Raw genomic sequence first — 54,066 nt, forward strand, 5'->3', positions numbered from 1 at the left:
CGCAAATAGCGGTCCGTGCGCCAGTCCTTGGCGAGCTCCACGCAGGCGCGCATGAGTTGGCCCGGATATTGTTCGAGCTTGGCTTCAAGCCGCTCCAGAAGCGTGAAGGCATCCGCGGTCGCACCGGCAAAACCGGCGATCACATCACCTTTGGCGAGCGGGCGGACCTTACGGGCATTGGCCTTCATCACGGTCTGACCCATGGTCACCTGGCCGTCGCCTGCGATCACGACTTTGTCGCCCTTGCGGACGGTCACGATGGTCGTGCCGTGCCAGGGGGCGGCGGGATCGAATTCTGTCACTGATTGCTCCTTGTCAGCGGATGCGGGTGAGCCGTGGAGGCCTCGACCGGCACCCCCTCTTTTCGTGCAGGTTGGCCCCTATTTAGGCATGCGCGGCCGGCCTGCAAACGCGCTGCGGCATGTCGGGTGCGCACAGCGCATTTGCAATGGTGCCGCCCGCTGGTAAGACGGGCGGCGAAGGAGAGCCGTGATGCGCAAGGCCGAGCTGAGCCGCGACACCAGCGAAACCAAGATCAGCCTCGCCATCAATGTCGATGGCGGCGGCCGCTACGATGTCGAAACAGGCATCGGATTCTTCGATCACATGCTGGAGCAGCTCTCGCGCCACTCCCTGATCGACCTGAAGCTGAAGGCCGACGGCGATCTCCACATCGACCAGCACCACACGGTCGAAGACGTCGGCATCGCACTCGGCCAGGCGCTCGACCGCGCGCTCGGCGATCGTCGCGGCATCACCCGCTACGCCTCGCTCGATCTCGCCATGGACGAGACCCTGACGCGTGCCGCGGTCGACGTGTCGGGCCGTCCCTATCTCGTCTGGCGCGTCGGCTTTGTGCGCCACAAGGTGGGCGATTTCGACACGGAGCTGTTCAAGGAGTTCTTCCAGGCGTTTGCCCAGAACGCCCGCATCACGCTCCATATCGAGAACCTTTACGGCGAGAACGCCCACCATGTCGCCGAGACCTGCTTCAAGGCGGTGGCACGCGTGCTGCGACAGGCGCTTGCGCTCGATCCGCGCACGGCCGACGAGATTCCCTCCACCAAGGGCACGCTGACGGCTTGAGCATGTTTTCCAGGACGACCCATTACACGGTGCATCTGCCGCCCGAAAAAGAGGGCGTCGATGAGGCCCTGCGCGCCGTCTTCATCAAGGACGGGATGAACTGGCCGGCGCTTTTCATCCCGTTCCTGTGGCTTCTCTACCGGCGCATGTGGCTGCCGCTCCTGCTCTACCTCGTGGCAAGCGGGGCCGTTGCGGCACTCGGCTTCCGCTTCGGGGAAACGGCGGCGCAATGGTGCGGCCTTCTCTTTGCGATCCTCTTCGCGCTCGAGGCCAACAATCTCCGCCGCTGGTCCCTGTCGCGCCGCGGCTGGCGGGAGGCCGGAGCGGCCTCCGGCCGCTCCGAGGACGAGGCTGCGATACGCTTCTTCGGCCGGCGGGAAGACGAATTCGCCGCGCCGAGGCCGATGGCCTCGCGGTCGGTCGTTCCCGAAGTTGCGCCGGCGCGCCCGCGCGGGCGTCCCTGGTCGGCCGCCGGCGATCGCGACACGCCGGAGGTGATGGGGCTCTTTCCGGAGAGGGGCGGATGAGCGTTGCGATTATCGATTACGGCTCGGGCAATCTGCGCTCGGCCGCCAAGGCGTTTCAGCGGTCAGCGCGCGAAAGCGGCTATGCCGGAGAGGTCGCCGTCACCTCCGATCCGGAGGTCGTGCGGCGCGCCGACCACATCGTTCTGCCGGGCGTCGGCGCTTTTGCCGATTGCCGCCGCGGGCTCGACGGCGTTCCTGGAATGGTGGCCGCGCTTGACGAGACCGTCATGAAGGTCGGCCGCCCTTTTCTCGGCATATGCGTCGGCTGCCAGCTGATGGCGACACGAGGGCTTGAGAAGGAAACAACGGCGGGCTTTGGCTGGATTCCGGGCGACGTGGTCGAGATCAGCCCGAAAGATCCCGAACTCAAGATCCCGCATATGGGCTGGAACGAGCTCGTCGGGCGCCATTCCCATCCGCTTCTCGCCGGCATCGACGAGGCACTCGACGCCTATTTCGTCCATTCCTATCACGTCGTCGCGGCCGTTCCTGAACATGTGCTGGCGACGGCCGATTACGGCGGCCCGGTCACGGCGATGATCGGTCGCGACAACATCGCCGGCACGCAGTTTCACCCCGAAAAGAGCCAGGCGCTCGGCCTGGCGCTGATCGCCAATTTCCTCAACTGGCGCCCGTGAGGCCGCAATGATCCTATTTCCCGCGATCGACCTGAAGAGCGGCGAATGCGTGCGCCTGAAGCGCGGCGAGATGGGCGAGGCGACGACCTACAACGCCGATCCTGCGGCGCAGGCACGCGCCTTCGCCGATATGGGTTTCACCTGGCTGCACATGGTCGATCTCGATGGAGCCTTCGCCGGCGAAAGCCGTAACGGCGCCGCCGTCGAAGCGGTGCTGGCGGCCACCGGCGACCGTCTCAAGGTGGAGCTCGGCGGCGGCATCCGTTCCATGGCGCAGATCGAGGCCTGGCTCGAAAAGGGCGTCACGCGGGTGATTTTGGGCACAGCGGCTCTACGCAATCCAGACTTGGTGAAGGACGCAGCAGGGCGACATCCGGGCCGCATCGCCGTCGGCATCGATGCGCGCGACGGAAAAGTTGCGGTGGAAGGCTGGGCGGAAACCTCTGACATGGAGGCGCAGGACCTCGCCAAGAGCTTCGAAGACGCCGGCGTTGCGGCCATCATCTATACCGACATCGACCGCGACGGCCTTCTCGCCGGGATCAATTGGGAGGCGACGATCGCACTTGCCGAACATGTCTCGATTCCGGTCATCGCCTCCGGCGGTCTCGCTTCGATGGCCGATATCGTGCGCCTCACCATGCCCGATGCGGCGAGCCTTGAAGGCGCCATCACCGGCCGGGCGCTTTACGATGGGCGTATCGACCCTCAGGCAGCACTCCAACTCCTCAGCACAGCCTGAGACGTAGCGTTTCGTTCACCACTCCAGATCAGTAATTTGAGGCGAATACAGCCTGCGCATATGACATTTTTGTCTGCGCAATGTAAGGTTGCCGGGATGTCATCTGGCCGCGGTTTCCTGCCTGGTTCCGTTCTCCTGATCCTGCCCGTCGTGGCGATTGCCGCGGCGATCTGGGTCGGGTCGGATACGATCGAACGCGGCCTGCAGCTCAACGCAGCCACCACGTCGTCGGCCTGGGCGAAGTATATGACCGCCAGCATCGCCGATCTGGAGGAGATTGCGGCGGGGGCCGAGCCGTCTCCGGAAACCCTTGCGACCCTCCAGGAAATGCGAGAGGCGGCCGGGGTCTTTCGCGTCAAGCTTTTCGGGCCGAACGGCAGGCTCCGTATGATCCTCGACGATCACGAGCTTTCGGCAGCCGACAAGGCATCTTTGGCGCAGCACAATCCCGAAGCCGCGGCGGCGGCGGAGGAAGGCGCGATACGGATCGAAGTCGCACATGGCACACCGCCCGAGCGCCCCGCCTATTATTCGGAAGCCTATGTGCCTTTGCGCCAGGACGGCAAAACCATCGCCATCGCTGAAATCTATGTCGACCAGACGGAAGAGTTCGAGGCCATTGAGACCACCGTCGCCCGCAGCGCCATCCTTCTGTCCATCATCATTCTGATCGCCTCGGGTGTTCCGGTCTTCGGCTTCGTCCAGCGCTACAACGCCAAGCGCCGGGCCGACGCGCGGGCGGCGTACGCGGCTGAGCATGACGGCCTGACGGGCCTTCTCAATCGCAGCGGCTTCATCGCCCTCAAGCGTGAGCTTCTCGCCAAGGCAAAGCCCGTCGTGGTCGTCTCGCTCGGGATCGATCGCTTCGGCGCCGTCAACGCCGCTTTCGGACCGGAGCGAAGCGACTACATTCTCCTGGAAGCGGCGGAGAGACTGAAAAGCCTCGCCGAGCCCGAGGCGATCGTCGGCCGCGTCAGCGGTACGGAATTCGCTTTCGCCCTCAACGTCAACGATTTGAAGGAGGGCGCGCGCCTTGCCGAACGCGCCCTGAAGCTCATCCGGCGGGGCTTCGTGGCCGATGGCCATGTGGTCAATCTCACGGGGAGCGCCGGCCTCACGCTCGCCGAGAAGGGCGAGCATCCCGGCAGCCCGTTGTCGCGCGCCAATGTCGCCATGTGCCGATCGCGCGCGAAGGGCGGCGACCGGCTCACGATCTTCGATCGGCGCATGGGTGCGGAGCTCGAAGCGGGACGGGATCTCGAAACCGTGCTGCGGGCCGCCGTGGAGCACGAACGGTTCGAACTCTATTATCAGCCGATCTTCACGGCAAAAGACCATGCGCTCACCGGGTTCGAAGCGCTGCTGCGCATGCCGAACGGGGAGGGCGGTTTCGTCTCGCCGGCGCGGTTCATCCCGCTTGCCGAGCAACTGGGCCTCATCCACCGCATCGGCCGCCTGGCGATCAACAAGGCCTGCGAGGAGGCAAAGACCTGGCCCGAGGGATACAAAGTCGCAGTGAACCTATCGCCGGTGCAGTTCGATGCCCGCAACATCGTGGAGGTCGTGCGTCAGGCTCTCGCCAAGAGCGAACTTCCCCCCGAAAAGCTCGAGCTGGAGATTACCGAAGGCGTTTTGTTGATCGATTCGCTCGACGCCGTTCAACAGCTGAGCCAGCTCCGCGAACTCGGCGTGAAACTGGCGCTCGACGATTTCGGCACGGGTTTCTCCTCGCTCGCTTATCTCTGGAAGCTCCCGGTCGATAAGGTGAAGATCGATCAATCCTTCCTGCGCGCGATGGAATCGGAAGGAGATGGAGCGGCGGCGATCGTCCGCTCGATCGTCGTGCTCGGCCATTCGCTCGGGCTGGTCGTGACGGCGGAAGGCGTCGAAACGTCCGAACAGCTCGATTTCCTCGAGGAGATCGGCTGCGATTTCCTGCAGGGCTACTATCTCGGTCGGCCGGCATCGGCGGAAGCTGCGGCGAGCCTTGCCCGCAAAGATGCGGAGGAGCGCGGCGGCCAAAATCCCGTTCAGCCCCGCGAACGGGGCGCTGCGGTTTCCTAACCGCAGGAGAAGCGATTGGTCAGCAAGTCAGCGAGATGCGAATCTTCGTCTTCTTCAGAAGATCCATCCGCGATGGCTTGTTGTAACGCACTGGATGCCGCCGCTATAAGGGCCGCCGTTGCGCATCCGCGCTGAAGCTGAAAAGCCTTCGGAGCACTCCTTGCTCAAAGCTCGTGTCATCCCGTGTCTCGACGTCAAGGACGGCCGTGTCGTCAAAGGCGTCAATTTCGTAGATCTCATCGATGCCGGAGATCCGGTGGAAGCCGCCAAGGCTTACGACGCGGCCGGCGCCGACGAGCTTTGCTTCCTCGACATCACGGCAAGCCACGAGGAGCGCGACACGCTCCTCGACGTGGTCGCCAAAACGGCGGAGCAATGTTTCATGCCGGTCACCGTGGGCGGGGGCGTGAGAACCGTGGACGATGTCCGCCAGCTTCTCCTCGCCGGCGCCGACAAGGTTTCCGTCAACACCGCAGCCGTCAATGATCCGAGCTTCGTCGGCCGGGCCGCCGACAAGTTCGGGGATCAATGCATCGTCGTCGCCATCGACGCCAAGACGGTGGCTCCAGGCCGCTGGGAGATCTTCACCCATGGCGGCCGCAAGCCGACCGGCATCGACGCCGTCGAATTTGCCCGCGAAGTCGTGTCTCTGGGCGCAGGCGAGATCCTTCTGACCTCCATGGACCGCGACGGCACGAAGACCGGTTTCGATCTCGCTTTGACGCGAGCGGTCGCCGATGCGGTCCGGGTTCCGGTCATCGCCTCCGGCGGTGTCGGCACGCTCGATCACCTGGTGGAAGGCATCCGCGACGGCCATGCAACGGCGGTGCTCGCGGCGTCGATCTTCCATTTCGGCACCTATAGCATCGCAGAAGCCAAGGCCCATATGGCGCGCGCGGGCATTCCCATGCGCACGCTTCCGCAGGAGAAAGCCCGGATGGGCATGTCATGACCGATTTTACGCTGGAAGAGCTCGCCGCCACGATCGGCGAGCGCGCCGCCTCTGGCGACGACAATTCCTATACCGCCAGGCTCGTCGGCAAAGGCGTCGCGAAATGCGCCCAGAAGCTCGGCGAAGAAGCCGTCGAGGCGGCGATCGCCGCCGTCTCAGAAGACAAAGAGGGCCTCACCAAAGAGGCGGCGGACGTTCTCTATCACCTTCTCGTTCTGCTTCACGCAGCCGGTGTCTCCTTCGACGAGGTGAAAGCGGAACTTGCGCAGCGCACCGGCCAAAGCGGCCTTGAGGAAAAGCGCTCCCGCCCGGCCTCCGCCAATTGGAAGAGCTGATGGATCAAGTGTCCCCAAGCTCGCTCTCGCCCTATCGGTATTTCAGCGTCGAGGAATGGTCGAAACTGCGTGCCGACACGCCGATGACATTGTCGGCGGAAGAGGTGCATGCGCTCAAGTCGATGAACGACCCGATCTCGATCAGCGAGGCGGAGGCGATCTATCTGCCCTTGTCGCGGCTTCTGTCCTTCCACGTCGAAGCCAAGGACAAGCTTTATGCCGTGCGCTCGAAATTCCTCGGCGCAAAAGAAGGCAAGATGCCGTTCATCATCGGCATTGCCGGCTCCGTGGCCGTCGGCAAATCGACCACGGCGCGCATCCTGACGGAACTGATGGCGCGCTGGCCGGGCCATCCGCGCGTTTCCCTCGTCACCACCGACGGCTTTCTCTATCCGAACGCGGTTCTGGCGAAGGAAGGCATGATGGAGCGCAAGGGCTTTCCCGAGAGCTACGACGTTGCAACGCTTTTGCGCTTTCTCTCCGACATCAAGGCCGGCAAGCGCAAGGTCAGAGCCCCTGTCTACTCCCACCTCACCTACGATATCGTGCCGGGCGAGACTTTGATCGTCGATCAGCCGGACATTCTGATCTTCGAAGGCCTCAACGTCCTGCAGACGCGGGATCTGCCGCGGGACGGAAAGGAAGTCCCCTTCGTCTCCGACTTCTTCAATTTTTCCATCTATATCGACGCGGAAGATGACGTCATCCGGCGCTGGTATATCGACCGCTTCATGAGCCTCAAGGGAACGCGGTTTACCGATCCGAGGTCGTATTTTCACCGCTACGCCAATATCGAAGACGACGAAGCACGCCGCGTCGCCGAGGGTCTCTGGGAGCGCATCAACCTCGTCAATCTCGACGAGAACATCCGCCCGACACGGCCGCGGGCCGATCTCATCATCGGCAAGGCGGGCGACCATTCGGTGAACGAAGTGGCGCTGAGGAAATTGTGACGATGCTTGAGACCAAGGATTCTGCGGCAAGCCGCGATATTCGCCCGCGCAACGCGCGCGATCGGCTGATCGTCGGCCTCGACCTTCCCGACCTTGCCACCGCCCGCGCCATGGTCGAGACGCTCGGCGATACGGTGACGTTCTACAAGATCGGGATGGAGCTGGTCTTTGCGGGCGGACTCGGCCTCATCGAGCCGCTTCGGGCGGAGGGAAAGCGCGTCTTTCTCGATATGAAGCTTCTCGACATCGACAATACGGTCGCGGGAGGCATCGCCAATCTTGCCCGGCTCGGGGCGACGCTCACCACCGTTCACGCCTATCCGAAGGCGATGCGCGCGGCCGCCGCCGCAAGAGCTGACGCTGATCTCGGGCTTCTCGCCGTCACCGTTCTCACCTCCATGGATGACGCCGATCTCGATGAGGCGGGTTATGCGGAGAATGCAGGCGAACTCGTTCGCCGCCGTGCCGCGCAGGCGCGCGCGAGCGGCATCGACGGCATCGTCTGTTCGCCGCTCGAGGCTGAGGCGATGCGTGCTCTTCTCGGTCCCGACATGCTGATCGTGACCCCCGGCGTGCGCCCGACATCCGCGACGAGCGACGACCAGAAACGCGTGATGACACCGGGCGACGCCCTGCGGGCCGGCGCCGATTACCTCGTCGTTGCCAGACCGGTGGTCAAGGCCGCCGATCCGAAAGCCGCAGCACAGGCGATTGTGGACGAAATCGAAGCGAATTGCTGAAGGAGGGAAGAATGCCGAAGGGCTATTGGATCGCCCGCGTCGATGTGCGCGACCCCGAGCGCTACAAGGAATATGTCGCCGGCGCCGCTCCTGCCTTTGCCCGCTTCAAGGGCAAGTTTCTGGTCCGTGGCGGCCCGATGCATTCGCTGGAAGGAAATTCGCGCGCCCGCAATGTGGTCATCGAATTTGCCTCCGTCGACGATGCGCTCGCCTGCTACCATTCGCCCGAATACCAGGCCGCACGCGAGCACCGGGTGGCCGTGGCGGACGCGGAGCTCGTGATCGTGGAAGGCTATTCGGGTCCGCAGCCTGGTACGTCCTGATCCGATGTCGGAGACGCCCTCTCCCGACGGCGCGCGCCATTCGGCGGAACCGGATCTCAGCGCAGAAGAAATCGAGCGCTACGCCCGCCATATCGTCCTGCCCGAGGTCGGAGGCCCCGGCCAAAAGCGCTTCAAGCGCACGCGCGTTCTCATCGTCGGGGCGGGTGGGCTCGGCTCACCCGTCGCCCTTTATCTTGCGGCCGCTGGCATCGGCCGGCTCGGCCTCGTCGATGACGACGTCGTCTCGCTCTCCAATCTGCAGCGGCAGATCATTCATGCGAGCACCGAGCTCGGCATGGCGAAGGTGGAGAGCGCACAAAGAGCGCTCTCCCGCATCAACCCGCATGTCGCCGTCGACACGCACAGGACGCGTCTGACAGAGGACAACGCCTCCGATCTCGTCGCCGGTTACGACATCGTCGTCGATGGTTCCGACAATTCCGCTACGCGCTTCCTTCTTCCGGACATCTGCGAGGCGGCCAGAAAGCCGCTGGTGTCGGGGGCGGTCGGCCGCTTCGACGGGTCGGTGACAACGCTTTTGCCCTTCAGGGACGACAATCCGCGTTACCGCGATCTCTTTCCGAAGCCGCCGCCTGAAGGGCTCGTGCCGAGCTGCGCGGAAGCGGGAATTCTGGGCGCGCTCACCGGCATCATCGGGTCGATCCAGGCGCTTGAAGTCATGAAACTCGCGGCAGGCTTCGGCGAGCCTCTGATCGGACGGCTTCTCCTCTACGACGCCCTTTCGCAGCGCTTCGAGACGATCGCCTACAAGCGCCGCAAGAGCTGAGCGGCGCCGATCCGGAAAGCCGGCCTGTCGGGCAAACCTAGACCGAGAGCGGCAACACCCTGTCCGGCGGTTTGTGCCCATCCATCCAGGTGCGGATGTTGATGATCACCTTTTCGCCCATCTCGATACGGCCTTCGATCGTGGCCGAGCCCATATGCGGCAGGAGCACCGCCTTGCCCTCCTGGGCGAGCTTGATGAGCTTCGGATCGATTGCGGGCTCACCCTCGAAAACGTCGAGACCGGCGCCGGCAAGAGAGTTCGTCTCCAGGCATTCGATCAACGCCGCCTCGTCGATAACCTCACCGCGCGCGGTGTTCACCAGATAGGCATCCGGGCGCATCAGCTTGAGGCGCCGGCGGGAAAGAAGGTGGAAAGTGGCCGGCGTGTGCGGGCAATTGACGGAGATGATGTCCATGCGCGCCAGCATCTGGTCGAGCGAATCCCAATAGGTCGCTTCCAGCTCTTCCTCGGTCTTCGGATCGACCGGCCGGCGGTTGTGATAGTGGATCGACAGGCCGAAGGCCTGGGCGCGGCGCGCGACCGCCGTGCCGATCCGTCCCATACCGACGATGCCGAGCCGTTTTCCCCAGATGCGGTGACCGAGCATCCAGGTCGGCGACCAGCCGGGCCAGGGCAGGCCGTTCGGTAGAATCTGGGCTCCCTCCGCCAGCCGCCGTGGGACGGCGAGGATGAGCGCCATGGTCATATCGGCGGTGTCACCCGTCAGAACGTTCGGCGTGTTGGTGACGGTGATGCCGCGCTCATAGGCGGCCCCGATATCGATGTTGTCGATGCCGTTGCCGAAATTGGCGATGAGCTTCAAATTCGGTCCGGCTTGGGAAAGCGCTGCGGCGTCCAACCGATCTGTGACCGTCGGCACGAGCACGTCCGCAGTGCGCAACGCCTCCACCAGCTCCGCTTGCGACAGCGGTCGGTCATCCAGATTGAGGTCAGCGCGAAACAGCTCTCGCATGCGCGTCTCCACCGGATCGGGCAGTTTTCGCGTTACGATGACGTGCGGTTTCGCCTTGGTCATGCACCACCTCTCCTTGGCGGCCCCCGCGGGAGCGACCGGCTGCCTTTAACATCTCTCTAGCAAAGGGCTGCTCAAAAACAAGGAACGAAGGGGCGCTTGGCCTCGCGGCGGAATGGCGCTAACACCTCCCGGTGTGATTTTCCGACCGCAGATGATGCGCCCTCTCCTCTTCCTTCGTTCTCGTCTCAGCCTTCTTCTTGTCTTGGCCCTGCTCGCCGTGGCGTGGCCGGGCGAGCCTGGATGGGCGCAGGCCCCGAAAGTGGGGCCAAGCGGCTATCCATTACCACGCTTCGTCAGCTTGAAATCAAATGCCGTCAACGTCCGCAAGGGGCCCGGCAAAAACTACGGCATTGCCTGGCGCTTCGTGCGGGCCGGTCTGCCCGTCGAGATCATCCAGGAATTCGAAACCTGGCGGAAGGTGCGTGATTCGGATGGCGCGGAAGGCTGGATCCACCAGAGCCTCCTGTCCGGGCGGCGCACGGCGATCGTAGCCCCCTGGGCCAAAGGCGAGCGCTTCAATGCGCATGCGGACGCAAGTGAGACGGCACGGGTGACGGCGATTCTCGAATCGGGCGTGGTGACCGACGTGGTGCGCTGCCGCGAGGGCTGGTGCGACGTTCGCGGCGACAAATACGAAGGCTGGATGGAGCAGAATTCGCTCTGGGGCGTCTATCCCAACGAAAACGTCTCCGACGGCTGACCGCGTACCCACATTCCCTCCACGATCCAGCCCCCGACAACCCAGCCACCGCGATCCAGGGCGTCGCTCATCCCTTCACACCTCCGGCCGTCAGGCCCGAGACGATCTTGCGCTGGAAAATCAGCACGAGAACGATGAGCGGCACCGTCACGACAACGGACGCCGCCATAATCGTGCCCCAGGGAATCTCCTGCTCCGAAGCGCCGGATAGAAGCGCGATCGCGACGGGCACGGTGCGCGTATCGTTGCTCGACACGAAAGTGAGCGCGAAAAGGAATTCGTTCCAGGCGGCGATGAAGGCGAGAAGCCCCGTCGTCACCAGCGCCGGCCACATCAAGGGGAGAAACACCTTCATGACGATGGTCATGGGCTTTGCGCCGTCGACGATCGCCGCCTCTTCGATCTCCACCGGCAAATCCCGCATGAAGGTCGTCAGCACCCAGACCGTGAACGGTAGGGTGAAGATCATATAGGCGAGGATCAGCGAAAAGAGCGAATTGTAGAGGCCGAAAAGGCGGACGAGTTCGAAAAGCCCGGCGAGAACCGCGATCTGCGGAAACATCGAAACGGCGAGAATCGTCAAAAGCAGGATGCCGCGGCCGCGAAACTCGATACGCGACAAGGCGTAGGCCGCCGTCACCGCCAGGAAGAGCGAGATCGCCACGACCACGAAGGCGACGATGACGGAATTCAAGATGTTGAGCGGGAAGACGCCGTTGACGAGCACGTCGCGGTAATTGGCGAGCGAGAAATCCGTCGGCAGATAGTCGACGCGAAAGAGCGCCGTGCCCGATTTGAAGCTCGTCAGGATGGCATAATAGAACGGGAAGATCGAGAAGAGCACGATCAGGACGACGAGCGCATAAAAGGCCGTCCGCTTCACGAAGGCCGGCATCTCAGCGCCCTCCCCCGAGATTGAGCCGCGCCGCCTTGATGTAGACGAGCGTGATCGCCGCAATCACCAGGAATAGGAGCGTCGAGGCGGCCGAGCCATAGGCGAACTGATCGAACTGGAAGAGGTTTTCCTGAGCGAACACCGACATCGTCTTGGTTTCGGTGTTGTTGGGGGTCAGCACGTAGATGAGGTCGAAGACGCGCAGGGCGTCGAGCGCCCGGAAGATGACGGCGACCAGGATCGCCGGGCGGATGAGCGGCAGCGTCACCTTGAAGAACACCTTGACCGGATGGACGCCGTCGATTTTCGCCGCTTCGTAGACGTCGGAGGGCACCATCTGCAGCCCGGCGAGGATGAGAAGCGCCATGAACGGCGTCGTCTTCCACACATCGACGATGATGACGGCCCACATCGCCGTCTCCGGCGAGGCGGTCCAGGCGATCGGATGGGAGAGGATGCCGACCGACATCAGCATGTCGTTCAGAATGCCGAACTGGTCGTTCATCATCCACGCCCACATCTTGGCCGAGACGATCGTCGGGATCGCCCAAGGGATGAGAACGGCAGCCCGCACAAAGCCTCGGCCGCGAAACGGGACGTTGAGGACGAGCGCCACGATGAGGCCGAGGACGGTTTCGATCGAGACGGAGACGAGGGTGTAATAGACGGTGTTCCACACCGCGTTCCACCATTGGGCGTCGAAGAAGAGACCGAACCATTCCCCGGTCCCGTCGCCATAATCGACATATTCGAAATAGTTGCGCAGGCCGACGAAGCGGGCGGCATCGAGATCGGCCAAACTCGCATCGGTGAAGGAAAACCAGATCGTCTGCAGGAGCGGCCAGCCGGCGACGAAAGCGAGGACGGCGAGCATCGGCGTGAGAAAGAGCCAGGCGGAGGCGAGCCGCTGCCTTGAAAGCGCCGAACGCGCCGCCGGCTGTTCTTCGGTCCGCATCGCATCGTCGGTCGGCGGGGCGCCGGGAATCGCGTTCGTCATCGCCAGCCATCCCGCTTCAGGCGCCGCAGCCGGTGCTCCAGCGTCTGAAGATTGGTTTCAGCCGATGCCGCACCGGAGAGCGTCTCGTTGACGGCGGTCCAGAACTCCTTCGACACTTCGTTGTACTGACGTTTCGTGGGTGCGGAGGGACGCGGCACAGCCTTTTCGACGACATCTGCCCATTCGGCGATGATCGGCTGGCGTTCGGCGATGTCCGGATCGTCATAGAGCGCCGGGATCGTCGGCAGCCGCGCATAGGTGAGTGCCCGCTCCTTCTGCGCTTTGCGGGACGACAGGAAGCGAACGAGCTCGATCGCTTCTTTCTTGTGCTTGGAATATTTCGACACGGCTAAGTTCCAGCCGCCGAGGCAGGGAGCCGAGCGACTGCCGGGCTCGGCGGGCAGCGTCGTTACCTCAAACTTGCCTTTGACCGGCGAATCCTCACCGTTCGACAGCGCATAGGCGTAAGGCCAGTTGCGCATGAAGACGGCGTTGCCGGTCTGCCAGACGCCGCGGGCCTCCTCTTCCTTGTAGGCGAGCACACCGGCGGGGGCGATGTCCCTCACCCAGCCACGCGCCCGCTCCAGCGCCTGGGCGGCCCTCTCGTTGTTGATGGTGATCTCGCCCTCTGGCGAGACGATCTGCCCGCCGCCGCTAGAGGCGACCCATTCGAGGCCGTTGCAGGTGAGGCCCTCATAAGGGGCACCCTGAAAGACGAAGCCGTAGATCTGACCGCTGCCGGCGGCGCGTTCCTTATCCTGGATCACTTTGGCGGTTTCGGTCAGCTCCTCCCAGGTCGCGGGCGGGTTCCTGCCGTATTTTTCCAGAAGGTCCTTGCGATAGAAGAGCGCCGGGGCATCCGTATACATCGGGAATGCGACGAGCCGCCCCTCGACCGTCTGTGATTCGATCACGGAGGGGAAATGGTCGCCGATGACGTCGGCCATGGCGTCGCGCAAATCGACGAACTGATTCGCAAGCTGAGGCGCCCAGATCACGTCGACACGGTAGATGTCGATGTCATCGGTGCCAGCCGCCAACCACAAGCGATATTGCCCGAACTGGTCGCTCGTCGAGGCCGGCATCTCGACGATGTCGACCTGGTGGCCGGTCTCCGCCTCGAATTCCGCAAGCTGCGTGCGCAATTCCTGAATATCGGCACCGACAGAACCCGAGACGATCGAAAGCTCGGCAGCAGAAACCTCGCTGGAGCCAAGGGTAAATATCGCAGCAACGGCCATCGCCGCGGTGCCAAACCGCATGTTCCCCTCCCATCCGGCCGGTATTTCCCGGCTCTTTCCTGCCTTGCGTTCAGATCTCAACGATCATGCACAGCGCTGGTTGCGGGAAAGTCTAGCCGGTTACGGCGGCATATTGGGAGTCCCCCTGCAGGAGCACGTGGCCGCGACTGTATCGATCGCGCGTTTGCTTCCTCCCGGGGGGAGGCGAAAACTGGCCGCGACCAATCGACCGTGATCGTGCCTCCGATGCTCTCCAGGCCGGCCACGTCACTCCAATGTCATGTTTTTCTTATGGAATATGGCAACTCTGGTCGATGTCGGCGCGATCGTTTAAGGAAAGCGCATGAGATCGAGATTCCCCAGGGGCAGGGAGGCCATGCAGGGACGGCATCATCTCTCTCCACGACGACTGGTGCGGCGTTTTGCGCCCGGTCTCGGGAGGGCTCGGGGCAGCGGTTTCGTACGCCCATTCGCAAAACCGGGTCGCGCCCCTTGGCGGGCAGCCCGCCATGTCGGAACGCTCGGAAGGCTCGGAGATCTCGAGGCGCGGCTTGCCCGTTCGCCCTCTGAGATCCGCCGGTCGCAAGGGCTGCGCTATCATGTCTTCTACGAAGAGATGGCAGCCATTGCCGACGACGAAACCTATCAGCGACGGCGCGACGCCGATCCTTACGACCTCATCTGCGACCATCTTCTGGTGCTTGATCACGCCGTCCCGCGGCGACCGTTCCTGCGCTCGAAGCCCGAGATCGTCGGCACCTACCGGCTGTTGCGGCAGGAAATTGCTGAAATCAACGGCGGCTTCTACTCGGCCGGGGAATACGATGTCGGATCGCTCGTCGCGCGTTATCCGCATCTGCGCTTTCTGGAGCTCGGCCGCTCCTGCGTGCTGAAGCCTTACCGCGACAAACGGACGGTGGAACTCCTGTGGCACGGCATCTGGAGCTACGTCTTGATGCACGGCATGGACGTGATGATCGGTTGTGCCAGCATTCCAGGCACCGATCCCGACAAGCTCGCCCTGCCTTTGAGCTTTCTCCATCACAACGCGCTGGCGCCCGAAGAGTGGCGGGTGCGCGCGGTCGATGAGCGTTACGTCGACATGAACCGCATGGCGGCCGAAGAGATCGACGCCAAGGCGGCGCTTCGCCAGCTTCCGCCGCTGATCAAAGGGTATCTCCGCCTTGGCGGCTATGTCGGTGAAGGGGCCGTCGTCGACTATCAGTTCGGCACGACGGATATCCTGGTCATTCTGCCGGTCAGCGCGCTCAATCCGCGCTATGTGGACCATTTCGGCAATGATGCGAGCCGGTTCGCGGCGCCTGCCCCGCCGTCCGGACGCCGGCTATTTGGGCCGCGGCGGCGCAATCTGACATAAAGCGCCCCGTCGCCTCCGTGATGACGGGAGGCGTGCTCATAAGCGACGACGAGCTCGCGGAACGCGGGCTCCGCGAGCCATCGCGGCACCATCGTTTTCAACACCCCTTCGCCTTCCGAGCGGCCCTTGCCGGTGATGACGAGGACCAGGACATGGCCACGCGCCTGCGCGCCGCCCAGAAAAGCCAGGAGGCGATCATGGGCGCGTTGCTGGGTCATGCCATGCAGGTCGATGCGCGCGTCGGGCTCAAGGCGGCCGCGCAGGAGACGGCGCTTCAGCCGGGGCTCAAGCGCTGCGGCGGCGCGCGGTGCGGTGCGGGGTTTCGGTTGTGGAGAAAAGACAGCGTCGACGGGCAATGGAGCTGGGCTGCGCTTTCCGGCGGTGAGGGCGGAGGCGCTCGTCTGGGGCGACGCATCACCCTGCGGCGTCGCTGCCTGAGCGGCGAGTTCGTCGCGGAGCGAGCGGCTTTTTAAGGGCCGCACGGTGCGTCGCACCTTATCCCAGAGTGCCTTGTCTTCAGGTGACAGCTGTTTGCGGGCCATCTCAGGCGCACGCTTTCGGGAGAAGCGGAAGCAGGACGCCGCGATGCCGGATCTCACCCGCCGCGGCTCCGGCGTCCTCCCCGGAGCCTGCAAATATATCGGCGCGCCCGGCACCCTTGATCGCCGAGCCCACATCCTGCGCGACCATCAGGCGGCGAAACGCGCCGGGCCCGAAACCCGGAAGGGGTGGCGCGGTGACGAACACCGGCAGGTGGAGGGGGGAGAAGGCCGGGTCGACGGCGAGGCTTCGGCCGGCGCTGAGCGGGACACCCGCTGCGCCCAAAGGCCCCGCCTCGGAAGCGAGATCGACGACCTCTTTGAAAAAGATAAAGGATCGGTTTTCGGCCATGAGCCGGCGGCCGGCCTCGCGGTGCGCCTTGAGCCAATGTTCGAGACCGGCTTTGCCGGCCTCCGCTTTTTCCAGATAGCCGCGCTCGACGGCGAGGCGCCCGATGGAAGTGTAAGCGTGGCCCGATTTTCCGGCAAAGCCGATGCGCATATGCCGGCCATCACCGAAAGAAAGGCGCGCCGAGCCTTGGACATGGATGAAGAAGAGATCGACGGGATCGGCCACGTAGGCGAGTTCCAAGCCACGATCCGCCAAGGCACCAGCTTCGATCGCCGCGCGGTTGGGGCAAAGCGGGGGCTGATCGGTGATCTCGGTTTGGACGGCCTCCTCGGGTGGCCCATAGATCGGCACGCTGAACGCCTCGGAAGGCTCGCGCCGGGCTTCGATCACCGGTTCATAATAACCTGTGAGGAGGCCCTCGGAAGTCGCGGGCGCCGGCACGAAATAGGTCTCGAAGAAACGGCAAGCCTCTGCGGATGACGGCTCGACCGGGAGACGCAGCGCCGCGGCAGCGGGCGCTTTCAGATCGGGAAAACTGTCAGGCGAAAGCGTGTCCTCAGCGAGGAGCCTTTCGGCCGATTTGCGGAAGACCCGAAAGGCGGCGCGATGGTCGTCCTCGTGCCAGCCCGGAAGGGATTCGAGAGACAACGACCAACGCTCGTCCGCGTCGGAGACGGACGAGGTCAGAGTTGTGATGGGCGAGGTCGGGGCATCTCCAGCCACCGGCGGTGCTCAGCTGGAGCCGGTTGCGACCAGCTCCCAATTGGGATCGCGGCTCGTCGTGGCACGGGCGAAGGTCCAGACTTCGTCGGGCTTCTGAACGGTGTTGGGATCGCCCTCGATGACGCGGCCCTCATCGTCATAGGTGACGGATACGATCTCGGATTTGAAGCGGACGGAGACACGCGCGACCTTGTCTTCCAGCTCCGCCTCCGTGAGCTTTGCACTCTCGAAGCCGACAAAGCTCGTCTCGAGCCTCTCGCCACGCTGCTCCCGCTCGCTCATGGCGGTCGCGAAGCTCTCGTACACATCGTTGGAGAGGAGGGACCGCAAGGTGGTTCGATCGCCCGCGGCGAAGGCCTGCACGACCATCTCGTAAGCGGATTTGGCGCCTTCCAGGAAGGAATCTGGCTCGAAGGCGGGATCCGCGCGGCTAATCGCCACAAGCCCGTCATAAAGCGGCGTATCGGGCTTGGCATGGCGCTTCAGAGCGCTCCAATCGGGGGCGCTCGGCATTTCCCGCTCGGGCGCCTGACCGGGACGCGGCAGGGTCACGACGTTCTCAGCGCTATGACGGGCCGCGACAGGCGGTTTGCGGCCGTTCTCATAGGGCGAGGGTTCGCTGCCGGTGCGACGGCCCAGGACGCTGCCGAGCCGCATAAAAATGACGACCGCGATCACCAGGAAGATCAGAGAATAAATGTCGAAAAAGCCGCTCATGCCGATATCGTGCACGCTCCCTACGGGCGTTCGCTTTCTTCCCCGGCAATGTAAGCACGATCCCGGCCGAGTCCAGCAGGTCGCAGGAAAGTCTTTAAAAAACCGGCCGAGACACCATATCGCAGGATCAGGATTGAACCCATGCCAATTTTCCTTCTCCTCCTCCTTATCCCGCTGATCGAGGTCGGCACGTTCGTCGTTGTCGGGCAGTATATCGGCCTCGCCCCGACGCTGCTTTTGACGCTGCTGACGGCGATCCTCGGCACGGCGCTTCTGCGCCATCAGGGGCTCAGGACCATTTTGCGCATCCGTAGTGATCTGGAATCCGGGCGCATGCCGGCGCGCAACCTTGCCGACGGGGCTCTGATCGCCGTTGCCGGGGTGATGCTCCTGACGCCTGGCTTCGTCACCGACACGCTCGGATTTCTGCTTTTCGTGCCCGCTGTGCGCGGGCGCATCTGGCAGTTCGTCCTGTCGCGGGTCGATCTCCGCGTGGTCGGCACCCAGAGTTACGGTTCGTCGAGCTATCAGTCGACGCGGCGCGGCCCCGATGGGGAGACCGTCGTCGACCTGGATGAGGGCGAGTTCGAGGTGCACGAGATCGATCCGGATCGGAACCGCCCTCGCTGAAGGACGCGCGAGCTATCTGGTCCGGTCGGCAGAGATCGGACGAGGCGCAGACGAAAAATGCGCAGCAGCCCGGGAAAGTCGCCTCAAGGGTGCAATAGAGGGCGATCGCGGGCGGTGCGCGGTTGTGGCTCACCGCACCGCATGCTAGGCGCGGGCAACTGTTCCCAATGACAGCTTTGGAAAGACGATATGGTCAATAATGCCAGCAATGGCGGCGAGCAGGCCGCCGGCACGGATGCGAAGAGCCAGGCATCGGCGCAAGGGCCGGGAATTCATGTGCTCGGCCAGTACATCAAAGACCTTTCTTTCGAAAATCCCAGTGCGCCGAACTCGTTGAGGCCCGCAAGCGCCAATCCGTCGCTCGACGTCAACGTCAACGTGAACGCGCGTCCGATCGCCGACGGTCAGTTCGAAGTCGAGCTGAAGCTTGATGCGAAAGCAAGCCGCGGAGACGAGACGCTCTTCATCACCGAAGTCGTCTATGCGGGCCTTTTCCAGATCCGCAACGTTCCGCAGGAGCATCTTCATCCGATCATCCTGATCGAATGCCCGCGTCTGCTCTTCCCGTTCGCGCGCCAGATCCTCGCCGACGCGACGCGCCAGGGCGGTTTCCCGCCGTTGATGATCGATCCGGTGGATTTCGCCGCGCTTTATCGCCAGCGGGCCGCGCAGGCTCAGGCGGACGCACCGACCACGGCCTGAGGCTTCAGAGAGACGCGCTCTTCGTCGTCCTTCCAGACGTTCAGCCAGAGCGCGTCCTCACCCATTTCGGCTTCCACGAAGGCGCGGTGTGCCGCGCGCATCTCCTCGCTCAACCGCGACGGCAAGGCGCGTGGCCGCGGTCCGACTTGCCGGAGTGTGCCCGTGTTCGAGGCACCTTCTGAGAAACTGCCAAGCGCGAGCAGCGCCTGACGCCCCCCCTGCAATTCGACATAGACTTCGGCGAGGATCTCCGCATCGAGGAGCGCTCCGTGTTTGGTGCGCTTGGAATTATCGATGCCGTAGCGGGCGCAGAGCGCATCGAGAGAGTTCATCCCGCCCGGATGTCTGCGCCGTGCCAGCATGAGGGTGTCGACGAAGCGCTCGTCCGGAATGACGGAATAGCCGGCCTTCGAAAGCTCCATGTTGATGAAGCCGCGGTCGAAGGACGCGTTGTGCGCGACGAGCGGTGCATCGCCAACGAACTCCAGGAAGTCACCCACGCATTCGAGGAACGCCGGCTTGTCGCGCAAAAATTCCTCGGTCAGGCCGTGCACGGCGACCGCGTCGGGGCTGATCGCGCATCCCGGGTTGATATAGGCGTGATAGAAGCGACCGGTGGCGATCCGATTGATGATCTCCACGCAGCCGATCTCGATCAGCCTGTCACCCTTGAGAGCGTCGAGGCCAGTGGTTTCCGTATCGAAGACGATTTCCCGCATGGCGTGATCATGGATTTCGGTTCGCTCAGATACAACCGATCTGAACGCGAAAAGCGGCTTTTCCCTGACTGATCCCTGACTGATTCCCGCGGGTCCGGCGCGGGCTCAGATCAGTGCGGATGTCGCCCGCAGGATCGTCTCGACGTCGCGCTCGGCCGCCTCAAACCCAAATCCGGTGTCGATGATGAAGTGGGCGTGGCGCCGTTTGTCGGCGTCCGGCACCTGCCGGGCCAGAAGCTTCTCGAAAAGCTCCTCCGTCATGCCACGGCGGGCGAGCACCCGTTCGCGCTGCGTTTCCGGCGAGGTCGTCACGACCACGACGCAATCCATCCATTGCTCGGCGCCGGTTTCAAACAGAAGGGGGATATCGAGGACGACGATCGGAGCACCGTCGCGCGCTGCCTGTTCGCCGAATTCGACCGTTTTCGCGCGCACCAGAGGGTGGACGATCTTCTCCAGACGGGCGAGCTGGTCGATGTCGCCGGCAAGGGCCGCGCCGAGCTTCTTTCGATCGACTTCGCCATCTGCCGTGACCCCCGGAAAGGCCTGTTCGATCGGCTCGACGGCAGCGCCCCGATAGAGGTCGTGCACGGCGCGATCGGAATCGTGCACGGCAATCCCACGGCGTCGGAACATCGCCGCTGTCGTCGACTTCCCCATAGCCATGGAGCCAGTGAGTCCTATTACGAACATGAGTCTCTTTCGATTAGATCGGCGACAACGATGTCCCGCAACGCCGCGTCCACGACGGGGCGGACACCGAACCAGCGCTCAAATCCGGGCACGGCCTGATGCAACAGCATTCCGAGGCCATCGACCGTGGTCAAACCGGCCGAAGCGGCGCCGCGAAGGAACGGTGTTTGAAGCGGCACATAGGTGAGATCGGTGACGATGGCGGAGTCCTTTGCGCCGTCCCACGGAACCGAGAGCTCGGCGCCGGCGAGCCCCGCCGAAGTTGCGTTGATCACTAAATCTGCAGAGGAGAGTCGTGACGCGAGAGCGTCGAGCCCAAAGGCTCGGACCTTGCCAGGAAAGCGCTCCGCAACCTCGCGGGCACGGGCTTCCGTACGGTTCAGGAGTTCGATCCTCTCCACGCCGCCTTGCACGAGGGCATCGATGACGGCCCGGCTCGCGCCGCCCGCGCCGACAATCAGCGCGCATTCGGTCTTTTCAGACCACGCTGGCACTACCTGATCGAGAGAGGCGAGGAAGCCAATCCCATCGGTGTTGTCGGCCACAAGGAGCCCGTCTTCGAGCCAAAGCGTGTTGGCGACACCCAGGCGTTCCGCTGCAGCGCAGCATATCGATGCTGCAGCACAGGCGACCTCTTTGTGCGGCACGGTAACATTTGCGCCGACATATCCGGAAGCAGCGAAGCCGCCATAGAACGATGCGGCCTCCTGCACTGGCACTGCGCGTAAACTATAGTCGCCTTCAATATTATAGCGCTTGAGCCAGAAGCCATGGATCAGGGGCGAACGCGAATGTGAAACGGGCCAACCCGTCACGCAGGCGCGCAGCATATCAGAACGTCCCAAGGCCGTTTTGGCGCAGAAAGCCGAGAAGCGGTAACAGCGGCAGGCCGAGTACGGTGAAATAGTCGCCCTCGACACTTTCAATCAGCCGTATGCCGGGCCCCTCAAACTGATAGAGACCGACGCTGGAGAGAATCTGTGGACCTGCGTCCGCCAGGTAGCGGCCGACTTCATCCGCCACGATCGCGCGCAAGGTGATGGCGGCGCTGTCGTGGGCTTCAAAGAGCGTTTTGCCGGCACGCATGCACGCGACAGCGGAATGGAGATAGTGCGTCTTGCCCGAGAGCTCGAGAAGCTGTTGGCGGGCGGCCTCCATATTCTCGGCCTTGCGGAACATGCGTCCGTCGAGCTCCAAGGTCTGGTCGGCGGCGATGACGAGGGCTTGCGGGTCTGCCTCACTCGCCAGCGTGGCTTTCGCAAGAGCGAGCGTGGAGGCGATATCGCCGGCGCCCGCCCCGGCTCGGAGCAGAGGTTCGGAGGCTGCCAGCTCGTCGAGTTCGGGTGAAACCTGGCGGAAGGCGAGGCCCGTGCCCGCAAGGAGGGCTTTGCGGGCCTTGCTGCCCGAAGCGAGAACAAGCTCTGTCATGCCATTTGCTTTCCGCGCCGTTCTCCCAGAAGCGCCAACACGGCGGCGGCGGTTTCCTCGATCGATCGGCGGCTCACATCGATCAAGGGCCAGCCGTATTTCGCACACAGGCGTCGTGTCTCCAGTACCTCCTGGGAAACGGCCGTGCGGTCGAGATAGGCCGGGTTGTCGTCCTCCGGCGAGAGGCTCAAGACCCGGTTTTGGCGAATTTGGACGATTCGATCCGGGCTCGCGACGAGCCCAACGACCAGGCAGGTCTTGGCACGCGTCACCAAAGCGGGCACCGGAATACCCTTCACGATCGGCAGGTTTGCCGTCTTGATGCCCCGGTTGGCGAGGTAGATCGAGGTCGGCGTCTTCGACGTGCGGCTGACGCCGAGAAGCATCACATCGGCTTCGTCGATATCGCGCGGCAGCTGGCCGTCGTCGTGCATCATGGTGAAATTGAGCGCTTCGATACGCTCGAAATAGCTCGCATCGAGCGCGTGCTGGGCGCCGATCCGGCCTGTGGAACGAGTCCCGAGATAGGCCTGAAAGGCCTGCAAGACCGGATCCAAAACCGAGACGGCCGGGATCGACAATTCGTTGCAGCGTGCTTCCAGGAGCTCCGCCAATTTCTCGTCGACGAGCGTGTAGAGGACAATCCCCGGCGAGTTTTCCAACTCAAGCACAATGCGCTCGATCTGCTTGGCCGTGCGCACCAGAGAGTGGATGTGTTCGACCGCATGAATGCCGGCATACTGGGCCGCAGCGGCACGTCCGACGTTGATCAGGGTCTCGCCCGTCGCATCGGAAATCAGGTGGAGATGGAAGAACCGCGTCGGCGCCAAGGGGATGACCGTGGATAAAGGGGCCGTTTTTTCACGCCGGGAGCGAACACGCCGATTGCGCCCCCACTGTCCCGACGACGATCCACAATTTGGATGGCGCGGAGACGATTGGCAACAGGCTGTGGGAATGAGTCGACAACGCGGCGCGATTCACAGCTGGTGGCCAGAGATGGAAATGCACGGTGTGCAGCCGTAAAGGCTTGTCAGGCGCGGCTTCCGGAGAGTCACTTAAGACCCTATCCCCGGTGTTTTCCCCTGGGGGATCAATAAGGCGGGGCGCCTTTGCCGCGGATTGATGTGTTGTGGGGCGATTTGAATCCGGGTAATCCACCGGCCAATAACAACAGAAGAATCCTTAAAACCTTTAATTTGGGGTTAAGAGCACCTGTGGCTTCGGCAAGATCGCTTCTTCGAGTCCTCGACGGCGAAAGCCTAGAGACACCTCCGCTTTGGATGATGCGTCAGGCAGGGCGCTACCTTCCCGAATACCGGGAAACGCGCAGTCAGGCGAACGGGTTCCTGGACCTGTGCTACACGCCGAAACTCGCAACCGAGGTGACGCTTCAACCGATCCGGCGTTTCGGTTTCGATGCCGCAATCCTGTTTTCCGACATCCTCGTCATTCCCGACGCGCTTGGTCAGAAAGTGGCTTTCGAGGAAGGGCACGGACCGCGGCTGGAGCCGATCGATCCGGCTCGTATCGGAGAGCTGGCGGGCAAGGACGTCACGGCGTTCCTTGCACCGGTGCTGGAGACGGTCGAGCGGGTGCGGACGGAGCTTCCCCAGGAGACGACGCTCCTCGGCTTCTGTGGTGCTCCCTGGACCGTGGCGACCTATATGGTCGCGGGGACCGGGACGGGCGATCAGGGGCCGGCCCGGCGTCTTTCGCTCGGTGAGCCGGAGCGCTTTCAGGCGCTCATGGATATCCTCGTTGATGCGTCGGCGCGGTATCTCGTGGCACAGCTGAAGGCGGGTGCGGATGCAGTTCAGATTTTCGATACATGGGCTGGCGTTCTCGACGAAGAGGGTTTCGAGCGCTGGGCGATCGAGCCGGTGCGCGTCATCATCGAGAAGGTTCGGGCCGAAGTTCCAGGCGCGAGGGTGATCGCATTCCCGAAGGGCGGTGGAGCACGGCTGACGCGTTATGCCGAAGGAACCGGCGCCGATGCGATCGGGCTCGATTGGTCGACGCCTCTTGAGGCTGCGCGGAAGAATGCGGGCGGCAAGCCCTTGCAGGGAAATCTCGACCCGATGCGCCTCATCGTCGGTGGCAAGGCCCTGGAGGACGGTGTGCGCAGCATCCTCGAGGCGATGCGTGGTTATCCCCATATCTTCAATCTCGGACATGGGATCACGCCGGACACGCCGGTGGAGCATGTCGAGACGTTTGTGAAGCTCGTACGGGGCAAGTAAACGATGGATGGCCTTGTCGCGGCAGTCTCGGATTTCTTTTGGTATGTCAATCCGTTATGGATCAAGGCATGGCATGTGATCTCGATCATTGCCTGGATGGCGGGACTTCTCTACCTGCCGCGTCTGATGGTCTATCACACGAAGGTCGCCGCGGGTTCCGAGCAGTCTGAGCTCTTCAAGGTGATGGAGCGGCGCCTGCTCAAGGCGATCATGACGCCCGCGATGGTTGCGAGCTGGATCTTCGGTCTTTGGGCGGCCACCATCACCTATGCCTGGGACCAGGGGTGGTTCCATTTCAAACTGGCTCTTGTCGTGTTGCTGACGATCTCCCATCTGTTCATGGCACGGTGGGTGCGGGAGTTTGCAGAGGACCGCAACACGCGGCCCGAGAAGTTCTACCGAGCGATCAACGAGGTTCCGACGCTCCTGATGATCGGTATTGTGATCCTCGTCATCGTGCGTCCCTTCTGACGCGGATGAATTAGCGCTTGTGATTCCGGTCGGACCGGGTTAAGCGAAAAGAACTGGCGTGAATGGCTAGCCGCGGCGCAAGCTGGGGGCCGGCCGTTAGTTTCCCGCACCGGGGCGGTGCCTCCCTTTTACCCATGCCTCTTCCACCGTGTTTTGCACGGGACTCAATCACATGGCAGAAATCAGACTCCAAGACCTGAAGGCGAAGTCGCCTACCGATCTTCTTGCTGTTGCGGAAGAGTACGACGTTGAAAACGCCAGTACTTTGCGCAAGCAAGAACTTATGTTCGCGATCCTGAAAAAGGTCGCGGAACATGACATTACTATCATTGGACAGGGCGTTATTGAGGTGCTGCAGGACGGCTTCGGCTTTCTGCGGTCTCCTGATGCGAATTATCTGCCCGGGCCCGACGATATCTACGTTTCGCCGTCGCAAATCCGACGTTTTTCATTGCGGACGGGCGATACGATCGAGGGCGAGATCCGTAGCCCGAAAGAGGGTGAGCGCTATTTTGCGCTCCTCAAGGTCAATACGATCAATTTCGAGGAACCGGACAAGGCCAAGCACAAGGTCCATTTCGACAATCTGACGCCGCTTTATCCGGACGAACGCTTCAAGATGGAAGTGGACGATCCGACGGTGAAAGACATGTCGGCGCGGGTCATCGATCTGGTGGCGCCCTTGGGCAAGGGTCAGCGCGGACTGATCGTGGCGCCGCCGCGAACCGGCAAGACGGTTCTGTTGCAGAATATCGCCGGCTCGATCACCTCGAATCACCCAGAATGCTACGTCATCGTGCTTTTGATCGACGAGCGACCGGAAGAAGTCACGGACATGCAGCGCACGGTGCGCGGCGAAGTGATCTCATCGACGTTCGACGAGCCGGCTGTGCGGCACGTGCAGGTGGCCGAGATGGTCATCGAGAAGGCGAAGCGGCTCGTCGAACATGGACGGGACGTCGTCATCCTGCTCGATTCGATCACGCGTCTGGGACGTGCCTACAACACCGTTGTGCCGTCTTCGGGCAAAGTGCTGACCGGTGGTGTCGACGCCAATGCGTTGCAGCGGCCGAAGCGTTTCTTCGGTGCGGCACGCAATATCGAAGAGGGCGGCTCGCTGACGATCATCGCGACGGCGCTCATCGATACGGGCAGCCGGATGGACGAAGTGATCTTCGAAGAGTTCAAGGGCACCGGCAATTCGGAGATCGTGCTCGACCGTAAGGTCGCCGACAAGCGTGTCTTCCCGTCTATGGACATCCTGAAGTCCGGGACGCGAAAAGAAGAGCTTCTCGTGCCGCGTGCGGACCTGCAGAAGATCTTCGTCCTGCGCCGGATCCTCGCTTCGATGGGTGTCGTCGACGCGATCGAGTTCCTTCTCGACAAGCTCCGACATACGAAATCGAATTCCGAGTTCTTCGATTCGATGAACACCTAGACCGGGAAAGGCGTCTGAGAGATCAGGCGCCTTTGCCTTATCTGGCGTGTCCGCCGCGGGTGCGCGATAGAAGGTCAGCGATCTCCTCGGAGCGCGTGACGTCCGGATAGCATCTGTCCATGTCGCAGAGCCTGAGCCTCGTCTCGGTTGCGGAGGACGGAGCTTGATATTCCCTCATGAGGGCGGGGTCCGCTTCGGCGTTGACGACGTCGTGGATTGCTGGGTCGAACTTCGATCTCGATCCGAGGACGATCAGGTGGCGGGCGCGCAGGACCGTGTCCCACGCATTCTGAACACTGGCTGTCGCGATGAGGTTGTGTGCGATCGACGCCGCCTGATGGCGGATGATCGTCGCTGCTCGCTCGAGATAGCGTTGCTCTCCGGTGAGCAGAAAGAGTCGGGCCGACGCTTCTGCGATCACGCCTGTGGCTGCGGGCATAGCTTCATCAGAGTCTGAGTGGAGACGCGCAAAGAGCGCGGTATTGTCCGCGTTCGCTAGATAATAGGCGCCTGAGTCCTCGTCGTAGTGTGACGCTTCCAGGCGCGAAAAGAACTCCTTAGCTGAGTCGATATAGTCCTTTTGACCTGTGGCGGTATGGAGTTCCTGAGCGGCGCGCATCATCTGCGCATAGTCAGTGGCGAGGGCGCCTGCAGTCACCCGGCCATCGCACCAGGCATGGGTCAGGGAGCCGGATTCGCTTTGCAGCTTGGTCAGAAAGGCGAAGGCCTCTGAAGCGGCGCTCAGGAGGTCGGGTCGGGAGAGCGTCGTGGAAGATCGTGCGAGCGCTGCAATCAGCGTGGCGTTCCAATCGGTCAGGACTTTGTCGTCGCGAGCTGGCTGCGGGCGGTTTTTGCGGGCGCTGAGGAGCTGCGCGCGATGGCGGGCGAGGGCAGCCTCATCCTTTGCCCCGCGCCAGTCAAAGGTGCCGGGACGCAGGCGATTGAGGATGTTGTGGCCCTCCCAATTGCCCATGTCGGTGACGTCGTAGACCTCTGCGAAGTGTCGGGCGGCAGGTCCGAGGACATCGTCAACTTCTTCGGCGCGCCAGACATAAGTAGCGCCTTCTTCGTGGTTCGTGTCGGCGTCGAGGCTCGTGGCGAAAGCGCCGCAAGGCAGACGCATCTCGGTCAGAAGCCAATCGGCGGTTTCTTCAAGTCGCGCACGGAAGAGTGGGTCTTGAGTCTTTTCGTAGGCGAGGCAGAGAAGATAGAGAAGCTGTCCGTTGTCGGAGAGCATCTTCTCGAAATGCGGCACCAGCCAGGTGTCGTCGACGGCATAGCGTGCGAAGCCGCCGCCAAGATGGTCGTAAATGCCGCCCTGGCAGATGTTGCGGAGCGTGATCAGCACAGCGTCTGCATAGGCGCTGTTTCCGGTTCGCAGATGTGCGCGCCACATCATCTCAAGCAGCGGTGCCTGGGGGAATTTTGGCGCGCCGGCAAGGCCGCCATGGTCGAGATCGAAGTGAACGAGAATCTGAGCGGCGGATGCGTCTAGGAGCTCGGGGTTGGGAAGATCCCCGGGCGTGGATGCGGGAGAGCTCCCGCGGGTGAGATGGTCCGTGATGGCCTTTGTGTTGGTGCTGACGGTTTCCGGCTTGTGCTGCCATGTCTCGGCGACCGCTTGCAGTACCTGGCGGAAGCTTGGTCGGCCCCAACGCGGCGTCGGCGGGAAGTATGTGCCACCCCAGAAAGGCTCCGTCGCGGGTGTCAGGAACATCGTCAGGGGCCAGCCGCCGGGCTCGCCGAGAGAGTGGAGGGCGGCCATATAGACCTGGTCGATATCGGGGCGTTCCTCGCGGTCGACCTTTATGTTTACGAAATTCTGATTGAGGTAATCTGCTGTTCCGCGATCGGAGAAACTCTCATTCGCCATGACATGGCACCAATGGCAGGCAGCGTAGCCAATGGACAGATGTATGGGGACCTGGCGATCTCGCGCTTCCGCGAGCGCGTCTTCATCCCATGGCTGCCAATGGACGGGATTGTCCGCATGCTGCTTGAGATAGGGACTGGCGGTCTCTGCGAGGCGGTTTCGAGCCATAATGTCTCCGGCAAGCTGTCATAGGGCGACTACAAGAAGACATGGATACGATTTACGCATTGTCGAGCGGGGCGCTGCCGGCCGGGGTCGCAATCGTCCGAATTTCGGGGCCGGAAGCGGCGGTGGCGCTGCGGGAGCTTGCCGGCGGCCTTCCGGAACCGCGGCGGGCCGTGGTGAGGGCCTTGGTGGATCCGGAGAACCGTGACCTTATCGACGAGGGCCTCGTGCTGTGGATGCCGGGACCGGGGACGTTTACCGGCGAGGATACCGTGGAGCTGCAGTGTCACGGGAGCCGGGCTGTCGTCGCGCGTCTGATCGAATCGCTTGCGCAATGGCCGGGATTTCGCATGGCCGAGCCCGGCGAATTTGCGCGCCGGGCATTCCTCAATGGCCGTCTCGACCTGACAGAGGCGGAGGGTCTTGCCGATCTCGTCGCGGCGGAGACCGAAGCGCAGAGGCGGCAGGCTTTGGGGCAGGCTCGAGGAGCGTTGTCTCAACGGCTCCTGTTCTGGCGGGGGACGTTGGTCGACTGTGTTGCGGAGGTCGAAGCCCAACTGGACTTTTCCGATGAGGACGATGTCGGATCCGAGGTCGACGTTGTGACCCGCCTGCGAGCCGTGTTGTCGGAGGTTCGCGAGCTTCTGTCGGGAGCGCGGCTTGCCGAGCGTATCCGCGACGGGTTCGTTGTCGTGCTGGTTGGTGCGCCGAATGCGGGGAAGTCGACCTTGCTCAATGCGTTTGCGCGCCGGGATGTCGCGATCGTGAGCGCAGAGCCTGGCACGACCCGGGACCTTGTCTCCGTTCCGCTCGAGCTTTCTGGTTTTGCGGTCACGCTGGTCGACACTGCGGGATTGCGGGAGACGGAGAGTGCGGTCGAGGCAGAAGGCGTTCGTCGGGCCCGGCTTGCGGCTAAAGATGCAGATCTGGTGCTTGAGCTCGTGCCGGCGGGTGAGGGCGGGCGGCCTTCGAGTGCCGAGGTGAGCCCGGGGGGTGCCGAATGCTGGGTCATCGAGACCAAGGCGGATCTGATTGAGAGTGGGGGCCTCGGTGTTGGTCGGCCGAGGAGGATCTCGGCCGTCACTGGAGAGGGGCTGCGGGAGCTTGAGGGCGCACTGAGCGAGTGGTTGGCGGGGCAGGCCGTCGCCAGCTCCGGCGGCGCCTCAGGTGCGGCGGTTGTGAATGTGCGGCAGAGGGAAGGGCTGATTCGGTTGGCTGAGCGCCTCGAATCGGTTCTGAAACGAGGCGAGCCGGGTAGGGTTGACGAGCTCTTGGGGGAAGAGTTGCGCGCATGTCTGAGGGCGATTGGGAGGCTCACCGGTGAGGTGGATCCGGAGAGCGTGCTTGGGGCCATCTTTGGACGGTTTTGTATCGGAAAGTGACCTCAACCGTCCCCGCACGTGTTTCACGTGAAACGCGCTTCCCGCGACCTGATGCAGTTCCACGTGAAACATAACTTTCCATTCGGGACGGAAGGCACTAGATCGTCAGCATGATCTTAAATTGCGACGTCGTTGTCATCGGTGGCGGGCACGCCGGGTGCGAGGCGGCCTCCGCCTCCGCGCGCGCAGGTGCACGCACGATCCTCGTGACGCATAGGGCCGACACAATTGGAACCATGTCCTGCAATCCGGCGATTGGCGGGTTGGGCAAGGGACACCTCGTGCGTGAGATCGATGCGCTCGATGGTCTCATGGGCCGGGCCGCCGATGCGGCGGGGATCCAGTTCCGCATGCTCAATCGGCGAAAGGGCCCGGCGGTGCAAGGGCCCCGAGCACAATCCGATCGGACCCTTTACCGCGCTGCGATGCGAAGTCTGATCAGCGAGCAGGCGGGGCTTGAGGTTCTTGAGGGCGAGGCTGCCGATATTGTCATCGGGGCAGGGCGGGTCCAGGGCCTGCGTCTTGCCGATGGTCGCGAGATCCGTTGTGGCGCGGTCGTCATTACGACCGGTACGTTCCTTCGTGGCATGGTGCATATTGGCGAACGCTCGTGGCCGGCCGGTCGCGTCGACGAGAAACCGTCGCTTGCCCTCGCCGAGACACTTGACCGTCTAGAGCTTCGCCTCGGGCGTCTAAAGACCGGTACACCGCCGCGGCTTGATGGGCGGACGATCGACTGGGCGTCACTTGAGATGCAGCCGGGCGACGACCCGGCCGAGCCGTTCTCGATGATGACCGAACGGATTACGACGCCACAGATCGAGTGCGGTATCACGCGGACGACGCAGGCGACCCATGACATCATCCGCGGCAATCTCGCCAGGTCGGCCATCCATGTCGGTAACATTTCCGGCCGGGGACCGCGGTATTGTCCGTCGATCGAGGACAAGGTCGTGCGCTTCGCCGATCGAGAGAGCCACCAGATCTTTCTGGAGCCCGAAGGACTCGGAGACGATACGGTGTACCCCAACGGCATCTCCACGTCGCTCCCGGCCGAGCTTCAGGAGGCCTTCGTTCGGACTGTCCCCGGCCTTGAGCAGGTAGAGATCCTGCGGCCGGGTTACGCGATCGAATACGACCATGTCGACCCGCGGGAGCTCGACACGACGCTGGAGCTTCGGCAGGTGAGTGGCCTCTTTCTCGCCGGGCAGATCAACGGCACGACGGGGTATGAAGAGGCGGGGGCCCAGGGTCTGATCGCGGGGGTGAATGCTGCGCGTCGGGCCGGCGGCGGCGAGGGGATCAGCGTCCGTCGATCGGACGCATATCTTGGTGTGATGATCGATGATCTCGTGACGAAGGGCGTCAGCGAGCCTTATCGCATGTTTACGTCGCGGGCCGAATATCGGCTGGCACTGCGGGTCGACAACGCGGATGAGCGGCTGACGCCGTTTGGTGAGGAACTCGGCATCGTCGGGTCTGAGCGGTCGAATCGGTTCCGGAAGAAATCGGAGACTCTCGCACGGTTCCGTGTTCTCCTGAGCGAGGTCAGGATTACACCGAACGAGGCGCGGCGTCGTGGCTTGCCGATCAATCAGGATGGCATCCGCCGGTCCGCGTTCGAGCTTCTGGCTTATCCTGAGATCGAGTGGTCGGCCGTTGCAGCGATATGGCCGGAGCTCGGCGAGGCCGATCCCGCGACACAGAAGCACCTCACGACGGACGCTCGATACGCGGTCTATCTCGATCGACAGAAGGAAGATGTGGCGGCTCTGCGCCGGGACGAGGCAATTGGGATCCCAGATGATTTCTCGTTCGCCGGTCTGTCGGGCCTCTCCAACGAGGTGCGGGAGCGGCTGGAGCTCGTGCGGCCGGCGAGCCTCGCCCAGGCGGGGCGGGTCGAAGGCGTGACGCCGGCAGCGTTGACGCTCATTCTTGCGCATCTGAAGCGTGCCGCGAGGGATCGCCGTGCGGCCTGAACAAGCAGATGCTTCACGTGAAACACTGCTGACGCGTTGCCGTGATTTGGTGACAGCGGAGACGGAGGAACGTCTCGTCGCGTTCGTTGAGCTTCTGAAAACCTGGCAGCGAACGCACAACCTCGTCTCGCCGCGAACTATCGATGAGGTGTGGGAACGGCATGTCGGCGACAGCCTGCAGCTCGTCCCGATCGGGATCGAACAGAAGTCGTCCTCGTGGCTCGACATCGGCAGCGGGGCGGGTTTTCCGGGGCTCATCGTGGCGATCGTCCTGCACGACAGGCTCGAGAGGGTCGGGCTCGTCGAAGCCAATCACAAGAAGGCGGCCTTCCTCCGCCAGGCCGTGCGGGTGTGCGGCCTCGATAACGTCACCGTTCATGCGCGACGAATTGAGGCGCTGCATGATGAATTTCGGGGCTGCTTCGATGTCGTGAGCGCCAGGGCGCTCGCGCCATTGCCGGGTCTCCTTGAGCTTGCGGCACCATTTCTCGCCGAAAATGGCCTTGTCCTTGCGATGAAGGGCAAGGAATATGTGCATGAAGAAGCGGCGGCGTCTGACATCTGGCAATTCGATCGGATATTGTATCCGAGCCTCGCCGAGGGCGACGGCACCATCGCCGCCATCTCCCATCTGAAACGCAGGAAGGCCTAGACCATGCCGCAAGCCTTGGAGCGGCTCCCGAGCGTTCCCCGAATCCTTGTCGTGGCCAACCAGAAGGGCGGCGTCGGCAAGACGACGACGGCGATCAATCTCGGTACCGCGCTGGCAGCGATCGGCGAAGACGTCCTCATCGTGGACCTCGATCCGCAGGGCAATGCATCGACCGGGCTTGGAATCGGCCGCGAGAGCCGGACACGCTCCACCTACGATATTCTCATGGACGGGATGCCCGTCAACGAGGTGGCGCTCGAAACCGTGGTACCGCGTCTCTCCATCGCGCCGTCGACGCTCGACCTCTTGGGTGTCGAGCTCGAGATTGCCGCCTTCCAGGATCGTGCCTACCGGCTGCGACATGCGCTCACTGGGCTCGGAGGGCAGGGGCAATCGCCTTACACCTACGTGCTGATCGATTGTCCGCCGTCGCTCAACCTTCTCACTATCAATGCGATGGCCGCGGCTCATGCCGTGCTCGTGCCGCTGCAGTGCGAATTCTTCGCGCTCGAGGGTCTCAGCCAGATTTTGTCGACGGTGGAGCGGGTGCGCCGCGGGCTCAATCCTGAGCTCTCCGTCCATGGCATCGTGCTCACGATGTTCGATGGGCGCAACAACCTGTCCGGCCAGGTGGTCGACGACGTGCGCTCGCATATGGGCGACAAGGTGTACAATACCGTCATCCCCCGCAATGTCCGGATTTCGGAGGCGCCGTCGCATGGCAAACCGGCGATCCTCTATGACATCAACTGCGCTGGCAGCCAGGCCTATCTGAGGCTCGCCAGTGAGGTTATTCAGCGCGAACGGCTGCTTCGGGCAGCGTAGTGCGCGATCAAGGGAGTGTTGAGTGATGGCTGCTGAACCACCACGGCGCCTCGGACGCGGCCTCGACGCGTTGCTTCAGGATTATGCCGTGCCGGAAATGCAAGAGGCGCCGGTCGCCCCGCAGAAGCCTCAGACCGCGCTCATCGCCACCGTTCACCCCAATCCGCGCAATCCCCGGCGGGAGTTTTCCGGCGAGGAGCTCGAAGATCTTGCGGCGTCAATTCGGGCGCATGGGCTCGTCCAGCCGATTGTCGTGCGGCCGAAGCCCGACACGCCCGACGAATTCGAGATCATTGCCGGTGAGCGGCGCTGGAGGGCAGCGCAACGGGCCGGCATCCATGAAGTTCCGATCACGCTGCTGGAGGTGTCGGACCGCGAGGCGCTCGAACTCGCCATCGTTGAAAACGTGCAGCGGAGCGATCTCAATCCACTCGAAGAGTCACTCGGCTATCAGGCTTTGATCGAGGAATTTGGCTACAGCCAGGGTGATCTTGCCGATGTCATCGGCAAGAGTCGCGTCCATGTCACGAATACGCTGCGGCTCCTGAAGTTGCCGGAGAAGGTTCGTGACCACCTCCGCACCGGCAAGCTGACGGCGGGCCATGCGCGAGCGCTCATCAATACGGTGGACCCGGAGAAGCTTGCGGAGATCGCCATCGCCAAGGGGCTGTCGGTCCGCGATACCGAAAAGCTTGCGCAGAAATCCGACGAGCCGGATGTCAAATCCGGGATGCGGAGCCGAGAGAAGGACCCCGATACGGTCGCGCTGGAGCGCGAGCTCGGAGACCGGTTGGGGCTCCTGATCGACATCCGTCACAAGGCGGACGGGAAGGGCGAGGTGCGCATCAAGTACCGCGACCTGGAGCAGCTCGATATGCTGTGTCAGAAGCTGAAGGTCTAAGCGGGCTTAACGGCGCCCCACGCGGCGCGCGACCTGCGCCAGACGCATGAGTGCTAAAGAGGCGATCGCGTAATCGAGGGCGGGCAGCTTCCGGGTCTCCAGGATCGCCTCATCGATGGAGGCGCGGGCCTTCCGCAGCGCCTCGGGTGACCAGATCTGCAAGGCACGCTTGACGCTGTCTTTCCTGCGGAAATGGAGCGGCGGCCGGGCTCGATCGACCGCGACCGCAAGACCACTCTTGCGGGCCTCTGCCTGGAGCCCAGCCAGCATCAAAAGATGGTTGAGCATCTGCGCAAGGAGCGCTGAAGGGGATGCGCCTTCGGCCTCCAGACGCGAGAGATCCGCGGCTACCTCCTGAATGTCCCCGGTCAACGTCCGATCGATGAGGCGATCGTTGCGCAGCTCGGTGCTTTCTCCCACGACCGTCGTCACCTCGGCAAGGGTGAGCTCGGCGCCATCACCCGCATAGAGGATCAGTTTTTCGATCTCCCGGCGTGCGACGCCCCGGTCGGTGCCGAGATGGACGATGAGGTAATCGAGCGCGTCGGGTTCGACGGTGACCTGGGCTTCGGGCAACATGCTGCGGGTGAGATCGGCGATATCGCCGGCGCTGCTCTCATAGAAGGGGATAGCCGCCGCGTTGGGTGAGTCCTCGAAGAGGCGGCGGAGCGGCGCGCCGGCCCGGAGCTCGTCGGCCTCGACGACGATGATGGCCGCTTCAGGCGGATCTTCAACGAGCGGCCGCAGGGACGGGACGACATTGTGCCGACCGTCGAGTATTTTGAGGCGGATGAGCGGTGCGCCACCGAACAACATGTCGGCGTGGGCTTCGTCGGCGATGCGGCCTGGATTGCCGGAGAGTTCGTCGGAGCCGATCCTGAGGACCGTGGCACCCTGCGGGTCGCGCGCCGACAAGATCGACACGAGAGTCGCCGCACGCTCCGAAACCGCGCCCTGATCCGTGCCGTAAAGCAGGAAGAGTCGCACGTCCGCGGGCGGCTGCGTGGTGAAGGCTGTGGCCTGGGCGGCCTTAACGGCCACCATCGTCAGTTCCGTGCGAGATAGCTTGCAAGCCGCGTCTTCAAGATGCCCGCAAGTGTGTCGGCGACGCGGTCTTCTGCGTCGCGCTCCGCCCTCAGCTTGGCGAACGCCTGGCTGGAGCGATCATAGGAAGCCACCGTGTTGAGGACGGCACCCAGAACCTGCTGACCTGTCGAAATGTCGAAGAGACGATATTGCAGGCGCCCGGAGAGCTGATAGGCGGTCGGAACGCCCGTCACGGCTTCGATGCCGACCGAGCTGGAGTTCAACGCGAGCGTATATTCGAGTCGATATTGCGGGGGGACGGTTTCTCCGTCCTGCAACCCGAACAGGAGTGCGTTCCTGAACACCTGTTCCGGCCGCGTCGTCGGCATTTCGACCTCAATGGCGCGGAGCTCTTCCTGAACCGACCGGCCGGCCGCGTCTGGCGCATAGAGCGGTCGGACGGTGCAGCCGGCCACAAGGCCAGCTGCAAGAAGGATGAGAAATCCGCGCCTAGCCGACCACATTCACGATCCTCCCGGGAACGACGATCACCTTGCGTGCCGGACGGCCTTCCAGAAACCGCTGGACCGTCTCGGAGGCGAGCGCCGCCGCCTCAATCGTCTCTTTCGATGCGTCCCTGGCGACGACGAGATCGTCGCGCTTCTTGCCGTTCACCTGCAAGGGGAGGGTGACCTCGTCCTCACGGAGAAGAGCCGCATCGGCCTCCGGCCAGGCCGTTTCGGCGACGAGCTTGTCGTGGCCGAGGGTCTGCCAGCAGGCTTCCGCCAAATGCGGCATGAAGGGCGCGCTCAAAAGCACGAGGGCCTCCAGTGCCTCTCTGTGGGCCCACAAACCGGAGTCACGATCGCCGCACTCGTGGCCGCCGATTTGGTTCGCCAGATCGTGGACGAAGGCGATGGCGCGGTTGAAGCGCAGGTTCTCGATCGCGTCGGTCACATCTCGGATTGCGGCATGTGTGGCGCGTCTCAGGGCCTCGTCAGCCTCGCTGAAGCCGGATGGCAGAGCCGTCCCGGCTGGGGGCAGGCCTTCTTTTGCCGAGGTTACGAGCCGCCAGACACGCTGCACGAAGCGGTGAGCACCTTCGACGCCCGCTGCCGACCATTGCACGTCGCGCTCGGGTGGCGAGTCCGACAACATGAACCAGCGGGCGGTGTCGGCACCATAATTGCGGCTGATCTCTTCGGGACCGACCGTGTTGCGTTTCGACTTCGACATCTTTTCGATGGGGCCGATCTCGATGGCCGCACCGGTCTTGGCGTGCCGTGCCCGCCGTGTCCCCTCGCTCTCTTCGACAATCACGTCTTCAGGCGGAAGGAATGGGCCGTTCGGTTCGCGATAGGTTTCGTGCACCACCATGCCTTGCGTGAAGAGGCCGGCAAACGGCTCTTTCAGGTCGAGATGGCCGGTCTTCTGCATCGCCCGCACGAAGAAGCGGGAATAGAGGAGATGCAGGATCGCGTGCTCGATACCGCCGATATACTGATCGACGGGCAGCCAGGCGTCGGCGACATCCGGAATGGTCGGCGTGTCGGCCTTCGGTGCGGTAAAGCGGGCGAAATACCACGAGGAATCCACGAAGGTGTCCATCGTGTCGGTCTCGCGCCGTGCGGGCTTGCCGCATTTCGGGCAATCGACGTTCTTCCAGGTCGGATGACGGTCGAGCGGGTTGCCGGGCTTGTCGAAATCGATGTCGTCAGGAAGCTCGACCGGCAGATCGGCAACGGGCACGGGCACCGATCCGCAGCTTTCGCAATGGATCATCGGGATCGGGCATCCCCAATAACGCTGTCTGGAAATGCCCCAGTCGCGCAACCTGAAGTTGACTTCGCGAACTGCCTGCGGCCCGCCCCCGATCGTGCGGGCTTCCAGGCGACGGGCAACCTCGTCCTTGCCTTCCTCGATGGTCATGCCGTCCAGGAAGTCGGAATGGTAGAGGCGGCCAGGCCCGGTATAGGCTTCGTCCGTGACGGCGAAGTTCTCAGGATCGGCGTCTTCCGGCTTCACCACCGGCTTGACCGGAAGGCCGTAGCGGTTGGCGAAATCGAGGTCGCGCTGATCGTGCGCCGGGCAACCGAAGATCGCGCCGGTGCCGTAACCCATCAAAACGAAATTGGCGATGTAGACGGGAAGGACCGCTCCCTCGACGAAGGGATGGCGGACCCTGAGGCCTGTGTCGTAGCCGCTCTTCTCTGCCGTTTCGATCGCTTCCGCGGACGTGCCGCGGCGATGACATTCAGCGATGAAGGCGGCCGCCTTCTCGTCCGTCGCTGCGAGTTTTGCCGCGAGCGGATGGTCGGGCGAGAGCGCCATGAAGGCGGCGCCAAAGAGCGTGTCCGGGCGCGTCGTGAAGACTTCCAGATACTCTTCGCCAGAGACCGTCTCGTCGGCAAACTCGAAGCGGACTTTCAGGCCCTCGGAGCGGCCGATCCACTTCTCCTGCATCACGCGGACTTTTTCCGGCCAGCGGGAAAGGCCCTTCAGCTCTTCGAGGAGATCGTCGGCATAGTCGGAGATGGCGAAGAACCACTGCGTCAGCTCACGCTGCTCGACGACGGCTCCCGAGCGCCAGCCGCGCCCGTCGATCACCTGCTCGTTGGCGAGCACGGTCTGGTCGACGGGATCCCAGTTCACCTTGGCGCTCTTGCGCTTGACGAGGCCGGCCTCACGGAAATCCAGGAAGAGCCGCTGCTGCTGAGCGTAATAGTCCACGTCGCAGGTGGCGAACTCCCGCGACCAGTCGATCGAAAAGCCCATCAGCTTCAGCTGATCGCGCATCGTAGCGATGTTCGCGTAGGTCCACTCCTTGGGATGGACCTTATTCTGCATGGCGGCGTTCTCCGCCGGCATGCCGAACGCGTCCCAGCCCATCGGGTGCAGCACGTTGTAGCCGCGCGCACGCCGATAGCGGGCGACGACATCGCCCATCGTGTAGTTGCGGGTGTGACCGATATGGATGCGTCCCGACGGATACGGGAACATCTCCAGGACATAATATTTGGGCCGTGGATCCTCGTTGGAGCAACGGAAAAGGCCGCGCTCCTCCCAGACGGATTGCCAGTAAGCCTCGACGTTTCGTGGATTATAACGCTCTGTTGACGCAGTCATGAACGGCATGGTTGTTGGGAACGGGCGAGCCGCCTTTTGAGCGGCCGAAGAGCTTCAACACGATTGCCAGAGCCGGTCAACCTCGCCTGGCGGCGATCGGTTGTGCGCACAGTGCGGGCAGGACATGGACAAGGCAAACAAAGAGCACGAGGCATTGGCTGAGATCAGACGCCGGGTGGACGCGGCGGCGCGTGAGGCGGGGCGTGATCCGGAAAGCGTGACGCTCGTCGCCGTCAGCAAAACCTTCGATGCGGCGGAGATCGAGCCCGTCATCGCCGCCGGCCAGCGCGTCTTCGGCGAGAACCGCGTGCAGGAAGCGGCCGGGAAATGGCCCGCTTTGCGCGAGGCGACGCCGGGCATGACACTGCATTTGATCGGGCCATTGCAATCGAACAAGGCGTCCCAGGCCGTGGAGCTGTTCGACGCCATCCATACCGTCGACCGCGACAAGATCGCGGCCGCGATCGCCAAGGAGATCGCAAGCCAGGGCCGGTCGCCGGAGCTCTTCGTTCAGGTCAATACCGGCGAGGAACCACAGAAGGCCGGCATCGCGCCCCGGGAGACGGCAGATTTCGTTCGCCGTTGCCGTGACGAGCACGGGCTTGAGATCTCGGGTCTCATGTGCATCCCGCCGGTCGAGGAGGCGCCAGCTCCGCATTTTGCGCGCCTGGCAAAGCTCGCCGGCGAGCTCGGTCTGAAAAAGCTCTCCATGGGCATGAGCGCCGATTTCGAGACGGCGATCGCACTCGGTGCGACCCATGTGCGGGTCGGCAGCGCGATCTTCGGCTCAAGGCCGCGTCCCTGAGGTGTCGATCGTAGAGGAGTTGGTTCTCACACGCGTTTCGGGCGTCCGGCATCCGCCCGTGCCAGGATCACCATCTGTGTCCTCTTCGACAGAAACGGCAGGATCCGGCGCATGGCCGAGCGCGGTATGGCCACACAGCCCTCCGTCGCCTGAAGACCCGGCCGGGCGAGATGGAAGAAGATGGCACTTCCCATTTGCCGCTGCCGCGGCGCGGTGTTGTGGGACAGGCCGATCACTGCATCATAAAGCCCGTCCGGCCGCCACATCGCCTCGGCCGAGGCGCTGATGGGCAGGCGTACGGCGCGATTGTAGGCGGGTGATGCCGGCTCGTCGCACCAGCCGTCGCTCTGCCGCAGCACAATCGTCTGAATCCCCGGGCGCGGCATCATTGGTCTTCTGTCGGGTCGCAGGGCGCACCATTCGAGCACAAAGCGCCCGACGGGGCTCTTCCCGTCACCTTCGCGCTTCTGCTTTGCGTGGGTCACGCCAGCGCGTCCGATGGCGCAGCGCAGGGTGAGGCCGCGAAACGTCAGTAAGGCGGCGTGCGAGGGGCTCGGCAGCGGCCGCACATAGATACGGTCGCAGTCGCCGGATTGAGGCGCCGTGCGGCGTGACGACGCGGCAGCGCGTTTCGGCTGTTTGTGGCGCGATTGCGGGCGAAAGCGGGGGTCGGGGGGCAACATTGTTCAAGAATGCGTGCTTGATGGGCTGAGGTGCAAGGCTGGCGAGGGCAGGGAACTTAGCCTAAATTGCAAAATTGACGATTCCGGGCGGAGATAAGGCGCGAATGACGGCCAGACGAATTCTCATTGTCGATGATGACAAAGAGCTCTGCGGAGCATTGACCGAGCAGCTCGCGCTTTACGAGGAGTTTGAGCTCGCTTCGGCAACGACCGCTGCGGCCGGCATCAAGAGCGCCAAGGAAAGCCATGTCGATCTCATCATCATGGACGTCGAATTGCCGGACATGGACGGACGCGAGGCGGTCAAACTGCTCCGCAAGAGCGGTGTGAACGTCCCGATCGTGATGCTGACCGGCCACGACACCGATTCCGACACCGTGCTCGGTCTCGAGGCCGGGGCCAATGATTACGTCGTGAAGCCGTTTCGTTTCGCAGTCCTCCTTGCCCGCATCCGGGCGCATCTGCGCCAGCACGAGCAAAGCGAGGATGCGACCTTCGCCATCGGTCCCTACACGTTTCGTCCCGCCGCGAAAGTTCTCCTCGACGCGTCTGGCGGAAAGGTCCGCCTGACGGAAAAAGAGACGGCGATCTTGAAATATCTCTACCGGGCCAGCGAGGCGACGGTGTCACGCGACACGCTTCTCTCGGAAGTGTGGGGATACAATTCCGGGGTCACCACCCATACGCTCGAGACCCATATCTACCGGCTCAGGCAGAAGATCGAGAAGGATCCTTCGAACGCCGAGATCCTCGTCACGGAAGCCGGCGGCTACAAGCTTGCGCGCACCTAGGAGAGCCGAGTGAGCCTCGGATCCGACGTCCAGCTCTTGCACGAGGCGCCCTTCTTCAGGGGCTTCGATGAGGATCATCTGCGCTTGATCGCGTTCTCGGCGGAAAGCCGGCATGTGCGCAAAGACGAGGTCGTCGTAGAAGCGGGGCGCCCGCAGCATTCGGCCTATCTCGTCAGTGACGGTCTGCTCCTTGCGCGCAGCGACCGCCGGGGCGGCGCGGAAGAGGGACGACCGGCGCGGCGCTTCGAGCGAGGCGCCCTCATCGGCGATCTCGCGCTCATCACGGAAATGAAGGCGCACGCGACCATCGTCGCGGCGGAAAATTCCAGCGTGCTGCAGATCCGCCGATCGATGTTCAAGCGGCTTCTGGACGAATATCCCGATATCGCCGAAGCCTTGCGCGATAAGCTGACGGAAGGGCTTGCCGACACGGTCGAGGAGATCAAGCGGGCCGGGCTCCGCCTCGGCGCGGCGGGATCGTAAGCCCTTCGTATTCGGGATGTTTCAGGCTTCGGCGAAGGTCGCGATCACGGGCACGTGATCGGAGGGGCGTTCCCAGCCGCGCGCTTCCTTGATGACCTTGATGCCCTGCGCCCGGGCGGCCATATCGGCTGCCGCCCAGATATGGTCGAGACGTCGTCCTCGGTTCGAGGCTTCCCAATTGGGCGAGCGATAGCTCCACCAGGTGAAGAGCTTCTCTTCCGGCGGTACGAAGCGGCGCATGACGTCGACCCACGGCCCGGCCGCCTGGAAGCGTAGAAGACCCTCCGTCTCGACGGGCGTGTGGCTCACCACTTTCAGGAGCTGGCGGTGCGACCACACATCGGTCTCGAGCGGGGCGATGTTGAGATCCCCGACCAGGATGGAGCCCGGCTGCGCCAGCCTTTCTGCGGCCTGCGTCAATTCCTCGATGAAGGCGAGCTTGTGGGCGAATTTCACGTTCTTGTCCGGATCCGGCTCGTCGCCGCCCGCCGGGACGTAGAAATTGTGCAAGGTCACGCGTTGCTGACCGGATTCGACCTTCGCCTCGATGTGGCGGCAGTCGATGCGGTCGCAGAAATGATTGCGATCGACGCCGAAGAGGGGGCGGCGCGAGACGATGGCGACGCCGTTGTAGCCCTTCTGCCCGGAGAGGGCGAGGTGGGGGTAGCCCGCCTCGCGGAACGCCTTCTCCGGAAAGAGAGCGTCGGGGCATTTGGTTTCCTGCAGGCAGAGCACATCCGGTTGATGCTCGGCAAGAAACTGCAGAATGAGACCGATGCGCAGGCGCACCGAATTGATGTTCCAGGTGGCGATTGAGAGTGACATCTCTTCCGAGTGGCCTGCCGTGACACGGAAATCCAGTCGCTGTGCGCGAGGTCAACAGGAAAGCCCAGAACTTTTCTGAAATAGAAAGGCGCCCAAGCGTGGAGCCTGGGCGCCTTCGCGGGAACGAACCGGATAAAATCCGGCTGATCAGACCCGAGCGAGACGGGGGGCGTTGTATCGGCCGGGTCGATCTCCGCGGCGGAGAGATGGGGCTTCTTGTCGCTGAGACAACCCCAGCTTCCGACACAAAGATTTGTAGCCTGAAAGAAAGGCGAAAAAAATATCTCTCAGAAAGATTTAATCGCCGAGAGATCGCTCGCGGGCGCGGTTGGTGACGCCGCTGTAGTTGATCTTGAAAAGCTCCGGTGAAAGGGGTCGGCCAGTCTCCACATTGTAGAGGGCGACCGTGGTATCGAGCCCCTGTGCGTCACGCACTGTCCACTGGCGAAGCTCGTACGTGGACGGATCGAAAAACAATGTGAGCGTCCCACCGCCGAACTGCGCATCGTCGACCACCACCACTTGGATCAGATCGGATTCGACCTGTACGCCCCGCACCCGGCTCGACTTGGCGAGATTGAGCTGATCGTCGAGGAGGAATTTGAGCGGCGTTTTGGACAGGGGCCACAAATCGTCGGTCTTCATGCTCGCATCGCGCACGAGCACCGATTTGCCGTCCGACTTCACCTTCAGCTTGGAGGGCGGGTCATAGTCGAAGAGGATGCGCCCGGGGCGCTCGATATAGAACTTGCCCTGGCTCTTCTCGCCCGTCGGGCCGAACTGGATGAATTCGCCATGCATCGTCTTGAGATTGGCGAGCTTGGCCGAGATGGACGCCAAGGCCTGCTGCTGGTCTGCGGTGAAGGCAAAGGCGGATCCGGCGGCCAGGCCGAGCGCCACGACGCCGACGGCCATGGTGGCGAGTGTCTTCGATAAAATGCGCATCAGATCCTCCAAGGATCGGAAAGGTCGGGACGGAGAATGTCGGGCATGAAAACGGTAAGACCAGCCAAACGTGGCGGAAATCCGCTCAGGCGGCGTCCTCCCCGACCAGGATCTCACGCTTTCCGGCGTGGTTGGCCGCGCTGATCAGCCCTTCGTTTTCCATGCGTTCGATAATGGAAGCGGCGCGGTTGTAGCCGATCGAAAGCCGCCTCTGGACGTAACTGGTCGAGGCCTTGCGGTCGCGCAAGACGATGGCGACCGCCTTGTCGTAGATGTCGTTGGAATCGTCGGAGCCGGCGAGCGCATCCCAGCCGGATTCGCCTTCCGCTTCCTCGTCGGTGATGGCGTCGCGATAATCCGGCACGCCCTGTCCCTTCAGATGCGCCACCACCTCTTCGACCTCCTCGTCGCTGACGAAGGGGCCGTGCACGCGCTGAATGCGGCCGCCGCCGGCCATGAAGAGCATATCGCCCTGGCCGAGAAGCTGTTCGGCGCCCTGCTCGCCGAGGATGGTGCGCGAATCGATCTTCGAGGTGACCTGGAAGGAGACGCGGGTCGGGAAGTTCGCCTTGATCGTGCCGGTGATGACGTCGACCGAGGGGCGCTGCGTCGCCATGATGACGTGGATGCCGGCGGCACGGGCCATCTGGGCAAGCCGCTGCACGGCGCCTTCGATCTCCTTGCCCGCCACGATCATGAGATCGGCCATCTCGTCGATGATGACGACGATATAGGGCATGGGCTCGAGCTCGAGTTCCTCGGTCTCGAAGATCGCCTCGCCCGAATCGTGGTCGAAGCCGGTCTGCACCGTGCGGCGAATCACTTCGCCCTTCTTCTTTGCCGTGGCAATGCGCTGATTGAAGCCGTCGATGTTTCTGACGCCCACCTTCGACATCTGCTTGTAGCGCTCTTCCATCTCGCGGACGGTCCATTTGAGCGCGACGACCGCCTTCTTCGGATCGGTGACGACGGGGGTGAGGAGGTGCGGGACGCCGTCATAGACGGAGAGTTCGAGCATCTTCGGGTCGATCAGGATGAGGCGGCACTGCTCGGGCGTCAGCCTGTAGAGGATCGAGAGGATCATCGTGTTGATCGACACCGACTTGCCGGATCCCGTGGTGCCGGCGACCAGAAGGTGAGGCATCTTGGCGAGATCGGTGATGACGGGTTCGCCGCCGATCGTCTTGCCGAGTGCCAGCGCCAGGCGCGCCCGGCTTTTCTCAAAGTCGACCGAGCCGAGGATCTCTTTCAGCAACACCATCTCGCGGCGTGCATTCGGCAATTCGATGCCGATGACGTTGCGTCCGGGAACCACTGCGACACGCGCTGCAATGGCGCTCATGGAGCGGGCGATATCGTCGGCGAGACCGATGACGCGCGAAGATTTGATGCCGGGGGCGGGTTCCAGCTCGTAAAGCGTCACCACCGGGCCGGGGCGAACATTGATGATTTCGCCGCGCACGCCGAAATCTTCCAGGACACCTTCGAGAGCGCGGGCGTTCTTTTCGAGGGCGGCGGGGTCGTGGTTGAGGCTGCCCTTGGGGTCCGGATCGGTGAGCATGTGCAGGGGCGGGTGCTCGTAACTGTCCGACGGCAGAAGCGACGGCTGCGATTCGCGTTTGGCGCGACGGCTCGGTTTCAGCTTCGGCGCCGGCGCCGTGACGAGCGAGGAGGCCTGTGGCTCCTCGTAGGTTTCTTCGTTGTCGTAATCTTCTTCCTCATAGGCGTCGAACGGCGTGTCGCTCGCGGCCAGCGAGGGCTCGTGGCGGGTCCCGGCGATGGTGGCCGGGCGCTCGGAACGTTCCAGCGCTGCACGAACGGCGCGGTGTGACCCACGACGCAGACCGCGGCTGACCGCAGACAGCGCTGAAAAGCCGTGATGCATGACAAAGCCCGCGACCACGGAGAGGCCGCCGCGAGGCGCATCCTCATCGGAAAGGTCGATGTCATCCTCGTCCTCGGCCTCATCGAGGGCTGCGGGGGTGTTCATCGGCGCGTAGGCCGTGTCGCCGATCGGACGGGATCTTGCGGCTGCAAAGAGAAGGCCAAGGCCGATGCCGGTCGCCAGAACGCCGATTGCTGCGCGCATGCCGATGACGAGAGGATCGCCAAAAATCCAGGTCGGCAGGCGCAGCATGATGTCGCCGACGGCGCCGCCGATACCGATCGGGAGAGGCCATGATTGCGGCACCGGCAGGCAGGCGAGCGCGAGGGAAGTGACGGCCGTGCCCGCAAGCCAGAAGCCGAGCTGCTGAAAGGGCTGGGCGGGGACACGCATGCGCAGGAGCGCCAGCGCCAGGAGAGCCGGCGGCAGGAGTAGCGCGATGATGCCGAGCCCGAAGAACTGCATGGCGAGGTCGGCGAAGTTCGCCCCCCATGCGCCGAGCAGATTGCCCACAGGCGCATCCGTGATGTTCGAGAGGCTCGGATCTGCGACCTTCCAGGTGGCCAGAGAAAGCACCATCATCGCCAGCAAGAGGAAGAGCACGAAGCCTCCCAGCTGCACGATGCGCCGAACCGCCATACGACGGAGGGCATAGGTGGAATGGAAAAACTCGCTGCTTGCGCCGAAGGCCATGGGAGATCGTTCGTCCCTGCGTTGGTGGACTTCCGCGACAATAGGCGGGGTGGGTTAAACGCTTGTTAACCAGACCGGCCGGGAACGATCCTCAAAAGAAAACGGCCCGGGCGTGACGCCCGGGCCGCATCGCAGAGTGCTTTGAGTGGAACTTAGACGCGCTGCGAGCCGACGCCGAATTCCGGGTAGGCTTCGACGCCGATTTCCACCGCGTCGAGACCCAGCGCCTCTTCTTCCTCGCTGACCCTGAGGCCGACGGTGAATTTGAGGGCGAGCCAGATAACGGTGCTGACGACGACGCAGAAGACGCCGATCGAGGCGATGCCGATCGCCTGGGTGACGTAATTCGTATCGGCATTCGACAGCGGCACGATGATCGTTCCCCAGATGCCGGCGACGAGGTGCACCGGAATGGCGCCCACGACGTCGTCGATCTTCAGCTTGTCGAGAAGCGGCACGACCAGCACCACGATGAGGCCACCGACGGCGCCGACGAAGAGAGCGGTCGGCACGGAGGGGGCGAGCGGTTCGGCGGTGATCGAGACGAGACCGGCGAGGGCGCCGTTGAGGGCCATCGTCACGTCGACCTTCTTGTAAACGACTTGGGTCAGGATCATCGCCACCACGACGCCGGAAGCGGCGGCGAGGTTGGTGTTGACGAAGATGCGCGAGATCGCCGAGGCGTTTTCGAAGCCGTCAAGGGCGAGCTGGGAACCGCCGTTGAAGCCGAACCAGCCGAGCCAGAGGATGAAGGTGCCGAGCGTGGCGAGCGGGATCGAGGAGCCCGGGAAAGGATGCACGGCGCCGTTCGGGCCGAACTTACCGCGACGAGCGCCGAGAATGACCGCGCCGGTCAGGGCACACCAGCCGCCGACGGAGTGGACGAGCGTGGAACCCGCAAAGTCGGAGAAGCCCATCTCCGAAAGCCAGCCACCGCCCCACTGCCAGGAACCGGTGATCGGATAGATGATGCCGGTCAGGATCACCGTGAAGATCATGAACGGCCAGAGCTTGATGCGCTCGGCGAGCGTGCCTGAGACGATGGAGGCCGCGGTGGCGCAGAACACCATCTGGAAGAACCAGTCGGACGCGGCCGCATAATCGCCGCTCGTCTCACTGGCCGGATCCGGGATCGCCTTCGGGATCGGAACGCCGAAATAGCCGCCGTCCACGTTCATGTACATGAGGTTGTAGCCGATCACCCAGAACATCAGGCCCGCGACCGAGTAGAGGCCGATGTTCTTGAGGCACTGCATGGAGACGTTCTTGGACCGTACGAGCCCCGCCTCCAGCATGGCGAAGCCCGCCGCCATCCACATCACGAGGAAGCCCGTGACGAGGAAGGAAAACGTGTTGAAGGTGAAAGCGATAGCCGCCGCGTCGGCGGCCGGAGCAGCCTCGGCCGCAGGCGCTGCAGCGTCCTGTGCCAGGGCCGGCTGCACGGCGGCGATCGCGGCAATGGCCGCAATCGCCGGCACCGCCTTAAGCCAGTGTTTGTTCTTCATGAAGTGTCCCTCTCTCCCGTTCTCCGACGTCATTGTCAGAGAGCCTCCGCGTCGGTTTCCCCGGTGCGGATGCGCACCGCCTGTTCGACGTTGACGACGAAGATCTTGCCGTCGCCGATCTGGCCGCTCTTGGCGGCGGCGGCGATCGCCTCCACCACCCGATCCGCATTGGCGGAATCGACGACGACCTCGATCTTGAGTTTGGGCAGGAAGCTCACCGCGTATTCAGCGCCGCGGTAGATTTCCGTGTGCCCTTTTTGCCGGCCGTAACCCTTGACTTCCGTCACGGTGAGGCCCTGCACCCCAAGCTCCGTGAGGGCTTCACGCACCTCGTCGAGCTTGAAAGGTTTGATGATCGCAATGATCAATTTCATCTCGGTCACAATCTCCCTTTGGCTGGGCCGGCGTGCGGCCGACCATCCGGACGACGCGTCTGGGCCGCCGCCTTACGGGGCTTTCTCTACAAGCCGCGTGCCAGAATCGGGAACAATTTGCTAAGTGCCGTGAGTCACTTACGGATTCCCCACAATCTGGAGCAGTTTGCAGGGCGCGCTGCGAGAAATGCCTATGAAATGTGCAAAATTGCAGTTTTGCCCAAAGCCGCGCCAGCGAATGCGGCAGCGGGGCGGCGTAAAGACGGCGGAAGAGAGTAGAGAGCTATGCCTCTTCGCGGAGGGCAAAATAAAACCCGGCCGCAGCGCGGCCGGGTCGCTCAATAACTCGGATGTGGGTGCTTACTGAACCACTTCACCATGGAGATTGACGTCGAGACCCTCGGTTTCGACTTCCGGCGAGACCCGCGTGCCGACCGTGATATCGATGACTTTCAGGATCACGAACGAGCAGATGGCCGTCCAGGCGATCGTTGCTGCGATACCGTAGACCTGCGTCATCACCTGGCCGGCATTGCCTTCGATGAGGCCCGGCGTGCCGCCGATCGCTTCACGGGCGAAGACGCCGGTCAGAAGTGCTCCGACGATGCCGCCGACGGCGTGCACGCCGAAGGCGTCGAGCGAATCGTCATAGCCGAGCATCGGCTTCAGCCACACCACCGCCCCCAGGCAGACGAGGCCGGCGGCAGCGCCGATGATGAGCGCCCCTGTCGGATCGACGAAGCCCGAGGCCGGCGTGATGGCGACGAGGCCAGCCACGGCGCCGGAAATGATGCCGAGGACGCTTGGCTTGCCGCGCAGCGCCCATTCACCGAACATCCAGGCAAGCGCTGCGGTCGCCGTCGCGATCTGGGTGACGGCCATCGCCATGCCGGCAGTGCCGTTGGCGGCAAGCGCGGAACCCGCGTTGAAGCCGAACCAGCCGACCCACAGCAGCGAAGCGCCGATGATCGACAGGACGAGGTTGTGCGGCGCCATGTTCTCCGAGCCGAAGCCGCGGCGCTTGCCGAGGACGAGGGCTGCCACCAGGCCGGCGACACCGGCATTGACGTGAACGACCGTGCCGCCCGCGAAGTCGAGCACGCCCGCATTGGCGAGGAAGCCGCCGCCCCAGACCCAGTGGGTGACGGGGGCATAAACGATCAGGCTCCACAGGCCGATGAACCACAACATGGCCGAGAACTTCATGCGATCGGCGAAGGCGCCGGTGATGAGAGCCGGCGTGATGATCGCAAAAGTCATCTGGAAGGTCATGAAGACCGTCTCGGGGATGGTGCCGGTCAAGGCGTCGCTGCCGACGCCGGCGAGCAGCACTTTCGACAGGCCGCCGACATATGCGTTGAAGGCGCCCCCGTCGGTGAAGGCCAGAGAATAGCCGCACACCATCCACAGAACCGTCGCCAGGCAGCAGATGGCGAAGCTCTGCATGGCCGTCGCCAGAACGTTCTTCTTGCGCACCATGCCGCCGTAAAACAAGGCGAGCCCGGGTATCGTCATCATCAGCACGAGTGCGGTCGATGTCAGCATCCAGGCGGTGTCGCCGCTGTCGAGGGCCGGCTCGGTCGCGTCCTGTGCCCAACTCGGCTCAGCAGCGAGCAAGGCAAAGGCGCCGATCAGGCCCGCCCCCCATAAAATTCCCCGCTTGTTCATTGACTGTCCTCTCTCCCAAAAGCCTGTTGCCGTCAGACCGCCTCGTTGTCGGTCTCTCCCGTGCGGATGCGGACCGCCTGTTCGACGTTGACGACGAAAATCTTGCCGTCGCCAATTTGACCGCTTTCAGCGGCGGCCGTGATGGCTGCGACCGCGCGGCTCGCGCTCGCAGCCTCGACGACGACTTCGATCTTCAGCTTCGGCAGAAAGCTGACTGCATATTCCGTGCCGCGGTAAACTTCGGTGTGTCCTTTCTGGCGTCCGTAACCCTTCACCTCAGTGACGGTGAGGCCCTGGACGCCGATTTCGGTGAGGGCATCTCGCACTGCATCGAGCCGGAACGGCTTGATGATCGCCATGATCAGTTTCATCGCTTCGATCTCCCCAGCTGCGGCGGCGCGGGCGAGGCTCAGCGCTGCCCTTTCTTTGTGCCGCCGTGGTTGCACCTGCCACTATCGACGCTCCCGCAACGATGCGTGCTGCGGCATAATGCTTGAGCATTCGCCGCGTCGAAGGGCAGGGGTTTCCTGCGTTTTGGAGAGGGGAGAGACGCGATCCGCGCCCTCAGGCGCGTCAATTGCCTAAGAAAGCATCACTCTTTTCGCGGCCGGGGCCGGATGAGACCTTCTTGGGCAACAGAGGCTACGAGCGTCCCGTCACGCGTGTAGATCGCGCCGAGCGAGAGGCCGCGGGCGGAGGAGGCGGACGGGCTCGTCTGGGTGTAGAGAAGCCAGTTGGTGGCGTCGAAGGGGCGATGGAACCACATCGCGTGGTCGAGGCTTGCCACCTGCATGTCGACTGAGAAAACCGAACGGCCATGCGGAAAGAGCGCCGTGTCGAGGAGCGTCATATCCGAAGCGTAAGCGAGGGCGCATTTGTGCAGAGCGTTGATGGCCGGCATCGGGCCGTTGGCGCGGAACCACACGTCCTGGCGTGGCGGCAGGGCGCGCCGCGCCACATAATGATCGAGATCGACGGGACGGAACTCGATCGGGCGCTCGCGGCTCCAATAGGCTTTGACCGCGTCCGGAGCCTGGCTCTTCATCACCAGCTCTTTGAACTCGGCCTCCGACATCAAATCCTCAGGGGCCGGCACGTCCGGCATGGGTCGCTGATGCTCAAAGCCGCCTTCTTCCCTTTGGAACGAGGCCGACATCGTAAAAATCGCCTCGCCATGCTGTACGGCAATGACGTTGCGGGTCAAAAAGCTCGAACCGTCCCGAATGCGGTCGACCTCGTAGATGATCGGCACCGTCGGGTCGCCGGGCCGCAGAAAATAGCCGTGCAGCGAATGGGCGTGGCGGTCGAGAGGCGCGGTGCGCGTGGCCGCAACCAGGGCCTGGCCGATCACCTGCCCCCCGAAGACGCGTTGCCAGCCCACCTGCGGGCTGCGGCCCCTAAAGAGGTTGTGCTCCAGCGTCTCCAGGTCGAGAATGTCGAGCAAGGTTTGAATTCCGTCCGTCATGTTGATGAACCCGGAGCATAATCCTAAGGCGGGATCGGCAGAGCCGAAGCGGGCGCAACCGTTGTCGCGCGGGGCTCGGAAGTCAAGCAGGGCGGAAGCCTGAACAGAGATGGCGGCTTCGTTGCCGCCGATAAATGGAAGAAGAGGGCGAGAATGGCGGACAGCAAGCGTGCGGATGTGGTGATTGCGGGTGGTGGGTCGGCCGGACTTACGGCGGCGCTTGCCATCAAGCGCGGCGCGCCGGACCTCGATGTCATGCTCATCGATGCCGCTGGGGTAAAACCTGCCGGTGCCGATCAAAGGGCCTCGGCGATCGCGGCAGCCGCCAAGCGCATGCTCGAGACCCTCGATGTCTGGGAGCGTGTGGCCGACGAGGCGCAGCCGATCAACGCCATGGAAATCACCGACAGCGCCACCGGTGATGCCGTGCGTCCGATTTTCCTCACCTTCCAGGAACCGCTATCCGATGGCGAACCCTTCGCCCATATGGTGCCGAACGGCGCTTTGACCGCGGCTTTGCAGGACGCGAGTGTGGCGGCGGGCATCGAGATCGTCGCGCCGGAAACGGTGCGCGATCTTACCGTCGATGGAAGCTCGGTCGCGCTCTCTCTCGGTTCGGGCAACCGGGTCGATGCGCGCCTTCTCGTTGCCGCCGACGGCGTGCGTTCGGGGCTGCGCGGCAAGGCCGGCATCGCCACCGTCTCCTGGCGCTACAAGCAGATGGCGATCGTGGTCACGGTCGCGCATGAGCGGCCCCATCACGGTGTCGCACGCGAGCATTTTCTGCCCTCGGGCCCCTTTGCCATCCTGCCGCTCAAGGGCAACCGTTCCTCGCTTGTCTGGACCGAACGCGAGGCCGACGCCAAAAAGCTTCTCGCCGAAGACGAATTCGTTTTTCAGATCGAGCTGGAGCGGCGCTTCGGCCATCATCTCGGCGAGCTCTCGCTCGACGGGCCGCGCCAGGGCTATCCGCTCGGGCTTACGCTGGCACGCGATTTCGTGCGTCCGCATTTCGCGCTTCTCGGCGATGCGGCGCACGGCATTCATCCGGTCGCCGGCCAGGGGCTCAATCTCGGTTTCCGGGATGCGGCGGCGCTTGCGGAGATCGTCGTCGACGCCAATCGCCTCGGCCTCGATATCGGTCATATCGAGACCCTGAAGCGCTATGAACAATGGCGGCGTTTCGACAGCTGGCAGATGGGCGTGACGACCGATGTCCTCAACCGGCTCTTCTCCAAGGAAAACAAGATGCTGCGGGCGGCCCGCTCGGTCGGCCTCGGGATCGTCGACCGTCTGCCCTTCCTGAAGCAGAATTTCATCAAGGAAGCGGCGGGCCTCGGCGGCGAACTGCCCCGGTTGATGCGCGGCGAGGCGCTTTAGCGCAGAGGGATGTGCTAGACGCTTCCGGTTCGTCCCGGCTCGACGGAGAGCGGGGCTCCCGCACTCTCAGCGAGGCGGGTCTGTCGTGCGGCCTCGCCAAAAAGCTCCCGCATATCCTCAAGCGCCCGCCTGAGTGGGGCCTCGTCGCGTCGCGCTTCGGCGAGCGCGATGCCGCCCTGCCAGAGAATTAAGGCTTTGGCCGCAGATGCCTGAGCTTCGGAAGGGCTCGCGCCGATGCGTGAAAGCTCGTTTGTGAGCCAGGCTTCGAGATGGGCGAGGATTGCGGCCGCCCGTGCCGATGCTTCGGGGGCCGGATCGCGGAACTCCGCCGAGGCTCTGCGGATCGGGCAGCCGCGCTCGGTGCGGGTCGCCACCGAATGAGACAGAAGATCGACGAGGGTCGCGAGGCGTGTTTGCGGCGCATCCGCCGCTGCGGCGATCTCTTCGAGCGCCGCCTGCATTTGCTCGGCCATGATCGCGGCAACCGCCTCGGCGAGAGCCGCCTTGGAGCGGAAGTAATAATAGATGTTGCCGAGCGGAACGCCCGCCGCCGCACCGATCTCGGCGAGCGAGGTCGCCGCAAAACCCTTCTGCCAGAAAAGATCTGCAGCGGCGTTGACGAGCCGCTCGCGGCTTTCCGCGCCGCGTTTTTTTGCCACCTGCGCCCCCCTGCTTCGGCCTAATCTTCCAGGCGACGAGCCTCTTCTTCAAGCAGAATCGGGATGCCGTCGCGGATCGGATAGGCGAGCCTGGCGGCGCGGCTGACCAGTTCCTGTCGTTCGCGATCGTATTCGAGCGTCGTGCGGGTCACCGGGCAAACGAGAATTTCCAAGAGCTTCGGATCGACCTGACGCTGGCTTGACGTTTCATCCGGCGGTTGAGCGGTCTCTTCGCGCGTCATCCTGTCCTCCTGCATGTCCTCATCCCTGCCCACTATTGCACGGGCGCCTGATCGTGCGAGCCCGCCAGCGACAGTTCGGCGATGGCGATCAGCGTCTCCGCCCGCTCTTTGAGACTCGGCGCCTCCAGAAGCGCTTGCTTTTCGGCCGGACCCCACGGGCTCATCATGCACAAAGCCGTGAGCAGTCCGACATTCGAAGCGCGTTCCACGCTTTCCCAATCGGCTTCGAGGTCATGGGCCGTGAGATAGCTGCGGAAAGCCGAAAGAAGGGCCGTCCGGTCGATCTCCTCCTCGCCCTGGCGCGGCTCGAAGTCGGACGTGAATTTCTCAAAACACACCTGACAGGCGCGGTAGTCCGCTTCCGTCTCCAGCTCCTGCTGGATCACGAAGCGTGATACGCCGGTCAGGGTCACGAGATAGCGCCCGTCGCCCGTTTCGGCGATCTGGGTCAACCGCCCGGCGCAGCCCACCTGGCAGAGAGGCGCCGTATGGCAATCCTCACTGCACCCGATCACCGGCTGGATCATGCCGATGAGCCGCTCTCCGCGCAACGCGTCGTCGATCATCGCGACGTAGCGAGGCTCGAAAATGTTCAGCGGCAATTGCCCACTCGGCAGCAGCAAAGCGCCGGAGAGTGGGAACACCGGGATCCTGTCGGGAAGGTCGGATGGATCTCTATAACAGCGATTTCCGGCCTGGATGGCCATTCGCAACACCTCGTCGAATGCTTTCTCGTCTAGAACTAGGCGAAAAGCAGAGACGACAAGCGCTGACGGGACTTAGCCGTCGCCGGATCCTTGTTTCCCCAGGCCTCGAAGAACTGCACGAGCTGCTTGCGCGCCGCCTGATCGTTCCATTCCCGGTCGCGGCGGACGATCTCCAAGAGACATTCCGCCGCGCCCATGCGATCGCCGCGCGCATTGAGGATGAGCGCGAGGTCGAAACGGGCCTGATGGTCGGCGGGATCCTGCTCGAGCCGCGCTTTGAGGGCGTTGGGATCGCCAAGGCCTTCCGACTGCTCCGCGAGTTCGAGCGCCGCGCGTGCCTGCACGAGAGCTTCGTTGCTGGCAAGCGCCGGTTCGATCCCGTCGAGCAGCCCTCGTGCCGCGTCGAGATTGTGAAGGCTGATCTCGCAGCGCACGAGGCCAGCCAGGGCTGCCGCGTTTTCCGGCTCCTCATGCAGCGTCTGGGCGTAGAGATTGGCGGCCCCTGCGGGATTGCCGCCTTCCAGTTCGGCATCTGCCGCGGCGAGGGCCGCTTCCGCCGAGCTCGGTCCAACGGGTCCCGCGATCCGCTGCAGGAAATCCATGACCTGGCTCTCGGGAAGGGCGCCCATGAAGCCGTCGAGCGGCTGGCCGTCCTTGAAAGCGATCACGGCTGGGATGGAGCGGATCCCGAGCTGGCCGGCGATCTCCGGGTGATCGTCGATGTTCATCTTGACGAGTTTGACCTTGCCGCGGGCCTTTTTCACCGCCGCTTCGAGGATCGGCGTCAGCTGCTTGCACGGGCCGCACCAGGGGGCCCAGAAATCGACCAGAACCGGAACCTCGCGCGAGGCCTCCATAACGTCGGCGCGAAACTCCTGGGTGGTGGTCTCCTTGATGAGACCGGAGGCGTCGTTTTGGGGCTGCGGGGCGCTCGTCTGGCCGCCGAGGATGAATCCTTCTGCGCTCATTTGCGGCTTC

General features: G+C 63.4%; 58 protein-coding genes (1 of these 58 cut by a window edge). 28 read left to right on the forward strand and 30 right to left on the reverse strand.

The genetic code is table 11. The annotated features are described in order from the left end of the window. Positions 1-302, reverse strand: the 5' portion of a protein-coding gene (gene hslV / locus BLP76_RS09450) for an ATP-dependent protease subunit HslV (protein ID WP_092811930.1). 265 nt of this gene lie to the left of the window's left edge; only the first 302 of its 567 coding nucleotides appear in the window; its start codon is at positions 300-302; its stop codon lies beyond the left edge, outside the window. 190 nt (positions 303-492) lie between these two features. Here hslV and hisB point away from each other — a divergent pair, with 190 nt between their 5' ends. From hisB to BLP76_RS09505, 11 genes are all read left to right on the forward strand, one after another. Continuing rightward, positions 493-1,086: an imidazoleglycerol-phosphate dehydratase HisB gene (gene hisB / locus BLP76_RS09455; RefSeq protein ID WP_092811932.1), complete on the forward strand. Its 594-nt coding sequence runs from the start codon at positions 493-495 to the stop codon at positions 1,084-1,086. Between the two features lie 2 nt (positions 1,087-1,088). After that, on the forward strand, positions 1,089-1,613 hold the full coding sequence (locus BLP76_RS09460; protein ID WP_092811934.1) for a DUF2628 domain-containing protein: 525 nt from the start codon (positions 1,089-1,091) through the stop codon (positions 1,611-1,613). Then, complete coding sequence (hisH, locus tag BLP76_RS09465; RefSeq protein WP_092811936.1) at positions 1,610-2,251, forward strand: imidazole glycerol phosphate synthase subunit HisH; 642 nt, start codon at positions 1,610-1,612, stop codon at positions 2,249-2,251. Before BLP76_RS09460 ends, hisH begins: the two co-directional genes overlap by 4 nt. Positions 2,252-2,258: 7 nt before the next feature. Next, entirely contained in the window at positions 2,259-2,993 is a 735-nt protein-coding gene (gene hisA, locus BLP76_RS09470; RefSeq protein WP_092811938.1) for a 1-(5-phosphoribosyl)-5-[(5-phosphoribosylamino)methylideneamino]imidazole-4-carboxamide isomerase, read from the forward strand. A gap of 96 nt (positions 2,994-3,089) precedes the next feature. Next, positions 3,090-5,057, forward strand: coding sequence for a putative bifunctional diguanylate cyclase/phosphodiesterase (locus BLP76_RS09475; protein ID WP_170130555.1), 1,968 nt, complete (start codon positions 3,090-3,092; stop codon positions 5,055-5,057). 160 nt (positions 5,058-5,217) lie between these two features. Then, entirely contained in the window at positions 5,218-6,009 is a 792-nt protein-coding gene (gene hisF / locus BLP76_RS09480; protein WP_092811942.1) for an imidazole glycerol phosphate synthase subunit HisF, read from the forward strand. Then, positions 6,006-6,344, forward strand: a complete 339-nt coding sequence (locus BLP76_RS09485; protein WP_092811944.1) for a phosphoribosyl-ATP diphosphatase — start codon at positions 6,006-6,008, stop codon at positions 6,342-6,344. Before hisF ends, BLP76_RS09485 begins: the two co-directional genes overlap by 4 nt. Then, on the forward strand, positions 6,332-7,297 hold the full coding sequence (coaA, locus tag BLP76_RS09490; RefSeq protein ID WP_092811946.1) for a type I pantothenate kinase: 966 nt from the start codon (positions 6,332-6,334) through the stop codon (positions 7,295-7,297). The genes BLP76_RS09485 and coaA overlap by 13 nt, the downstream gene beginning before the upstream one ends. Positions 7,298-7,299: 2 nt before the next feature. Further along, positions 7,300-8,037, forward strand: coding sequence for an orotidine-5'-phosphate decarboxylase (gene pyrF, locus BLP76_RS09495; RefSeq protein WP_092811948.1), 738 nt, complete (start codon positions 7,300-7,302; stop codon positions 8,035-8,037). An 11-nt stretch (positions 8,038-8,048) separates the two neighbouring features. Further along, positions 8,049-8,360, forward strand: coding sequence for a DUF1330 domain-containing protein (locus tag BLP76_RS09500; RefSeq protein ID WP_092811950.1), 312 nt, complete (start codon positions 8,049-8,051; stop codon positions 8,358-8,360). Positions 8,361-8,364: 4 nt separating this feature from the next. Next, positions 8,365-9,147 carry a molybdopterin-synthase adenylyltransferase MoeB gene (locus BLP76_RS09505; protein WP_092811952.1) on the forward strand — a complete coding sequence of 261 codons (783 nt, stop codon included), beginning with the start codon at positions 8,365-8,367 and terminating at the stop codon, positions 9,145-9,147. 37 nt (positions 9,148-9,184) lie between these two features. Here the strand turns inward: BLP76_RS09505 and BLP76_RS09510 are convergent, their stop codons facing one another. Next, complete coding sequence (locus tag BLP76_RS09510; protein WP_092811954.1) at positions 9,185-10,183, reverse strand: 2-hydroxyacid dehydrogenase; 999 nt, start codon at positions 10,181-10,183, stop codon at positions 9,185-9,187. Positions 10,184-10,334: 151 nt separating this feature from the next. On the opposite strand from BLP76_RS09510, the gene BLP76_RS09515 reads away from it, so the two are divergent. Further along, on the forward strand, positions 10,335-10,883 hold the full coding sequence (locus BLP76_RS09515) for an SH3 domain-containing protein (protein ID WP_200170502.1): 549 nt from the start codon (positions 10,335-10,337) through the stop codon (positions 10,881-10,883). 67 nt (positions 10,884-10,950) lie between these two features. Here BLP76_RS09515 and BLP76_RS09520 read toward each other — a convergent pair whose 3' ends face one another. From BLP76_RS09520 to BLP76_RS09530, 3 genes are read right to left on the reverse strand one after another with little or no spacing between them, the layout of a single operon-like run. Further along, positions 10,951-11,778, reverse strand: a complete 828-nt coding sequence (locus tag BLP76_RS09520; protein WP_092811956.1) for a carbohydrate ABC transporter permease — start codon at positions 11,776-11,778, stop codon at positions 10,951-10,953. A gap of 1 nt (position 11,779) precedes the next feature. Next, the gene (locus tag BLP76_RS09525) at positions 11,780-12,775 is read right to left on the reverse strand and encodes a carbohydrate ABC transporter permease (RefSeq protein WP_092811958.1); all 996 of its coding nucleotides are present in this window, start codon (positions 12,773-12,775) and stop codon (positions 11,780-11,782) included. Beyond that, a complete protein-coding gene (locus BLP76_RS09530) occupies positions 12,772-14,016 on the reverse strand; it encodes an ABC transporter substrate-binding protein (protein WP_244514529.1) in 1,245 nt (414 codons plus the stop codon). The genes BLP76_RS09525 and BLP76_RS09530 overlap by 4 nt, the downstream gene beginning before the upstream one ends. Before the next feature lie 376 nt (positions 14,017-14,392). Between BLP76_RS09530 and olsB the strand changes: the two genes are divergently transcribed. Next, positions 14,393-15,394 carry a l-ornithine N(alpha)-acyltransferase gene (gene olsB, locus BLP76_RS09535; RefSeq protein ID WP_092811962.1) on the forward strand — a complete coding sequence of 334 codons (1,002 nt, stop codon included), beginning with the start codon at positions 14,393-14,395 and terminating at the stop codon, positions 15,392-15,394. Here olsB and BLP76_RS19200 read toward each other — a convergent pair. Further along, on the reverse strand, positions 15,295-15,612 hold the full coding sequence (locus BLP76_RS19200) for a Smr/MutS family protein (protein WP_338081675.1): 318 nt from the start codon (positions 15,610-15,612) through the stop codon (positions 15,295-15,297). The genes olsB and BLP76_RS19200 overlap by 100 nt on opposite strands. Here BLP76_RS19200 and BLP76_RS19205 point away from each other — a divergent pair. Beyond that, the gene (locus tag BLP76_RS19205; RefSeq protein WP_338081676.1) at positions 15,547-15,867 is read left to right on the forward strand and encodes a hypothetical protein; all 321 of its coding nucleotides are present in this window, start codon (positions 15,547-15,549) and stop codon (positions 15,865-15,867) included. The two genes, BLP76_RS19200 and BLP76_RS19205, sit on opposite strands and share 66 nt — an antisense overlap. Before the next feature lie 70 nt (positions 15,868-15,937). On the opposite strand, the gene mltA is transcribed toward BLP76_RS19205, so the two are convergent. Both mltA and BLP76_RS09550 read right to left on the reverse strand, forming a co-directional pair. Next, positions 15,938-17,008: a murein transglycosylase A gene (gene mltA / locus BLP76_RS09545; RefSeq protein WP_244514522.1), complete on the reverse strand. Its 1,071-nt coding sequence runs from the start codon at positions 17,006-17,008 to the stop codon at positions 15,938-15,940. A 9-nt stretch (positions 17,009-17,017) separates the two neighbouring features. Then, positions 17,018-17,725 carry a Tim44/TimA family putative adaptor protein gene (locus BLP76_RS09550; protein ID WP_092812140.1) on the reverse strand — a complete coding sequence of 236 codons (708 nt, stop codon included), beginning with the start codon at positions 17,723-17,725 and terminating at the stop codon, positions 17,018-17,020. Between the two features lie 141 nt (positions 17,726-17,866). Between BLP76_RS09550 and BLP76_RS09555 the strand changes: the two genes are divergently transcribed. Both BLP76_RS09555 and secB read left to right on the forward strand, forming a co-directional pair. Next, on the forward strand, positions 17,867-18,355 hold the full coding sequence (locus tag BLP76_RS09555; protein ID WP_092811966.1) for an FxsA family protein: 489 nt from the start codon (positions 17,867-17,869) through the stop codon (positions 18,353-18,355). A 189-nt stretch (positions 18,356-18,544) separates the two neighbouring features. Continuing rightward, positions 18,545-19,057 carry a protein-export chaperone SecB gene (gene secB / locus BLP76_RS09560; RefSeq protein WP_092811968.1) on the forward strand — a complete coding sequence of 171 codons (513 nt, stop codon included), beginning with the start codon at positions 18,545-18,547 and terminating at the stop codon, positions 19,055-19,057. Here the strand turns inward: secB and dnaQ are convergent. The 5 genes from dnaQ to BLP76_RS09585 all read right to left on the reverse strand — a co-directional run bounded on the left by dnaQ (position 19,030) and on the right by BLP76_RS09585 (position 22,727). Further along, positions 19,030-19,776 carry a DNA polymerase III subunit epsilon gene (gene dnaQ / locus BLP76_RS09565; protein WP_092811970.1) on the reverse strand — a complete coding sequence of 249 codons (747 nt, stop codon included), beginning with the start codon at positions 19,774-19,776 and terminating at the stop codon, positions 19,030-19,032. The two genes, secB and dnaQ, sit on opposite strands and share 28 nt — an antisense overlap. Before the next feature lie 105 nt (positions 19,777-19,881). Further along, positions 19,882-20,469: a dephospho-CoA kinase gene (coaE, locus tag BLP76_RS09570; RefSeq protein WP_092811972.1), complete on the reverse strand. Its 588-nt coding sequence runs from the start codon at positions 20,467-20,469 to the stop codon at positions 19,882-19,884. Beyond that, positions 20,460-21,299 carry a shikimate dehydrogenase gene (locus BLP76_RS09575; protein ID WP_092811974.1) on the reverse strand — a complete coding sequence of 280 codons (840 nt, stop codon included), beginning with the start codon at positions 21,297-21,299 and terminating at the stop codon, positions 20,460-20,462. Before BLP76_RS09575 ends, coaE begins: the two co-directional genes overlap by 10 nt. A gap of 1 nt (position 21,300) precedes the next feature. Next, entirely contained in the window at positions 21,301-21,897 is a 597-nt protein-coding gene (locus BLP76_RS09580; RefSeq protein ID WP_092811976.1) for a Maf family protein, read from the reverse strand. After that, on the reverse strand, positions 21,894-22,727 hold the full coding sequence (locus BLP76_RS09585) for a pyruvate, water dikinase regulatory protein (RefSeq protein WP_092811978.1): 834 nt from the start codon (positions 22,725-22,727) through the stop codon (positions 21,894-21,896). Before BLP76_RS09585 ends, BLP76_RS09580 begins: the two co-directional genes overlap by 4 nt. A 387-nt stretch (positions 22,728-23,114) precedes the next feature. Between BLP76_RS09585 and hemE the strand changes: the two genes are divergently transcribed. From hemE to rho, 3 genes are all read left to right on the forward strand, one after another. Then, positions 23,115-24,140, forward strand: coding sequence for a uroporphyrinogen decarboxylase (hemE, locus tag BLP76_RS09590; protein WP_092811980.1), 1,026 nt, complete (start codon positions 23,115-23,117; stop codon positions 24,138-24,140). A gap of 3 nt (positions 24,141-24,143) precedes the next feature. Beyond that, the gene (gene hemJ / locus BLP76_RS09595; protein ID WP_092811982.1) at positions 24,144-24,611 is read left to right on the forward strand and encodes a protoporphyrinogen oxidase HemJ; all 468 of its coding nucleotides are present in this window, start codon (positions 24,144-24,146) and stop codon (positions 24,609-24,611) included. Positions 24,612-24,783: 172 nt separating this feature from the next. Next, positions 24,784-26,049, forward strand: a complete 1,266-nt coding sequence (gene rho / locus BLP76_RS09600) for a transcription termination factor Rho (protein ID WP_092811984.1) — start codon at positions 24,784-24,786, stop codon at positions 26,047-26,049. A gap of 37 nt (positions 26,050-26,086) precedes the next feature. On the opposite strand, the gene BLP76_RS09605 is transcribed toward rho, so the two are convergent. Continuing rightward, positions 26,087-28,090 (reverse strand): thioredoxin domain-containing protein, encoded by a 2,004-nt coding sequence (locus tag BLP76_RS09605; RefSeq protein WP_092811986.1) that lies wholly within the window; start codon positions 28,088-28,090, stop codon positions 26,087-26,089. Positions 28,091-28,131: 41 nt separating this feature from the next. Here BLP76_RS09605 and mnmE point away from each other — a divergent pair, with 41 nt between their 5' ends. The 5 genes from mnmE (at position 28,132) to BLP76_RS09630 (ending at position 33,826) form a co-directional block, all read left to right on the forward strand. After that, positions 28,132-29,469 carry a tRNA uridine-5-carboxymethylaminomethyl(34) synthesis GTPase MnmE gene (gene mnmE, locus BLP76_RS09610; protein WP_092811988.1) on the forward strand — a complete coding sequence of 446 codons (1,338 nt, stop codon included), beginning with the start codon at positions 28,132-28,134 and terminating at the stop codon, positions 29,467-29,469. 110 nt (positions 29,470-29,579) lie between these two features. After that, positions 29,580-31,448, forward strand: coding sequence for a tRNA uridine-5-carboxymethylaminomethyl(34) synthesis enzyme MnmG (mnmG, locus tag BLP76_RS09615; protein ID WP_092811990.1), 1,869 nt, complete (start codon positions 29,580-29,582; stop codon positions 31,446-31,448). 49 nt (positions 31,449-31,497) lie between these two features. After that, the gene (rsmG, locus tag BLP76_RS09620) at positions 31,498-32,100 is read left to right on the forward strand and encodes a 16S rRNA (guanine(527)-N(7))-methyltransferase RsmG (RefSeq protein ID WP_170130554.1); all 603 of its coding nucleotides are present in this window, start codon (positions 31,498-31,500) and stop codon (positions 32,098-32,100) included. Between the two features lie 3 nt (positions 32,101-32,103). Then, the gene (locus BLP76_RS09625) at positions 32,104-32,925 is read left to right on the forward strand and encodes a ParA family protein (protein ID WP_092811994.1); all 822 of its coding nucleotides are present in this window, start codon (positions 32,104-32,106) and stop codon (positions 32,923-32,925) included. Between the two features lie 25 nt (positions 32,926-32,950). Beyond that, positions 32,951-33,826 carry a ParB/RepB/Spo0J family partition protein gene (locus tag BLP76_RS09630; protein ID WP_092811996.1) on the forward strand — a complete coding sequence of 292 codons (876 nt, stop codon included), beginning with the start codon at positions 32,951-32,953 and terminating at the stop codon, positions 33,824-33,826. Between the two features lie 6 nt (positions 33,827-33,832). Here the strand turns inward: BLP76_RS09630 and holA are convergent, their stop codons facing one another. From holA to leuS, 3 genes are read right to left on the reverse strand one after another with little or no spacing between them, the layout of a single operon-like run. Beyond that, a complete protein-coding gene (gene holA / locus BLP76_RS09635; protein ID WP_092811998.1) occupies positions 33,833-34,870 on the reverse strand; it encodes a DNA polymerase III subunit delta in 1,038 nt (345 codons plus the stop codon). 2 nt (positions 34,871-34,872) lie between these two features. Then, positions 34,873-35,376, reverse strand: a complete 504-nt coding sequence (gene lptE / locus BLP76_RS09640; RefSeq protein WP_092812000.1) for an LPS assembly lipoprotein LptE — start codon at positions 35,374-35,376, stop codon at positions 34,873-34,875. Continuing rightward, positions 35,363-37,978 (reverse strand): leucine--tRNA ligase, encoded by a 2,616-nt coding sequence (leuS, locus tag BLP76_RS09645; RefSeq protein WP_170130553.1) that lies wholly within the window; start codon positions 37,976-37,978, stop codon positions 35,363-35,365. Before leuS ends, lptE begins: the two co-directional genes overlap by 14 nt. Before the next feature lie 124 nt (positions 37,979-38,102). Here leuS and BLP76_RS09650 point away from each other — a divergent pair, with 124 nt between their 5' ends. Continuing rightward, positions 38,103-38,783, forward strand: coding sequence for a YggS family pyridoxal phosphate-dependent enzyme (locus BLP76_RS09650; RefSeq protein ID WP_092812004.1), 681 nt, complete (start codon positions 38,103-38,105; stop codon positions 38,781-38,783). Between the two features lie 26 nt (positions 38,784-38,809). On the opposite strand, the gene BLP76_RS09655 is transcribed toward BLP76_RS09650, so the two are convergent. Next, the gene (locus tag BLP76_RS09655; protein ID WP_092812006.1) at positions 38,810-39,466 is read right to left on the reverse strand and encodes a L,D-transpeptidase family protein; all 657 of its coding nucleotides are present in this window, start codon (positions 39,464-39,466) and stop codon (positions 38,810-38,812) included. Positions 39,467-39,570: 104 nt separating this feature from the next. Here BLP76_RS09655 and BLP76_RS09660 point away from each other — a divergent pair, with 104 nt between their 5' ends. Together BLP76_RS09660 and BLP76_RS09665 are read left to right on the forward strand one after the other, a co-directional pair. Further along, on the forward strand, positions 39,571-40,257 hold the full coding sequence (locus BLP76_RS09660) for a response regulator transcription factor (protein ID WP_092812008.1): 687 nt from the start codon (positions 39,571-39,573) through the stop codon (positions 40,255-40,257). A 9-nt stretch (positions 40,258-40,266) separates the two neighbouring features. After that, positions 40,267-40,740, forward strand: coding sequence for a cyclic nucleotide-binding domain-containing protein (locus tag BLP76_RS09665; protein ID WP_092812010.1), 474 nt, complete (start codon positions 40,267-40,269; stop codon positions 40,738-40,740). 21 nt (positions 40,741-40,761) lie between these two features. Here the strand turns inward: BLP76_RS09665 and xth are convergent, their stop codons facing one another. The 8 genes from xth to tesB all read right to left on the reverse strand — a co-directional run bounded on the left by xth (position 40,762) and on the right by tesB (position 50,100). Next, positions 40,762-41,565 (reverse strand): exodeoxyribonuclease III, encoded by an 804-nt coding sequence (gene xth, locus BLP76_RS09670; protein ID WP_092812011.1) that lies wholly within the window; start codon positions 41,563-41,565, stop codon positions 40,762-40,764. 297 nt (positions 41,566-41,862) lie between these two features. Next, entirely contained in the window at positions 41,863-42,510 is a 648-nt protein-coding gene (locus tag BLP76_RS09675) for a LolA family protein (RefSeq protein WP_092812013.1), read from the reverse strand. An 85-nt stretch (positions 42,511-42,595) separates the two neighbouring features. Next, positions 42,596-45,034, reverse strand: coding sequence for an FtsK/SpoIIIE family DNA translocase (locus tag BLP76_RS09680; protein WP_244514530.1), 2,439 nt, complete (start codon positions 45,032-45,034; stop codon positions 42,596-42,598). A gap of 206 nt (positions 45,035-45,240) precedes the next feature. Next, positions 45,241-46,593 (reverse strand): ammonium transporter, encoded by a 1,353-nt coding sequence (locus tag BLP76_RS09685; protein ID WP_092812017.1) that lies wholly within the window; start codon positions 46,591-46,593, stop codon positions 45,241-45,243. 35 nt (positions 46,594-46,628) lie between these two features. Further along, positions 46,629-46,967 (reverse strand): P-II family nitrogen regulator, encoded by a 339-nt coding sequence (locus BLP76_RS09690; protein WP_092812142.1) that lies wholly within the window; start codon positions 46,965-46,967, stop codon positions 46,629-46,631. Positions 46,968-47,327: 360 nt separating this feature from the next. Beyond that, positions 47,328-48,635 carry an ammonium transporter gene (locus BLP76_RS09695; RefSeq protein ID WP_092812019.1) on the reverse strand — a complete coding sequence of 436 codons (1,308 nt, stop codon included), beginning with the start codon at positions 48,633-48,635 and terminating at the stop codon, positions 47,328-47,330. Between the two features lie 32 nt (positions 48,636-48,667). Continuing rightward, complete coding sequence (locus BLP76_RS09700; RefSeq protein WP_092812021.1) at positions 48,668-49,006, reverse strand: P-II family nitrogen regulator; 339 nt, start codon at positions 49,004-49,006, stop codon at positions 48,668-48,670. A 221-nt stretch (positions 49,007-49,227) separates the two neighbouring features. Beyond that, a complete protein-coding gene (gene tesB, locus BLP76_RS09705) occupies positions 49,228-50,100 on the reverse strand; it encodes an acyl-CoA thioesterase II (protein ID WP_092812023.1) in 873 nt (290 codons plus the stop codon). Between the two features lie 153 nt (positions 50,101-50,253). Between tesB and BLP76_RS09710 the strand changes: the two genes are divergently transcribed. Next, positions 50,254-51,480 (forward strand): ubiquinone biosynthesis hydroxylase, encoded by a 1,227-nt coding sequence (locus tag BLP76_RS09710; RefSeq protein WP_092812025.1) that lies wholly within the window; start codon positions 50,254-50,256, stop codon positions 51,478-51,480. Between the two features lie 14 nt (positions 51,481-51,494). On the opposite strand, the gene BLP76_RS09715 is transcribed toward BLP76_RS09710, so the two are convergent. Genes BLP76_RS09715 through trxA form a run of 4 tightly spaced genes read right to left on the reverse strand, consistent with a single transcriptional unit; the run spans position 51,495 to position 54,056 of the window. Next, positions 51,495-52,139, reverse strand: coding sequence for a TetR/AcrR family transcriptional regulator (locus BLP76_RS09715; RefSeq protein ID WP_092812027.1), 645 nt, complete (start codon positions 52,137-52,139; stop codon positions 51,495-51,497). A gap of 20 nt (positions 52,140-52,159) precedes the next feature. Then, on the reverse strand, positions 52,160-52,381 hold the full coding sequence (locus BLP76_RS09720) for a Trm112 family protein (RefSeq protein WP_092812144.1): 222 nt from the start codon (positions 52,379-52,381) through the stop codon (positions 52,160-52,162). Positions 52,382-52,413: 32 nt separating this feature from the next. After that, complete coding sequence (locus BLP76_RS09725; protein ID WP_092812029.1) at positions 52,414-53,088, reverse strand: LON peptidase substrate-binding domain-containing protein; 675 nt, start codon at positions 53,086-53,088, stop codon at positions 52,414-52,416. Positions 53,089-53,123: 35 nt separating this feature from the next. Next, complete coding sequence (gene trxA, locus BLP76_RS09730) at positions 53,124-54,056, reverse strand: thioredoxin (RefSeq protein WP_092812031.1); 933 nt, start codon at positions 54,054-54,056, stop codon at positions 53,124-53,126. Positions 54,057-54,066: the final 10 nt, after the last annotated feature.

Origin of the sequence: Afifella marina DSM 2698 (assembly GCF_900102695.1) — a bacterium.
GTDB lineage: Bacteria > Pseudomonadota > Alphaproteobacteria > Rhizobiales > Afifellaceae > Afifella > Afifella marina.

What these genes read in the sequence shown, in the direction of transcription:
- hisB (WP_092811932.1), top strand. Translation starts at nt 493, where the DNA reads ATGCGCAAGGCCGAGCTGAGCCGCGACACCAGCGAAACCAAGATCAGC.
- BLP76_RS09460 (WP_092811934.1), top strand. Translation starts at nt 1,089, where the DNA reads ATGTTTTCCAGGACGACCCATTACACGGTGCATCTGCCGCCCGAAAAA.
- hisH (WP_092811936.1), top strand. Translation starts at nt 1,610, where the DNA reads ATGAGCGTTGCGATTATCGATTACGGCTCGGGCAATCTGCGCTCGGCC.
- hisA (WP_092811938.1), top strand. Translation starts at nt 2,259, where the DNA reads ATGATCCTATTTCCCGCGATCGACCTGAAGAGCGGCGAATGCGTGCGC.
- BLP76_RS09475 (WP_170130555.1), top strand. Translation starts at nt 3,090, where the DNA reads ATGTCATCTGGCCGCGGTTTCCTGCCTGGTTCCGTTCTCCTGATCCTG.
- BLP76_RS09485 (WP_092811944.1), top strand. Translation starts at nt 6,006, where the DNA reads ATGACCGATTTTACGCTGGAAGAGCTCGCCGCCACGATCGGCGAGCGC.
- pyrF (WP_092811948.1), top strand. Translation starts at nt 7,300, where the DNA reads ATGCTTGAGACCAAGGATTCTGCGGCAAGCCGCGATATTCGCCCGCGC.
- BLP76_RS09500 (WP_092811950.1), top strand. Translation starts at nt 8,049, where the DNA reads ATGCCGAAGGGCTATTGGATCGCCCGCGTCGATGTGCGCGACCCCGAG.
- BLP76_RS09505 (WP_092811952.1), top strand. Translation starts at nt 8,365, where the DNA reads ATGTCGGAGACGCCCTCTCCCGACGGCGCGCGCCATTCGGCGGAACCG.
- BLP76_RS09510 (WP_092811954.1), bottom strand. Translation starts at nt 10,183, where the DNA reads ATGACCAAGGCGAAACCGCACGTCATCGTAACGCGAAAACTGCCCGAT.
- BLP76_RS09515 (WP_200170502.1), top strand. Translation starts at nt 10,335, where the DNA reads ATGATGCGCCCTCTCCTCTTCCTTCGTTCTCGTCTCAGCCTTCTTCTT.
- BLP76_RS09520 (WP_092811956.1), bottom strand. Translation starts at nt 11,778, where the DNA reads ATGCCGGCCTTCGTGAAGCGGACGGCCTTTTATGCGCTCGTCGTCCTG.
- BLP76_RS09525 (WP_092811958.1), bottom strand. Translation starts at nt 12,775, where the DNA reads ATGACGAACGCGATTCCCGGCGCCCCGCCGACCGACGATGCGATGCGG.
- BLP76_RS09530 (WP_244514529.1), bottom strand. Translation starts at nt 14,016, where the DNA reads ATGGCCGTTGCTGCGATATTTACCCTTGGCTCCAGCGAGGTTTCTGCT.
- olsB (WP_092811962.1), top strand. Translation starts at nt 14,393, where the DNA reads ATGCAGGGACGGCATCATCTCTCTCCACGACGACTGGTGCGGCGTTTT.
- BLP76_RS19205 (WP_338081676.1), top strand. Translation starts at nt 15,547, where the DNA reads ATGGCCACGCGCCTGCGCGCCGCCCAGAAAAGCCAGGAGGCGATCATG.
- BLP76_RS19200 (WP_338081675.1), bottom strand. Translation starts at nt 15,612, where the DNA reads ATGACCCAGCAACGCGCCCATGATCGCCTCCTGGCTTTTCTGGGCGGC.
- BLP76_RS09550 (WP_092812140.1), bottom strand. Translation starts at nt 17,725, where the DNA reads ATGAGCGGCTTTTTCGACATTTATTCTCTGATCTTCCTGGTGATCGCG.
- BLP76_RS09555 (WP_092811966.1), top strand. Translation starts at nt 17,867, where the DNA reads ATGCCAATTTTCCTTCTCCTCCTCCTTATCCCGCTGATCGAGGTCGGC.
- secB (WP_092811968.1), top strand. Translation starts at nt 18,545, where the DNA reads ATGGTCAATAATGCCAGCAATGGCGGCGAGCAGGCCGCCGGCACGGAT.
- dnaQ (WP_092811970.1), bottom strand. Translation starts at nt 19,776, where the DNA reads ATGCGGGAAATCGTCTTCGATACGGAAACCACTGGCCTCGACGCTCTC.
- coaE (WP_092811972.1), bottom strand. Translation starts at nt 20,469, where the DNA reads ATGTTCGTAATAGGACTCACTGGCTCCATGGCTATGGGGAAGTCGACG.
- BLP76_RS09575 (WP_092811974.1), bottom strand. Translation starts at nt 21,299, where the DNA reads ATGCTGCGCGCCTGCGTGACGGGTTGGCCCGTTTCACATTCGCGTTCG.
- BLP76_RS09580 (WP_092811976.1), bottom strand. Translation starts at nt 21,897, where the DNA reads ATGACAGAGCTTGTTCTCGCTTCGGGCAGCAAGGCCCGCAAAGCCCTC.
- hemJ (WP_092811982.1), top strand. Translation starts at nt 24,144, where the DNA reads ATGGATGGCCTTGTCGCGGCAGTCTCGGATTTCTTTTGGTATGTCAAT.
- rho (WP_092811984.1), top strand. Translation starts at nt 24,784, where the DNA reads ATGGCAGAAATCAGACTCCAAGACCTGAAGGCGAAGTCGCCTACCGAT.
- BLP76_RS09605 (WP_092811986.1), bottom strand. Translation starts at nt 28,090, where the DNA reads ATGGCTCGAAACCGCCTCGCAGAGACCGCCAGTCCCTATCTCAAGCAG.
- mnmE (WP_092811988.1), top strand. Translation starts at nt 28,132, where the DNA reads ATGGATACGATTTACGCATTGTCGAGCGGGGCGCTGCCGGCCGGGGTC.
- mnmG (WP_092811990.1), top strand. Translation starts at nt 29,580, where the DNA reads ATGATCTTAAATTGCGACGTCGTTGTCATCGGTGGCGGGCACGCCGGG.
- BLP76_RS09625 (WP_092811994.1), top strand. Translation starts at nt 32,104, where the DNA reads ATGCCGCAAGCCTTGGAGCGGCTCCCGAGCGTTCCCCGAATCCTTGTC.
- BLP76_RS09630 (WP_092811996.1), top strand. Translation starts at nt 32,951, where the DNA reads ATGGCTGCTGAACCACCACGGCGCCTCGGACGCGGCCTCGACGCGTTG.
- holA (WP_092811998.1), bottom strand. Translation starts at nt 34,870, where the DNA reads ATGGTGGCCGTTAAGGCCGCCCAGGCCACAGCCTTCACCACGCAGCCG.
- lptE (WP_092812000.1), bottom strand. Translation starts at nt 35,376, where the DNA reads ATGTGGTCGGCTAGGCGCGGATTTCTCATCCTTCTTGCAGCTGGCCTT.
- leuS (WP_170130553.1), bottom strand. Translation starts at nt 37,978, where the DNA reads ATGACTGCGTCAACAGAGCGTTATAATCCACGAAACGTCGAGGCTTAC.
- BLP76_RS09650 (WP_092812004.1), top strand. Translation starts at nt 38,103, where the DNA reads ATGGACAAGGCAAACAAAGAGCACGAGGCATTGGCTGAGATCAGACGC.
- BLP76_RS09655 (WP_092812006.1), bottom strand. Translation starts at nt 39,466, where the DNA reads ATGTTGCCCCCCGACCCCCGCTTTCGCCCGCAATCGCGCCACAAACAG.
- BLP76_RS09660 (WP_092812008.1), top strand. Translation starts at nt 39,571, where the DNA reads ATGACGGCCAGACGAATTCTCATTGTCGATGATGACAAAGAGCTCTGC.
- xth (WP_092812011.1), bottom strand. Translation starts at nt 41,565, where the DNA reads ATGTCACTCTCAATCGCCACCTGGAACATCAATTCGGTGCGCCTGCGC.
- BLP76_RS09675 (WP_092812013.1), bottom strand. Translation starts at nt 42,510, where the DNA reads ATGCGCATTTTATCGAAGACACTCGCCACCATGGCCGTCGGCGTCGTG.
- BLP76_RS09680 (WP_244514530.1), bottom strand. Translation starts at nt 45,034, where the DNA reads ATGGCGGTTCGGCGCATCGTGCAGCTGGGAGGCTTCGTGCTCTTCCTC.
- BLP76_RS09685 (WP_092812017.1), bottom strand. Translation starts at nt 46,593, where the DNA reads ATGAAGAACAAACACTGGCTTAAGGCGGTGCCGGCGATTGCGGCCATT.
- BLP76_RS09690 (WP_092812142.1), bottom strand. Translation starts at nt 46,967, where the DNA reads ATGAAATTGATCATTGCGATCATCAAACCTTTCAAGCTCGACGAGGTG.
- BLP76_RS09695 (WP_092812019.1), bottom strand. Translation starts at nt 48,635, where the DNA reads ATGAACAAGCGGGGAATTTTATGGGGGGCGGGCCTGATCGGCGCCTTT.
- BLP76_RS09700 (WP_092812021.1), bottom strand. Translation starts at nt 49,006, where the DNA reads ATGAAACTGATCATGGCGATCATCAAGCCGTTCCGGCTCGATGCAGTG.
- tesB (WP_092812023.1), bottom strand. Translation starts at nt 50,100, where the DNA reads ATGACGGACGGAATTCAAACCTTGCTCGACATTCTCGACCTGGAGACG.
- BLP76_RS09710 (WP_092812025.1), top strand. Translation starts at nt 50,254, where the DNA reads ATGGCGGACAGCAAGCGTGCGGATGTGGTGATTGCGGGTGGTGGGTCG.
- BLP76_RS09720 (WP_092812144.1), bottom strand. Translation starts at nt 52,381, where the DNA reads ATGACGCGCGAAGAGACCGCTCAACCGCCGGATGAAACGTCAAGCCAG.
- BLP76_RS09725 (WP_092812029.1), bottom strand. Translation starts at nt 53,088, where the DNA reads ATGGCCATCCAGGCCGGAAATCGCTGTTATAGAGATCCATCCGACCTT.
- trxA (WP_092812031.1), bottom strand. Translation starts at nt 54,056, where the DNA reads ATGAGCGCAGAAGGATTCATCCTCGGCGGCCAGACGAGCGCCCCGCAG.